Annotated in this window: 61 protein-coding genes (1 of these 61 running past the window's edge); 52 read left to right on the top strand and 9 right to left on the bottom strand. The window is 39.1% G+C overall.

The window, feature by feature from the left end; translation table 11 throughout:
* The 24 genes from BUC12_RS00295 to BUC12_RS00180 all read left to right on the top strand — a co-directional run.
* Nucleotides 1-1,057: the 3' portion of a RagB/SusD family nutrient uptake outer membrane protein gene (locus tag BUC12_RS00295; RefSeq protein ID WP_062175191.1), read on the top strand. It extends 782 nt beyond the left edge of the window; 1,057 of the gene's 1,839 nt are visible here — the last part of the coding sequence; the start codon falls outside the window, past its left edge; the stop codon is at nucleotides 1,055-1,057.
* 13 nt (nucleotides 1,058-1,070) lie between these two features.
* On the top strand, nucleotides 1,071-1,778 hold the full coding sequence (locus tag BUC12_RS00290; RefSeq protein ID WP_062175190.1) for a DUF3823 domain-containing protein: 708 nt from the start codon (nucleotides 1,071-1,073) through the stop codon (nucleotides 1,776-1,778).
* Between the two features lie 175 nt (nucleotides 1,779-1,953).
* On the top strand, nucleotides 1,954-3,924 hold the full coding sequence (locus tag BUC12_RS00285; RefSeq protein ID WP_062175189.1) for an alpha-L-arabinofuranosidase C-terminal domain-containing protein: 1,971 nt from the start codon (nucleotides 1,954-1,956) through the stop codon (nucleotides 3,922-3,924).
* Between the two features lie 174 nt (nucleotides 3,925-4,098).
* Complete coding sequence (locus tag BUC12_RS00280; protein WP_062175188.1) at nucleotides 4,099-5,610, top strand: arabinan endo-1,5-alpha-L-arabinosidase; 1,512 nt, start codon at nucleotides 4,099-4,101, stop codon at nucleotides 5,608-5,610.
* Nucleotides 5,611-5,820: 210 nt separating this feature from the next.
* Entirely contained in the window at nucleotides 5,821-6,513 is a 693-nt protein-coding gene (locus BUC12_RS00275; RefSeq protein ID WP_062175187.1) for an NUDIX hydrolase, read from the top strand.
* A 185-nt stretch (nucleotides 6,514-6,698) separates the two neighbouring features.
* Nucleotides 6,699-7,382, top strand: a complete 684-nt coding sequence (locus tag BUC12_RS00270) for an L-ribulose-5-phosphate 4-epimerase (RefSeq protein ID WP_062175186.1) — start codon at nucleotides 6,699-6,701, stop codon at nucleotides 7,380-7,382.
* 103 nt (nucleotides 7,383-7,485) lie between these two features.
* The gene (gene araA, locus BUC12_RS00265) at nucleotides 7,486-8,988 is read left to right on the top strand and encodes an L-arabinose isomerase (RefSeq protein ID WP_062175185.1); all 1,503 of its coding nucleotides are present in this window, start codon (nucleotides 7,486-7,488) and stop codon (nucleotides 8,986-8,988) included.
* 91 nt (nucleotides 8,989-9,079) lie between these two features.
* Nucleotides 9,080-10,747 carry a ribulokinase gene (locus BUC12_RS00260; RefSeq protein WP_062175184.1) on the top strand — a complete coding sequence of 556 codons (1,668 nt, stop codon included), beginning with the start codon at nucleotides 9,080-9,082 and terminating at the stop codon, nucleotides 10,745-10,747.
* A gap of 18 nt (nucleotides 10,748-10,765) precedes the next feature.
* Entirely contained in the window at nucleotides 10,766-12,508 is a 1,743-nt protein-coding gene (locus BUC12_RS00255; protein ID WP_062175183.1) for a sodium:solute symporter, read from the top strand.
* Between the two features lie 199 nt (nucleotides 12,509-12,707).
* Entirely contained in the window at nucleotides 12,708-13,865 is a 1,158-nt protein-coding gene (locus BUC12_RS00250) for an aldose epimerase family protein (protein ID WP_062175182.1), read from the top strand.
* A gap of 83 nt (nucleotides 13,866-13,948) precedes the next feature.
* Nucleotides 13,949-14,533: a sugar O-acetyltransferase gene (locus tag BUC12_RS00245; protein WP_062175181.1), complete on the top strand. Its 585-nt coding sequence runs from the start codon at nucleotides 13,949-13,951 to the stop codon at nucleotides 14,531-14,533.
* 366 nt (nucleotides 14,534-14,899) lie between these two features.
* Nucleotides 14,900-17,503 carry a xylan 1,4-beta-xylosidase gene (gene xyl3A / locus BUC12_RS00240; RefSeq protein ID WP_062175180.1) on the top strand — a complete coding sequence of 868 codons (2,604 nt, stop codon included), beginning with the start codon at nucleotides 14,900-14,902 and terminating at the stop codon, nucleotides 17,501-17,503.
* Nucleotides 17,504-17,641: 138 nt separating this feature from the next.
* Nucleotides 17,642-19,285, top strand: coding sequence for a DUF6377 domain-containing protein (locus tag BUC12_RS00235; RefSeq protein ID WP_062175179.1), 1,644 nt, complete (start codon nucleotides 17,642-17,644; stop codon nucleotides 19,283-19,285).
* A 262-nt stretch (nucleotides 19,286-19,547) separates the two neighbouring features.
* Nucleotides 19,548-22,535 (top strand): SusC/RagA family TonB-linked outer membrane protein, encoded by a 2,988-nt coding sequence (locus BUC12_RS00230; protein WP_062175178.1) that lies wholly within the window; start codon nucleotides 19,548-19,550, stop codon nucleotides 22,533-22,535.
* 12 nt (nucleotides 22,536-22,547) lie between these two features.
* Entirely contained in the window at nucleotides 22,548-24,122 is a 1,575-nt protein-coding gene (locus BUC12_RS00225) for a RagB/SusD family nutrient uptake outer membrane protein (protein WP_062175177.1), read from the top strand.
* Nucleotides 24,123-24,135: 13 nt separating this feature from the next.
* On the top strand, nucleotides 24,136-25,284 hold the full coding sequence (locus BUC12_RS00220; protein WP_062175176.1) for a SusE domain-containing protein: 1,149 nt from the start codon (nucleotides 24,136-24,138) through the stop codon (nucleotides 25,282-25,284).
* Nucleotides 25,285-25,304: 20 nt separating this feature from the next.
* A complete protein-coding gene (locus BUC12_RS00215; protein ID WP_062175175.1) occupies nucleotides 25,305-26,405 on the top strand; it encodes a SusE domain-containing protein in 1,101 nt (366 codons plus the stop codon).
* A gap of 19 nt (nucleotides 26,406-26,424) precedes the next feature.
* The gene (locus tag BUC12_RS00210) at nucleotides 26,425-27,789 is read left to right on the top strand and encodes an alpha-amylase family glycosyl hydrolase (RefSeq protein WP_062175174.1); all 1,365 of its coding nucleotides are present in this window, start codon (nucleotides 26,425-26,427) and stop codon (nucleotides 27,787-27,789) included.
* 15 nt (nucleotides 27,790-27,804) lie between these two features.
* The gene (locus tag BUC12_RS00205) at nucleotides 27,805-29,790 is read left to right on the top strand and encodes a glycoside hydrolase family 97 protein (protein WP_062175173.1); all 1,986 of its coding nucleotides are present in this window, start codon (nucleotides 27,805-27,807) and stop codon (nucleotides 29,788-29,790) included.
* A gap of 259 nt (nucleotides 29,791-30,049) precedes the next feature.
* Complete coding sequence (locus BUC12_RS00200; RefSeq protein ID WP_062175172.1) at nucleotides 30,050-31,240, top strand: DUF418 domain-containing protein; 1,191 nt, start codon at nucleotides 30,050-30,052, stop codon at nucleotides 31,238-31,240.
* A gap of 240 nt (nucleotides 31,241-31,480) precedes the next feature.
* Nucleotides 31,481-32,791 (top strand): alpha-l-rhamnosidase, encoded by a 1,311-nt coding sequence (locus BUC12_RS00195; RefSeq protein ID WP_062175171.1) that lies wholly within the window; start codon nucleotides 31,481-31,483, stop codon nucleotides 32,789-32,791.
* A 23-nt stretch (nucleotides 32,792-32,814) separates the two neighbouring features.
* Entirely contained in the window at nucleotides 32,815-33,963 is a 1,149-nt protein-coding gene (locus tag BUC12_RS00190) for a glycoside hydrolase family 88/105 protein (RefSeq protein ID WP_062175170.1), read from the top strand.
* Nucleotides 33,964-33,967: 4 nt separating this feature from the next.
* The gene (locus tag BUC12_RS00185) at nucleotides 33,968-35,224 is read left to right on the top strand and encodes a DUF2264 domain-containing protein (protein ID WP_082141835.1); all 1,257 of its coding nucleotides are present in this window, start codon (nucleotides 33,968-33,970) and stop codon (nucleotides 35,222-35,224) included.
* Nucleotides 35,225-35,476: 252 nt separating this feature from the next.
* On the top strand, nucleotides 35,477-36,469 hold the full coding sequence (locus BUC12_RS00180) for a carboxylesterase family protein (RefSeq protein WP_062175169.1): 993 nt from the start codon (nucleotides 35,477-35,479) through the stop codon (nucleotides 36,467-36,469).
* A 109-nt stretch (nucleotides 36,470-36,578) separates the two neighbouring features.
* Here the strand turns inward: BUC12_RS00180 and BUC12_RS00175 are convergent, their stop codons facing one another.
* On the bottom strand, nucleotides 36,579-36,893 hold the full coding sequence (locus BUC12_RS00175) for a hypothetical protein (RefSeq protein WP_062175168.1): 315 nt from the start codon (nucleotides 36,891-36,893) through the stop codon (nucleotides 36,579-36,581).
* 267 nt (nucleotides 36,894-37,160) lie between these two features.
* Here BUC12_RS00175 and BUC12_RS00170 point away from each other — a divergent pair, with 267 nt between their 5' ends.
* On the top strand, nucleotides 37,161-38,447 hold the full coding sequence (locus BUC12_RS00170; protein ID WP_062175167.1) for a tyrosine-type recombinase/integrase: 1,287 nt from the start codon (nucleotides 37,161-37,163) through the stop codon (nucleotides 38,445-38,447).
* Here BUC12_RS00170 and BUC12_RS19950 read toward each other — a convergent pair.
* Complete coding sequence (locus BUC12_RS19950; protein WP_175552595.1) at nucleotides 38,428-38,571, bottom strand: hypothetical protein; 144 nt, start codon at nucleotides 38,569-38,571, stop codon at nucleotides 38,428-38,430. The two genes, BUC12_RS00170 and BUC12_RS19950, sit on opposite strands and share 20 nt — an antisense overlap.
* Nucleotides 38,572-38,610: 39 nt before the next feature.
* Here BUC12_RS19950 and BUC12_RS00165 point away from each other — a divergent pair, with 39 nt between their 5' ends.
* Nucleotides 38,611-38,799, top strand: coding sequence for a hypothetical protein (locus tag BUC12_RS00165; RefSeq protein ID WP_062175166.1), 189 nt, complete (start codon nucleotides 38,611-38,613; stop codon nucleotides 38,797-38,799).
* A 66-nt stretch (nucleotides 38,800-38,865) separates the two neighbouring features.
* On the opposite strand, the gene BUC12_RS00160 is transcribed toward BUC12_RS00165, so the two are convergent.
* Complete coding sequence (locus BUC12_RS00160) at nucleotides 38,866-39,363, bottom strand: hypothetical protein (protein ID WP_062175165.1); 498 nt, start codon at nucleotides 39,361-39,363, stop codon at nucleotides 38,866-38,868.
* Between the two features lie 113 nt (nucleotides 39,364-39,476).
* Between BUC12_RS00160 and BUC12_RS19945 the strand changes: the two genes are divergently transcribed.
* The 13 genes from BUC12_RS19945 (at nucleotide 39,477) to BUC12_RS00100 (ending at nucleotide 47,245) form a co-directional block, all read left to right on the top strand.
* Complete coding sequence (locus tag BUC12_RS19945) at nucleotides 39,477-39,650, top strand: hypothetical protein (protein WP_157257457.1); 174 nt, start codon at nucleotides 39,477-39,479, stop codon at nucleotides 39,648-39,650.
* Between the two features lie 5 nt (nucleotides 39,651-39,655).
* A complete protein-coding gene (locus BUC12_RS19940; protein ID WP_157257455.1) occupies nucleotides 39,656-39,832 on the top strand; it encodes a hypothetical protein in 177 nt (58 codons plus the stop codon).
* A 240-nt stretch (nucleotides 39,833-40,072) separates the two neighbouring features.
* Nucleotides 40,073-40,306: a hypothetical protein gene (locus tag BUC12_RS00155; protein WP_062175164.1), complete on the top strand. Its 234-nt coding sequence runs from the start codon at nucleotides 40,073-40,075 to the stop codon at nucleotides 40,304-40,306.
* Entirely contained in the window at nucleotides 40,287-40,547 is a 261-nt protein-coding gene (locus BUC12_RS00150; RefSeq protein ID WP_062175163.1) for a hypothetical protein, read from the top strand. The genes BUC12_RS00155 and BUC12_RS00150 overlap by 20 nt, the downstream gene beginning before the upstream one ends.
* Before the next feature lie 19 nt (nucleotides 40,548-40,566).
* On the top strand, nucleotides 40,567-42,582 hold the full coding sequence (locus tag BUC12_RS00145; RefSeq protein WP_062175162.1) for an AAA family ATPase: 2,016 nt from the start codon (nucleotides 40,567-40,569) through the stop codon (nucleotides 42,580-42,582).
* A 4-nt stretch (nucleotides 42,583-42,586) separates the two neighbouring features.
* Nucleotides 42,587-43,015 carry a hypothetical protein gene (locus tag BUC12_RS00140; RefSeq protein WP_062175161.1) on the top strand — a complete coding sequence of 143 codons (429 nt, stop codon included), beginning with the start codon at nucleotides 42,587-42,589 and terminating at the stop codon, nucleotides 43,013-43,015.
* Between the two features lie 44 nt (nucleotides 43,016-43,059).
* Nucleotides 43,060-43,686, top strand: coding sequence for a hypothetical protein (locus tag BUC12_RS00135; RefSeq protein WP_062175160.1), 627 nt, complete (start codon nucleotides 43,060-43,062; stop codon nucleotides 43,684-43,686).
* 4 nt (nucleotides 43,687-43,690) lie between these two features.
* Nucleotides 43,691-44,581 carry a recombinase RecT gene (locus BUC12_RS00130; protein WP_062175159.1) on the top strand — a complete coding sequence of 297 codons (891 nt, stop codon included), beginning with the start codon at nucleotides 43,691-43,693 and terminating at the stop codon, nucleotides 44,579-44,581.
* A gap of 347 nt (nucleotides 44,582-44,928) precedes the next feature.
* Nucleotides 44,929-45,549, top strand: a complete 621-nt coding sequence (locus BUC12_RS00120; RefSeq protein ID WP_062175157.1) for a hypothetical protein — start codon at nucleotides 44,929-44,931, stop codon at nucleotides 45,547-45,549.
* Nucleotides 45,546-46,292 (top strand): MBL fold metallo-hydrolase, encoded by a 747-nt coding sequence (locus BUC12_RS00115; RefSeq protein ID WP_062175156.1) that lies wholly within the window; start codon nucleotides 45,546-45,548, stop codon nucleotides 46,290-46,292. The genes BUC12_RS00120 and BUC12_RS00115 overlap by 4 nt, the downstream gene beginning before the upstream one ends.
* A gap of 2 nt (nucleotides 46,293-46,294) precedes the next feature.
* A complete protein-coding gene (locus tag BUC12_RS00110) occupies nucleotides 46,295-46,654 on the top strand; it encodes a hypothetical protein (RefSeq protein ID WP_062175155.1) in 360 nt (119 codons plus the stop codon).
* Complete coding sequence (locus tag BUC12_RS00105; protein ID WP_062175154.1) at nucleotides 46,651-47,031, top strand: hypothetical protein; 381 nt, start codon at nucleotides 46,651-46,653, stop codon at nucleotides 47,029-47,031. Before BUC12_RS00110 ends, BUC12_RS00105 begins: the two co-directional genes overlap by 4 nt.
* A 4-nt stretch (nucleotides 47,032-47,035) precedes the next feature.
* Nucleotides 47,036-47,245 carry a hypothetical protein gene (locus BUC12_RS00100; RefSeq protein WP_062175153.1) on the top strand — a complete coding sequence of 70 codons (210 nt, stop codon included), beginning with the start codon at nucleotides 47,036-47,038 and terminating at the stop codon, nucleotides 47,243-47,245.
* A gap of 14 nt (nucleotides 47,246-47,259) precedes the next feature.
* Here the strand turns inward: BUC12_RS00100 and BUC12_RS00095 are convergent, their stop codons facing one another.
* On the bottom strand, nucleotides 47,260-47,517 hold the full coding sequence (locus tag BUC12_RS00095; RefSeq protein ID WP_062175152.1) for a helix-turn-helix domain-containing protein: 258 nt from the start codon (nucleotides 47,515-47,517) through the stop codon (nucleotides 47,260-47,262).
* A 164-nt stretch (nucleotides 47,518-47,681) separates the two neighbouring features.
* Here BUC12_RS00095 and BUC12_RS00090 point away from each other — a divergent pair, with 164 nt between their 5' ends.
* The 13 genes from BUC12_RS00090 (at nucleotide 47,682) to BUC12_RS00030 (ending at nucleotide 54,902) form a co-directional block, all read left to right on the top strand.
* Nucleotides 47,682-47,879 carry a hypothetical protein gene (locus BUC12_RS00090; protein ID WP_062175151.1) on the top strand — a complete coding sequence of 66 codons (198 nt, stop codon included), beginning with the start codon at nucleotides 47,682-47,684 and terminating at the stop codon, nucleotides 47,877-47,879.
* A 1-nt stretch (nucleotide 47,880) separates the two neighbouring features.
* Nucleotides 47,881-48,195: a hypothetical protein gene (locus BUC12_RS00085; RefSeq protein WP_062175150.1), complete on the top strand. Its 315-nt coding sequence runs from the start codon at nucleotides 47,881-47,883 to the stop codon at nucleotides 48,193-48,195.
* Between the two features lie 9 nt (nucleotides 48,196-48,204).
* Nucleotides 48,205-48,414 (top strand): hypothetical protein, encoded by a 210-nt coding sequence (locus BUC12_RS00080; RefSeq protein WP_062175149.1) that lies wholly within the window; start codon nucleotides 48,205-48,207, stop codon nucleotides 48,412-48,414.
* A 103-nt stretch (nucleotides 48,415-48,517) separates the two neighbouring features.
* A complete protein-coding gene (locus BUC12_RS00075; RefSeq protein ID WP_157257453.1) occupies nucleotides 48,518-48,718 on the top strand; it encodes a hypothetical protein in 201 nt (66 codons plus the stop codon).
* 21 nt (nucleotides 48,719-48,739) lie between these two features.
* Nucleotides 48,740-49,390: a DUF3560 domain-containing protein gene (locus BUC12_RS00070; RefSeq protein WP_062175147.1), complete on the top strand. Its 651-nt coding sequence runs from the start codon at nucleotides 48,740-48,742 to the stop codon at nucleotides 49,388-49,390.
* Between the two features lie 24 nt (nucleotides 49,391-49,414).
* Nucleotides 49,415-52,006: a DNA methyltransferase gene (locus tag BUC12_RS00065; protein ID WP_201780476.1), complete on the top strand. Its 2,592-nt coding sequence runs from the start codon at nucleotides 49,415-49,417 to the stop codon at nucleotides 52,004-52,006.
* Nucleotides 52,007-52,008: 2 nt separating this feature from the next.
* Nucleotides 52,009-52,299, top strand: coding sequence for an HNH endonuclease (locus BUC12_RS00060; RefSeq protein WP_062175145.1), 291 nt, complete (start codon nucleotides 52,009-52,011; stop codon nucleotides 52,297-52,299).
* Entirely contained in the window at nucleotides 52,296-52,730 is a 435-nt protein-coding gene (locus tag BUC12_RS00055) for a hypothetical protein (protein WP_062175144.1), read from the top strand. Before BUC12_RS00060 ends, BUC12_RS00055 begins: the two co-directional genes overlap by 4 nt.
* A 43-nt stretch (nucleotides 52,731-52,773) precedes the next feature.
* Nucleotides 52,774-53,430: a nucleoside triphosphate pyrophosphohydrolase family protein gene (locus BUC12_RS00050; protein WP_062175143.1), complete on the top strand. Its 657-nt coding sequence runs from the start codon at nucleotides 52,774-52,776 to the stop codon at nucleotides 53,428-53,430.
* 67 nt (nucleotides 53,431-53,497) lie between these two features.
* Nucleotides 53,498-53,785, top strand: coding sequence for a hypothetical protein (locus BUC12_RS00045; RefSeq protein ID WP_062175142.1), 288 nt, complete (start codon nucleotides 53,498-53,500; stop codon nucleotides 53,783-53,785).
* Nucleotides 53,786-53,806: 21 nt separating this feature from the next.
* Entirely contained in the window at nucleotides 53,807-54,082 is a 276-nt protein-coding gene (locus BUC12_RS00040; protein WP_062175141.1) for a hypothetical protein, read from the top strand.
* A gap of 40 nt (nucleotides 54,083-54,122) precedes the next feature.
* Nucleotides 54,123-54,353, top strand: coding sequence for a hypothetical protein (locus BUC12_RS00035; protein WP_062175140.1), 231 nt, complete (start codon nucleotides 54,123-54,125; stop codon nucleotides 54,351-54,353).
* Between the two features lie 72 nt (nucleotides 54,354-54,425).
* Entirely contained in the window at nucleotides 54,426-54,902 is a 477-nt protein-coding gene (locus tag BUC12_RS00030) for a VRR-NUC domain-containing protein (protein WP_062175139.1), read from the top strand.
* A 52-nt stretch (nucleotides 54,903-54,954) separates the two neighbouring features.
* Here the strand turns inward: BUC12_RS00030 and BUC12_RS00025 are convergent, their stop codons facing one another.
* The 5 genes from BUC12_RS00025 to BUC12_RS00005 all read right to left on the bottom strand — a co-directional run bounded on the left by BUC12_RS00025 (nucleotide 54,955) and on the right by BUC12_RS00005 (nucleotide 57,555).
* Nucleotides 54,955-56,052 carry an ImmA/IrrE family metallo-endopeptidase gene (locus tag BUC12_RS00025; RefSeq protein ID WP_062175138.1) on the bottom strand — a complete coding sequence of 366 codons (1,098 nt, stop codon included), beginning with the start codon at nucleotides 56,050-56,052 and terminating at the stop codon, nucleotides 54,955-54,957.
* Between the two features lie 20 nt (nucleotides 56,053-56,072).
* Nucleotides 56,073-56,462: a hypothetical protein gene (locus BUC12_RS00020; protein WP_139261981.1), complete on the bottom strand. Its 390-nt coding sequence runs from the start codon at nucleotides 56,460-56,462 to the stop codon at nucleotides 56,073-56,075.
* Nucleotides 56,463-56,566: 104 nt separating this feature from the next.
* Nucleotides 56,567-56,989: a hypothetical protein gene (locus BUC12_RS00015; protein WP_062175136.1), complete on the bottom strand. Its 423-nt coding sequence runs from the start codon at nucleotides 56,987-56,989 to the stop codon at nucleotides 56,567-56,569.
* A gap of 120 nt (nucleotides 56,990-57,109) precedes the next feature.
* The gene (locus BUC12_RS00010; RefSeq protein ID WP_062175135.1) at nucleotides 57,110-57,370 is read right to left on the bottom strand and encodes a hypothetical protein; all 261 of its coding nucleotides are present in this window, start codon (nucleotides 57,368-57,370) and stop codon (nucleotides 57,110-57,112) included.
* On the bottom strand, nucleotides 57,367-57,555 hold the full coding sequence (locus BUC12_RS00005) for a hypothetical protein (RefSeq protein ID WP_073357269.1): 189 nt from the start codon (nucleotides 57,553-57,555) through the stop codon (nucleotides 57,367-57,369). Before BUC12_RS00005 ends, BUC12_RS00010 begins: the two co-directional genes overlap by 4 nt.
* Between the last annotated feature and the right edge of the window lie 116 nt (nucleotides 57,556-57,671).

Genomic DNA, 57,671 nt, shown 5'->3' with positions numbered 1-57,671 from the left:
AAAGATCATCAACGATCATGTATTCAGTTTGATGAACTCGAGCCAGACAGCCGATAATTTCTATAATGCCGTATCCACCCACGAAAGTAATACCGAGATCATTTTTGCCCGTGAGTATAATTCGACCTATCCTACAACTTTCACTTATCAGAACTTATCCAGATCGCAAAGGGAAGTGGAAGCAGCCAGTTCGTATATAGCTCCTACCCTTAATCTAGTAGAAAGTTATGATTATCTGGATGGTACAAAAGGTACAATTAAAACAACCGATGCAAATGGCGGTTATATTTTCTATAACTCTATCGATGAACCCTTCCTGAACAGGGATGCCCGTATGGACGGAACCATACTACGTCCCGGAAGCACATTCCGTACAGAATTGGAAATACAGGCAGGCGTTTATTATTGGACAGGCAGTGCTTATGCTTTCCAGACAGGAACACTTGGTTCAACATATACCGATGGAGGAGTATTGGTAGGAGTAGATGGGCCTCACCATACCGAAAACAATGTATCGAACACAGGTTTTTATCTTAGAAAATTTGTTGATATGACCACCGGTTCGGGTATCAATGTAAATGGTAGTTCTATGTGGTGGGTATATATGAGAATGGGCGAAATCTATCTGAATGCTGCCGAAGCCGCTTTCGAACTGGGACAAACCGAAAAAGCCCTTACTTATATAAATGCAATCCGTTATCGTGCCGGATTCGGAGCTAACAGCCTTTCGGCTTCCGACCTGACTATAGAAAAAATTCAGAACGAACGCCGTTGCGAGCTTGCATTCGAAGACCACCGTTATTGGGACGTTAAAAGATGGCGTATAGCCCACACTCTGTGGAATGGTTCGTCTTCGAGCGAAACAGCTAACCTGTACGCTTTGTATCCATACCGTGTAGTAGGTGGCCCGCAGGATGGTAAATACATATTTGTACGTCAGGTTGCACCACGTGTTACAGTTCCAAGATATTTCAGAATGGGTAACTATTATACAGCATTTGATGCAACAGTATTAAACAACAATCCTAAATTGGTAAGAAACCCGCTTCAAGACTAAAAAAACGCTTAATATGAAAAAGATATCATTTATAGGAATGCTGTTTTCGTTGATAATGTTCACAGCATGCGAAAAAGATAATTACGACGCTCCCAGCTCAACCCTCACCGGAGCTATTATGTATCAGGGAGATACATTACACCTGAAAAACAGTGAGGTTACCCTTCGCCTGTACGAGCCGGGATGGGCTACATCTTCCACTACTTATACAACGGTCTATGTTGATCAGTACGGAAAATTCAGCGCAAGTCTTTTCGGAGGAAAAACATATAAGCTGATCCGTTCTTCGGTAGGAGCATGGGATTTACCGACAGCCTCAGATACCATTACATTCGTTGCAAACGGTAATGTGACCCAAAATATCGAAGTTTCGCCTTATTTCCTTATCAAGAATACCACAATGCAGGTATCGAATAATGTAGTAACCGCCAGCTTCAATATAGAGCAGATACAAGGTAATGCAGTAATTGAATATGCGCAGCTATGCCTGTTCCCTAATGCTATTATCGACATTGCGAATAACAAGGTAAATACTGCGGATGCTGACAGTAATATAAACGGAAGGCTTGCAAATGTCAGCACCGGAAGTAATACTATAACCAAAACAATCACCGAAAGCGAGTTATTGTCCTATAGTTTTATTTATGGCCGCATTGGTATAAAAGTGCAGGGTGCATCGGCCCTACTTTACTCATTACCTATTAAAATTAATTTGAATTAAAGGCAAATATTTTAACGGGTATGGTACACTTTATCGATGCTATACCCGTTTTCGCATGGAAATCCTTTCAAATAAATGTAAAAATCACACCAAATTTGGCAGTACTGACATTTAATGCTTATTTTAGAGAGCATTATTAAACTTGTCGTACTGAATAACCATTTATTAATTAATCATGAAAAATATCTGTAAAACATTGAGTCTTATCTGCCTATTGGGTATTAGCCAGACCGGCTATTCGCAACAGGCATCAGCTTATGAACTCACTCTGGACACGAAAAAAACAGGTGCTCCTGTTCAGTCTACCATGTATGGTCTTTTCTTCGAAGACATCAATTTTGCGGCAGACGGAGGCTTGTATGCCGAATTAATAAAGAACCGTTCATTCGATTTCCCCCAGAACTATATGGGCTGGTATCTATCGGGGAACGTTGAATTGCGAAAAGATAATCCCCTATTCGATAAGAACCCACACTATGTGGTATTATCCGATCCGGGGCATCCACATAAACGTACAGCCATAGAGAACGAAGGATTCAGAGGTATAGGCTTCAAAGCGAACGGAACTTACCGTTTTTCGGTATGGGCTAAAACTTCGGGGACAAGCGAATCTCAGAGAATCCGGATAGACCTTCTTGACTCGAAAAACGAAATAATAACCACCCAGAAAATCGATATAACTTCACCGGAATGGAAAAAGTACGAAGTAGTTTTGACATCAAAACTAACTGACGCCAAAGGCCGTTTGCGTATTTTCCTTGATTCGAAAGGCTCCGTAGCTCTGGAGCACGTGTCATTATTTCCAACCGATACGTATAAAGGCAGGGAGAACGGACTTCGGAAAGATCTGGCCGAAACTCTTGCCGATATTCATCCGGGGGTATTCCGTTTTCCGGGAGGATGTATTATCGAAGGTACAGACCTCGAAACCCGCTACAATTGGAAAAATACTATCGGACCTGTCGAAAACAGACCTGTGAATGAGAGCCGTTGGCATTATACATTCCCTCACCGTTTTTTTCCTGATTATTATCAGAGTTACGGATTGGGCTTCTATGAGTATTTCTTACTTTCGGAAGACATGGGTGCAGAACCACTTCCTGTAGTTAGCTGCGGATTGGCATGCCAATACCAAAATGAAAGAGAAGAATGCCACGTACCTTTAAACGAATTACAGCCCTATATACAAGATGCTCTCGACCTGATTGAATTTGCCAACGGACCTGTAACCTCAACATGGGGAAAAGTAAGGGCCGACATGGGGCATCCTGCACCTTTCAACATGAAATACATCGGGGTTGGTAACGAGCAATGGGGTGATGAGTATGTAGTAAGGCTCGAAGCATTCACTAAAGCAATACGGGCTAAATATCCCGAAATTAAGATAATAGGGAGCTCTGGACCTTCTGCTGACGGAGATAAATTCGATTACCTGTGGCCCGAAATGAAGAAACTGAAAGTGGATTTGGTAGACGAGCATTACTATAAAGATCCTGAATGGTTTCTGAAAAGCGCCGGCCGTTACGACAACTACGACCGGAAAGGCCCGGCTGTATTTGCCGGAGAGTACGCCTGCCATTTGCCTAATCGTGCTAATAATCTGAAGTCGGCTCTTTACGAAGCAGCATTTATGACCGGACTGGAACGCAATGCCGACATTGTGCATATGACAACTTATGCTCCTCTATTGGCACACATAGATGGATGGCAATGGAGACCTGATCTGATTTGGTTCGATAACCTTTCGGTAATGAAAACTCCTAATTATTATGTGCAACAGATGTATGCACAAAACGCAGGAACCAATACAGCCACATTGATCCAAAACGGGACACCGCTTACAGGACAAGACGGATTGTATGCATCTGCAGTATATGACAAGGAACAGAATTGTTATATTGTGAAGATTGCTAATACAAGTGCAGACTCTAAAGATGTAAAAATAACCTTAACCGGATTGAAAAAACAAGCTGCTATCTCATTGGGAGACTGTACCGAATTGACAGCCGGTAATCTGGAAATTGAAAATACATTGGCAGAGCCATCCAATATTACTCCTCAGAAAACTACTGCAACTATTGATGGAAGCACCCTTAGTGTAAAAGCAAAGGGATTCTCCTTCAGTCTCTATAAAATAAAACTATAACCAGGTCTGGGAATTCAGACCTTTAGTAGCTTCTTATTTTCCAGTTTTAGATAATCAGGATGTAAAATCCATCCTGATTATTTTTATATCTATCCTACATTTATATCCGGAGGTTAAGGACAAGTTTTTATAACCTGTTTCGGAAGCTTCAGATTCATTTAGCGACTTTCGATTATGAAAATATTTACTTTTAATAAGCTGCATATAAGTTTCGGATTGGCAATCTCATGCATTTTATTCGCCTGTGGAAAACAAAATCCGGTCTTTCAGATTTCAGATAGCCCTAATCCCTGGCCTGATAATTATCAGGATGTTGCAGCAATGACCGATTATAAGCAGTGGGGTACCTATAATGTACATGATCCTTCGATCAAAAAATTGGGAGATACTTATTATGCCTACTCTACTGATGCTATTTATGGAGAGGACAGCGCAGTCATAAAAAAAAACAGTCTGCCTTTCGGTTATATACAGGTGCGTAAGTCTAAAGACCTTGTCAACTGGGAATTTTCAGGATGGGCATTCTCCGAAATACCCGACGAAGCCGTAAAATGGGTTCGCAGTAACAGCGGAGGAAAAGGTGCTACCAATGTATGGGCTCCGTATATTACCCAATACAAAGATAAGTACCGCTTATACTATAGTGTTTCAGCTTTTGGCAGGCAAACATCATATATCGGATTGGCAGAATCAGACTCCCCTGAAGGGCCTTGGGAACAAAAGGGTTGTGTGGTAAAGACCAAAACAGGAGATGTGATGAACGCCATCGACCCCAGTATAGCTGAAGATGCCGCCACAGGCAAACAATGGATGCTGTACGGCTCCTATTTCGGAGGTCTGCATTGTATGGAACTGAACCCCGAAACAGGATTGGCACTGACAGAAGGAGATCAGGGACACCTGATAGCCAGACGCTTCGATGGTAAAAGAAATAATATAGAAGCCCCGGAAGTAATGTATAACCCTCAGTTTAAGAAATGGTATCTGTTTGTTTCTTACGATCCGCTGGTCACTACATATAATGTCAGGGTGGGACGTTCGGATTCGCCCGAAGGGCCATTTACCGACTTCTTCGGAAAAGATATGCGAGAAGAAGAAGATAACTATCCGATACTTACCTATCCTTACCGGTTCGAAAACCATACAGGATGGTCTGGCGTGGCACATTGCGCCGTATTCGACAATCAGGATGGCAAGTATTTTATGGCTCATCAAGGACGGCTGGCTCCCAGGAATTTTATGATGGATCTGCATATCCGCGAGATATTCTGGACTGCCGACGGATGGCCTGTAGTGTCACCCGAAAGATATACTGATACTCCAACGCAGGATGTAACGGAACAAGATATTACCGGAACATGGGAAATCATACTAGTCGAAGATGTTGGTAATACCGAGCTGACTCTTGTGGACGGACAGGTATTACCTGAGAATCTTCAACTGACCGACAAGAAAAGAAACATATCGCAGACTTATGATTTTAAGGATGATAAAACTGTAGAAGGGAAACTTGCGGGATCATGGAAGTATAGTGGTCAAAATAGTCTCGACCTGAAACTGGATTCAATTGAAACTTCCGGCTTGCATCTATTCGTCGGACAGGACTGGGAAAACCAGAAACAGACTATATTATTTACCGGACTCGACAGTAAGGGGCGCTCGGTATGGGGCAAAAAAGTACGTTAGCTTCAATGTCATAACCGTTTAGATATATTATTGTCATATTGTAGATTTGTCGTCTTTTTTACACTAATTCAGTAATAATTCCTATTTTTGCATCAAGATTAGTCCTTCGGTGGTACTTTGTTGACAGACAGAATTTGAATACAGACCATGAATATACAATTACTTACCAAGACAAACAGCTAATTGACAAAGTATATTTGGATCACACATATGACACCACTATTTTATAAGGATCAGGAAAGATTTTATGTATCGGTAGACTGCCTCATACTAGGCTTCAAAAACGATAAACTGTATTTGCTAATATCTAAACGTAAGTTTGAACCGTTAAAAGGACAAGACTCTTTGATGGGAGGATTTATCAGACCCAATGAGAGCCTTTCGGAAACCGTTACACGGGTAGTTTACGAATACACAGGCATACAGGATGTTTTTATGGAGCAAGTAGGTGCCTACGGAGAAATAGGCCGCGATATCGGAGAACGCGTTATCTCCCTTGCTTATTATGCTTTGATAGATATACAATCATTCGACGATCAATTATGCAAAGTCCATAATGCCCGTTGGCAGGAACTTGAAAACGTAGGTGAATTGATATTTGACCACAATCAGATTCTGAAAGATACGGTAGATAAACTTCGCAGAAAAGCAGCAAACGAACCTATTGGTTTTAACCTGTTACCCGAAAAGTTTACTTTGCCCCAGTTGCAATCGCTTTACGAAGCAATCTATCAGACAACCCTCGACAAACGTAATTTCAGAAAAAAGATCCTCGAAATGGATATTCTGGAAAAACAAGATGACAAAGACAAATCGAGTTCGAAAAGGGGAGCCTTTTATTACAAATTCAATAAAGAGAAATATGACCAGCTATTGAAAAAAGGATACTACTTTTCCCTATAGATATCGCTCATTTACTGCAATATAACTTAATCCCTAAATAGATAGTATTTATGATGCTCTGTTTAGGGATATTTTTTTCTTAAACATGTTATAAAACATAGCACGTATACGTGTTTTTCTCGGTCTGAATAGCTAACATTGCAAGTGTAACCTAAACACTTATTAAGTGTGTAACTCTTTATAATATGTTAGAAGGATTAAAAGAAGAAGTTTTCAGAGCAAACCTCGAATTAGTGGAACACGGACTCGTCATTTTTACCTGGGGAAACGTCAGTGCCATAGATCGTCAATCGGGTTTGGTCGTAATCAAACCTTCGGGTGTATCATACGACACAATGAAAGCTGAAGATATGGTCATTGTCGACCTCGAAGGAAAAGTAGTGGAGGGCAAGCTTAAACCTTCATCAGATACAGCCACACATCTTGTTTTATATAAAGCGTTTCCTAATGTAGGAGGGATAGTACACACCCACTCCACCTATGCTACATCGTGGGCACAATCCGGATGTGATATCCCTAATATAGGAACTACTCACGCCGATTATTTTAAAGACAGCATTCCTTGTACTCGTCAAATGACACCCGATGAAGTTCAAGGTAAGTACGAACTGGAGACAGGTAACGTTATTGTAGAACGCTTCGAAACGTTGAATGCCGATTTTACACCAGGGGTACTTGTCAACAACCATGGACCTTTCGCCTGGGGGAAAGATTGTCACAATGCTGTACATAATGCCGTGGTACTGGAACAGGTAGCCAAGATGGCTTTCATTTCGTTCAACATCAATCCTCAGTTGAAGATGAATGAGGAGTTGATAAAAAAACACTTCTTCAGAAAGCACGGGCCAGACGCTTATTACGGACAATAAGGCCTCAGTCTTTTTTGTTGTTTGGGAGGCGAAAACTAATGTAATCTGCTAAATAACTTACAGAATAAACGAATTAATATATTAAACATAAAAAAATAACACCATGAATTTTAAAGACTTAGAAATCTGGTTTGTAACCGGAGCACAACTTCTATACGGAGGAGATGCAGTAGTAGCGGTAGATGCTCATTCTACTGAAATGGTTAAAGGGCTAAACGACTCGGGCAACCTTCCTATTAAAGTTGTTTATAAAGGAACAGCAAACTCTTCTTCCGAAATTTCGGCAATCATGCGCGAAGCCAATGGCGATACTAAATGTGCCGGCATCATCACATGGATGCACACTTTTTCGCCTGCTAAAATGTGGATACATGGCCTGAAAGATTACAAAAAGCCATTATTGCACCTGCATACACAATACAATAAAGAAATTCCTTGGAATGAAATCGATATGGATTTCATGAACCTGAACCAATCGGCTCACGGAGACCGCGAATTCGGACATATCACAAGCCGCTTGCGTAAGCCCCGTAAAGTAATTGTTGGTTACTGGAACGACAAGGATACTCAAAATAAAATCGCAGGCTGGATGCGCGTATGTGCAGGCTGGGCAGATTCTCAGGATATGCTTATCATCCGTTTCGGCGATAATATGAACAATGTTGCAGTAACAGACGGAGACAAAGTTGAAGCAGAAATCCGTTTGGGATATCATGTCGACAATGCTCCTATCGCAACTCTGGTTCCTTACATCGAAGCTGTTACCGAAGCCGAAATAGATGCACTTGTAGCCGAATATGAAAAACTGTATGATTTTGCTGCCGATTGTAAAAAAGGAGCGGAAAAATACCAGTTTGTACGTGATGCAGCAGCTCAGGAAATAGGTATCCGCCGCTTCCTTCAGGATAAAGGTGCAAAAGGATTCACCACAAGTTTCAACGAACTGGCTGGTATTAAACAGTTGATGGGATTTGCTTCTCAACGTTTGATGTCGGAAGGTTACGGATTCGGAGCTGAAGGAGACTGGAAATCAGCAGCTCTTGTGCGCACAATGTGGGTTATGGGACAGGGATTACCCGGTGGACAATCGTTCCTTGAAGATTATACTCTTAACTTCGATGGAGAAAACAGTACTATCCTTCAATCTCATATGTTGGAAATCAATCCGGATATCACAGGTGTTAAACCTCGTATCGAAGTGCATTTTTTAGGAATCGGTGATGCCCGTACTTGTGCCCGCCTTGTATTCCAGGCTCACAAAGGTACAGGTGTAGCAGCTACAATTGTGGATATGGGTAACCGTTTCCGTATGATTGTAAACGAAGTTGAAGTTGAAGAACCGAAACCACTTCCAAAGCTTCCGGTTGCATGTGCATTGTGGAAACCAATGCCTAACCTCGAAGTTGGAGCAGGTACATGGATTTTGGCCGGAGGTACTCACCACTCTAGCTTCTCATTCTCTGTAACAACCGAAATGCTCGAAGATTACGCAGAGATCGCTGATATCGAATTACTTATTATCGATAAAGACACGACTATCCGTGAGTTCCGTAAAGAATTACGTAACAACGAGATATACTATATGCTAAACAAAGCTCTCCAATAAGTCAACAATGATAGCAGACAGCATTAGAGGTAACGATAATACTACCTCTGATGCTTCTGCATTCTTTTCTTACTCTTAATGTTTAATGCACATGAAATATACAATAGGCTTAGATTACGGTTCTGACTCGTGTCGTGCCGTGATTGTCAATGCTGAAAGCGGACAGGAAATAGCTTCGTCCGTAAAGCATTACAAAAGATGGGCTGCCGGAAAATACTGTGACCCGCAAAACAACCAATACAGACAACATCCGCTCGATTACGTAGAGGCTCTTATCGACTCGGTAAAAGAGGCGTTAAGTAAAGCTCCTGCCGGAACAGCCGAAAATGTTATCGGGATGTCATTCGACACAACCGGATCTACTCCGGCTCTTATCGACCAAGACGGGCAGATACTAGCATTACGCCCCGAACTTGCAGAGAACCCCAATGCGATGTTTATCCTGTGGAAAGATCATACTTCGATAAAAGAAGCTGCCAAAATAAACGAAATAGCCAAAAGATGGCCTATAGATTACACTGCTTACGAAGGCGGTATCTACTCCAGTGAGTGGGTATGGGCCAAAGTAGCACATGTTTTAAAAGAAGACCCCTCCATAAGAGATGCGGCTTATGCATGGATCGAGCATTGCGACTGGATGCCTGCACTCATTACAGGAACCACCAAACCTGCCGAGATCATCCGCAGCCGTTGTGCTGCCGGACATAAGGCAATGTGGCTCAAAGAATGGGACGGACTTCCTGCCGAAGACTTTCTGCTTGAAGTAGAACCTTTACTAAAAGGATTCAGGGAACGCTTATTCCAGGATACCCACACCAGTGATGTGAAAGTAGGAAACCTTACTCCCGAATGGGCTGAAAAATTAGGCCTTACAACCAACGTAGCAGTGGGTGTAGGTGCATTCGATTGCCATATGGGTGCAGTAGGTGCCGAAATAGGTCCTAAAGCATTCGTTCGCGTAATCGGAACTTCTACTTGCGATATAATGGTAGTGCCTTACGACAAAATGCATGGAAAACTTATTCCCGGTATTTGCGGACAGGTAGACGGGTCGGTTATCCCCGGTATGATAGGACTAGAAGCCGGACAATCGGGCTTCGGCGATATTTATGCTTGGTTTAAATCCGTTTTGGCTTGGCCAATCGAGAAGCTGATCAATGAATCGAACCTTATCAATGCCGATGTAAAAGAAAAGCTGATCGAAGAAACCTTGGATAAAATCATTCCTGTGTTATCTAAAGAGGCGATGGCGATTCCGGTTTCTGCCAGCTCCGAACTGGCTATCGACTGGATGAACGGACGCCGTACACCCGACGCCAATCAATTGGTGAAAGGTACGATTACAGGGCTGAACCTTGCCAGCTCTGCACCTAAAATATTCCGTGCCTTGGTTGAAGCAACTGCATTCGGGTCAAAAGCTATTATAGACCGGTTTATCGAAAACGGAATCGAAATAGACAGTGTGATCGGAATCGGGGGTATTTCGCTAAAATCCCCTTTCGTTATGCAGACTCTTGCCGATGTATTGGGTATGCCTATCAAAGTAGCTAAAGCAGAACAAGCCTGCGCTTTCGGCGCTGCCATGTTCGCTGCTGTGGTAGCGGGGCTTTATCCGAATATCGAAGCTGCTCAGAAAGCAATGGGATTGGGATTCATATCCGAATACCAACCAAATGACGAAAACCATAAGGTATATATGGAACTATATGACAAATACCTGAAACTGGGTAAGTTTACCGAAAACGAATTATTTTCTTAAATATAATTAATCAATAATATGAACTGGAATTCTCATGAATTTATTTGGCTCGACTGGCTGATTATCGTAGTCGGGATATTAGCTGTGACATGGGCTGTTTGGCGTTCGATCCAAAAAGACAAACGTCTGCAACAGGGTGCCAGCAGCGAGGATTACCTATTCGGTAAAGGAGAGCCCTGGTACATTATCGGTGCTGCTATCTTTGCCGCAAACATCGGTTCGGAGCACCTTGTAGGACTTGCCGGAACAGGTGCAAAATCAGGTGTAGGTATGGCGCACTGGGAAATGCAAGGATGGATGATCCTGATTTTGGGTTGGCTCTTTGTTCCCTTCTACCAGCTTATGAACAATAAGATGGGCAAAATCATTACAATGCCCGATTTCCTTAAGTATCGTTATACTCCTGCAACAGGTTCGTGGTTATCAATTATTACCCTTATAGCATATGTACTGACAAAAGTGAGTGTTACGGCATTCACCGGAGGTATCTTTATGGAGAGCCTTCTTGGTTTACCTTTCTGGTATGGCGCTATCGGCCTCATAGTTCTGACCGGTATCTTTACCGTATTGGGAGGTATGAAGGGCGTAATGACATTATCTGCCATTCAGACCCCGATACTTATTATAGGCTCATTCCTTGTTCTTTTCTTGGGATTATCGGCTCTCGGCGGCGGAAGCATACCTGATGGTTGGGCTGCGATGATTGAGTATTCTAAAACATTGAATGTAGGTGCAGATGGTGTTGCATACGGTACAAACCACATGTTCCACTTCTCGACAGGAGATCCTATGTATGACGACTATCCCGGTTTCTGGGTATTTATCGGAGCATCAATTATCGGTTTCTGGTATTGGTGTACCGACCAGCATATCGTTCAACGTGTGCTTGGTCAACAAAAAGGCGAATCGAACGAGGTAGTAATGAAACGCGCGCGCAGAGGTACTATCGCTGCCGGTTATTTCAAATTATTACCTGTGTTTATGTTTCTTATTCCGGGTATGGTAGCTGCTGCACTGGCGGCACGTCCCGATAGCGGATTTACATTAGAGAATCCCGATACAGCCTTCGGTGCTATGGTGAAGTTTGTTTTGCCTGCCGGAGTGAAAGGTATCGTTACCATAGGATTTATCTCTGCATTGGTTGCTTCTTTAGCAGCATTCTTTAACTCTTGTGCTACATTGTTTACAGAGGACTTTTATAAGCCTATGTTCAAAAACAAGAGCGAAGCCACTTATGTTTTGGTAGGCCGTGTTGCTACAATCGTAGTAGTGATACTTGGTATCGTATGGATACCTATCATGATGAGCCTCGGTAGCCTTTACGATTATCTGCAAGGTATTCAATCGCTGCTGGCTCCTGCAATGGTAGCTGTGTTTGCGCTCGGAATATTCTCTAAAAGAATTACACCTAAAGCCGGTGAAGTCGGTATGATAGTGGGCTTCCTTCTTGGTATGGTACGCTTGCTGACCAACATTCTTACTACATCCGACGGTTTTGTCGCTACCGGATTTTGGGAACAAACAAGCTGGTTCTGGGAAACCAACTGGCTCATATTTGAGATATGGTTGCTTGTATTCATCATGTTGCTGATGGTTGTTGTATCGTTCTTTACGGCGAAACCAACCGCTCAACAAATAGAAGCTATCACTTTCACTGATGATTACAAAAAGCAAATCGGAAGAAGCTGGGACAAATGGGATGTTGCTGCTTCACTAGGAGTAGTGATCTGCTGTGGGCTATTCTACTGGTATTTTTGGTAAGACTTTGATTTATAATTACTAGTTATTTGATTACTTTTAGATTTTCGAAATTTTCTCACTGTTGTTTTTGTGGTTAAATAACAGTGAGAATTTTCGTTCAAGAAATACTGCTTATTTTTCTTATTTCTGACAATTTAAGATCTCAAGCCTTTCTATTGGTTTTTGAAAAAATATTACTGTTACTTAAACATATACGATTATGAAAAAAATACTTTATCTGGGACTTGCCCTCTGCTTATTTTCGTGCGGAAACAAGCAACAACAGACTCCTACAACACAAATAGAAGCTACAGGCATAACCCTAATGGCTGACTCGGCATTTACAACTACCCTCGACGGAAAAGACATCAAGCTATATACCCTCGAATCGGGTAACGGTATCACCATGCAGGTTTCGAACTTCGGTGGCAGGGTTATCTCCCTTTGGGTTCCCGACAAGGACGGAAAATACGAAGATATCGTATTCGGACATCCAAATATTCAGGAATACATCAAATATGAAGGAGAACGTTGCCTCGGCCCTATTGTAGGACGGTTTGCAAACCGCATAGCAAAAGGACAGTTTACCCTTGATGGCAAAAAATACCAATTGCCGGTAAATAATAACGGACAAACTTTACACGGAGGCCCCGAAGGTTTCGACATGAAAGTATGGAACGTAGACAGTATCAGCAAAAACAGTATTGTTCTGTCTTATGTTTCGCCCGATGGCGAACAGGGTTTCCCTGGAACAGTGAATGTTAAGATGGTTTATACCTTAACTCCCGAAAACGAGTTTAAGATCACATACGAAGCTACAACAGATAAGCCTACTCACGTAAACCTGTCTCACCACTCGTTCTTTAACCTGAAAGGTGAAGCAAACGGTACTATCACAGATCATATACTGACAATTAATGCCAGCGGAATTACTCCTGTTGACTCGGTACTCATCCCGACTGGGAAAATCACCCCTGTAGAAAATACTCCTTTCGATTTCAGAAAACCAACTGCTATCGGAGAAAGAATCAATGCAGATGACGAACAATTGAAAAACGGTAAAGGATATGACCATAACTGGGTTGTTGACCGTAAATCTGAAAAAGATGTAGAGTTTATCGCCAGTGTATACGAGCCAAAAAGCGGTCGTGTAATGGAAGTATGGTCTGACCAGCCCGGTATCCAGTTTTACAGCGGTAACTTCCTCGACGGAAAAGTGACAGGCAAATACGGAAAGCCTCACAATTTCCGCGAGGCTATTGCTCTCGAAACACAAAAATTTCCTGATACGCCCAATCAACCGAAGTTCCCGTCGACCCGTTTAAATCCGGGCGAAGTATATACCCAGACTTGTATTTATAAGTTTCTGACAAAATAATTACAGACCAACCGGTCGACTCAAAGAGGGTAAACTATTGATGTTTATCCTCTTTTTCTAACAAAACTAACTAATTACACCAAATGAAAAGTGAAAAAGAAAAAATGGCTGCCGGCGAACGTTACAACGCCCACAGCGAAGAAATGATAGAAGTCCGTAGAAAGCTAAAACCATTACTTCATAAACTGAATGTAACGGAATACCATACAGACAAATTCAGAGATGTAATGAACGAACTTTTCCCGAACTCACACAAAAGCTTTTATGTAGAACCTCCTTTTTACTGCGATTACGGAGACCTTATATATGCCGAAGAAGGTGTTTTCATCAATATGGGGGCAATTATCCTCGATGGAGGAACAGTTACTATCGGCAGAAAAACCCTTATTGCTCCGGGTGTACATATCTATACGGCCCATCATCCGGTAGATGCTGACGAAAGGGACGAATGGGAAGATTGTAAGCCTATAAAAATCGGCGAACGCTGCTGGATTGGCGGACACTCTACAATATGTCCCGGTGTAACTATCGGAGACCGTTGTGTTATCGGTGCAGGTTCGGTTGTAGTGAAAGATATCCCCGATGATTGTCTGGCAGTAGGTAACCCTGCAAAAGTGATAAGGAAGATTAATCAAAAAGAAGACAGATCGAAATTGATGAACGGATAATAATATTTGTGATACTCAATTTTCATATATTTACCTTCGTTCCGGATTTGGGACGAGGGTATTTTTTTTATCTATAAAGAAAACTAAGATATGGTTAACTGGTCAAAAATAAATATTAGATGTTACATTTGTATCAAATGTAACTTTTCAGCAACCAACAAATTATTTATCAATCACATACAAAGGTGACACGAGACAGCTGGATGTCACTTTCCGTGTCACCTTTGTCACCCTATTGTAACTTTATAGTACCTTTGGGCAGGCACCAATTTATCTACGTATAAATGCTAAAAAGTCGCCTTAGTCTTTTATATATTCATCTTAATATTGCATCATTAAAGACCGTTATAACTAAAACCAAATACCATGAAAGCAAAAGTAATTTGCCTTATAGCCTTTTCATTCTGCACAGCGACGGTTATATCCCAAACCGAACCTTACAAAGATACATCCCTGAGTTTCGATCAACGGGCCGACGATCTCGTTAAACGCCTTACACTCGAGGAAAAGGTAACGCTGATGCAAGATGCATCTAGATCCGTAGAAAGACTGGACATAAAAACATACAACTGGTGGAACGAAGCCTTGCATGGTGTTGCCCGTGCCGGGTTGGCAACCGTATTCCCTCAACCGATAGGTATGGCGGCTACATTTGACAATGAGGCTGTTTATAGCGTATTCAATGCCATATCGGACGAAGCCCGTGCCAAACATACCCGTTATTCTTCAGAGAACAGTTATGCCCGTTATCAGGGTTTAACCATGTGGACTCCCACTATAAACATATTCCGCGATCCGCGCTGGGGACGGGGTATCGAGACCTATGGCGAAGATCCTTACCTTACCAGTCTGATGGGGGTAGCCGCCGTTAAAGGACTGCAAGGTCCTGCGGGTGAGAAATATGATAAAATACATGCCTGTGCCAAGCATTTTGCGGTTCACTCAGGCCCCGAATGGAACAGGCACTCATTTAATGCGAAGAATATCAAGCCACGCGACCTGTACGAAACGTATCTGCCCGCATTCGAGGCTTTGGTAAAAGAAGCCAAGGTAAAAGAGGTTATGTGTGCCTATAACCGGTTCGAAGACGAACCCTGTTGTGGAAGCAACAAACTCTTAACAGATATCTTACGTAACAAATGGGGATTCGACGGGATAGTTGTTGCCGACTGTGGCGCTATAGCCGATTTTTATAAAGAGAATGCCCACGAAACCCATCCGGATGCTGCCACTGCTTCTGCCGCAGGAGTTCTGAGTGGAACGGATCTCGATTGCGGATCGAGCTACAAAGCGCTGGTTGAAGGGGTAAAAAACGGATACATCAGTGAAAAGGATATTGACGTTTCGGTCAAAAGGCTTCTTAAAGCACGTTTCGAACTGGGCGAGATGGACAAGAGCGAAGATGTTGAATGGTCTAAAATACCTTATTCGGTTGTAGCATCCAAAGCTCATGATAACTTATCATTAGATATGGCTCGTAAGTCTATGACTCTATTACTGAACAAAAACAATATACTCCCTCTGAAACAAGGCGGCTTAACAGTTGCCGTAATGGGACCAAATGCTAACGACTCGGTAATGCAATGGGGTAATTATAATGGTACACCTCCACGTACAATAACTATTCTGGAAGGTATACGCTCTGCCCTTAGTCCCAATGATAAGCTTATTTACGAACAAGGCTGCGGACTGGTAGAAACGACCTTGATACAAAGTGCCTTCGACCAATGTGCCTACGAAAACGGTAAAGGATTCAGTGCGGTATACTGGAATAATATGGAACGCCAGGGAAATCCTGCCGCAACAGCACAGATTACTACTCCCTTCCGGTTCTGCACATCGGGTGCAACTGTATTTGCTCCGGGAGTCAACCTCACTGATTTTTCGGCAACATATAACAGTACATTTACACCTACGAAAAGCGGCGAGGCCGTATTCGACTTCTACGCCTACGGATCTATTGAGTTGTACATAGACGGACAGAATGTAAGGAACTTCGCCAACAAGCACGGAAGCCGGAAAAATACATATATAATGAATGTAGAGGCCGGAAAACCATATGATATACAAATCAACTATCAATTTTTCAACAGTGATGCACAGCTTAATTTCGACCTTGGATTTAAGGAAGAAATAGACATCTTGAAATCAATCGCAAAAGTCAAAGATGCCGACATTGTTATATTCGCCGGAGGGATATCGCCTTCATTGGAAGGTGAAGAAATGGGTGTAGACCTTCCCGGATTCAAGAGAGGTGACCGTACCGATATAGAATTACCTGCCATACAGAGAGACTTTGTCAAAGCATTAAAGGAGGCCGGCAAAAAAGTGATATTTGTGAACTGTTCGGGTTCGCCCATTGGATTAGAACCCGAGACCGATAACTGTGAAGCTATATTGCAAGCATGGTATCCGGGGCAAGCAGGAGGGCAAGCTGTTGCCGATGTTTTATTCGGAGCTTATAATCCTGCCGGACGTTTGCCTGTCACATTCTACCGGAATACAGCTCAACTTCCCGACTTCGAAAATTACGATATGGCAGGACGGACATATCGTTATATGACCGAAAAGCCACTCTATCCTTTTGGATACGGATTAAGCTATACTACCTTTGCATATGGTAAACCGCAAGTGAACAAGAAAGATATTAAGGTTGGAGAAGCTATTCTTCTATCTATTCCTGTAACCAATACAGGAAAAAGCAATGGAGACGAGGTTATTCAGGTTTATCTGAGAAAAGAGAATGATCCGCAAGGCCCTATTAAAACATTGAGAGCATTCAAAAGGGTATCCATCCCTGCCGGAAAAACAGCCACAGTGCCATTCGAACTGACGGGTAAACAACTCGAATGGTGGGATGATTACCAGCGATCGGTAATCATGTCTCCCGGAAAGTTTGAAATTCTTATAGGGAGTAGTTCCGATGATAAAGATCTGACCAGTATTCCTTTTACTATCTCAGCAAACTGATATATTAAAGTGCCATCTGAATAATCCTATTTAGATGGCACTTTGTTTTAGAGCTTATCATAAGGAGGTATTCTACCCAATCAGTTCTTCTGAAAAATATTGCTATCTTTGTTTTATTCCAAAACGGCTATATTTTCAATGAGAATCATCTTTTCCTTCATCCTGTCTCTATTTATAATGAGTCCTGTGTTTGCTACAACACGGCTCGACTCGCTATTGATGGAACTGGACAAAATTATGGAAAAGGAATATACCATTCCCAAAGAGAACTATCTTGAAAAGCTAAAAACCCAGTTCAGAAACCAGAACCTACTGATAGAAGACCGGTATCTTATATGCCAGAACCTAGCCAAAGAATACGAGACTTTTGTTTGCGATTCTGCAATTACATATTCGAATACGGCAGTCGCTCTTGCTGAAGAAACAGGTAATAAGAACTGGATCAATGACAGTAAAATACAGCTGGCACGAAGCGAAGCCCGTGCCGGAATGTTTGATAAGGCTATAAAGATACTCAACACCATAAAGAGAGATGAGCTGATGAAACACCAGCTTGTAGACTATTACCGTACTTACTGCGATTCGTATGTGTATTGGTTGGAATATCAGGATGGCTATGATATCGGGGAACTTGTAAGGCAAAGGGAAACTTATCAGGATTCCTTATTACAGGCTGTAGAACCCAATACTTTCGAATATGCCGTAAATTACGGAATCCGGTATATTGAGACTAAAGATTTCAAGAATGCCGAAAGAGTTCTGTTCGCTAATTTTGACAAAGTCAGACCCGACACACAGGAATACGCACTAATCACCTCTATTCTGGCTTATTACTATGAGCAGAAAGGTGATAGAGAAAAGCAAAAAGAATATCTCGCCATGTCTGCTATTGCGGATGTAAAAGTCCCTATCAAAGAGAATCTGTCTCTCCGTTCACTGGCTGTTTTACTATTCGGCGATAATGACGTCAACCGTGCAAACCGATATATAAAGAAGAGCCTCGATGATGCTAATTTTTACAATGCACGGCTGCGGAATATTCAGACCGCTAAGCTCCTGCCGATTATCGACAAAGCTTACCAGCTAGACAGGGAAGCACAGGAGAATAAGCTAAAATTACTACTAGTCGTAGTTAGTATTTTGTCTGTAATCCTACTCATCGTTATTGCTTTTGTTGTGCTCCAGATGAAACGGTTGTCTAAAGCAAAACAGTATATCGAGGAGATGAACTCACGTTTGAATGAGTTGAACCGGGTTTTAAAAGAGACCAACAGTAAACAACAGCAAACCAATATCTCTTTGGCTGAGGCAAATCATATCAAAGAGCAATTTATCAGTAACTTCCTCGAGATATGCACTGAATATATCGAAAAGCTGGAAGCCTTCAAAGTAACAGTCAGCAGGAAGATAAAATCGGGACAAACCGCCGATTTAATCAAGTTAACATCGAAAAGCGACAATTCTGTTCAGGAGCAAAAAGAGTTGTACGCCAATTTCGACAAAGCTTTCCTTAATATATATCCCGGGTTTATTGAAGAGTTTAATAACCTGCTTCGTCCGGAGGAACGTTATCCTGAGAATAAAGAGCACTCGTTAAATCAGGAACTGCGTATATTCGCCCTCATAAGATTAGGGATCAAGGATACTAACAAGATCGCTACATTCTTAAACTACACTCCCCGTACAGTTTACAACTACCGCAGTAAGATCAAAGCGAAAGCCTTGAATACAAATGAAGATTTAGAAGAAACAGTAAAGTATATTTGCTCCGATAAAACCTAAGAAAACCTCATTATCCACCCTCCATCTTAAATTGGGCATTTACTTTACTTAACACGTAATAGCCGTATTAACGGCTATAATTCAACAAATTACGCAAAATATCATTTTGTTAATTTTTACCTTGCGTTTACTTATATATGTAAACGTAATGGTTCTCTTCTAATTTTGTTTTAATCCGTTAATCTTACAGGTACATAAACTGAGATAATCTCGAAAGTTCGTAACCTAAACTAGTCAGTTAAAATTTAATTAACTAATACACATGAAGAAGAATTTAAAAAGTAACAAAAAAACACATCTTTTTTTGTCCATTCTTTTCTCCCTATTGTCATTTAGTGTATTCGCCCAACAGCATACAGTAAAAGGGATTGTTAAGGACGAAACAGGAGAACCTATTATTGGAGTAAGCGTTACAGTCAAAGGTACTACCAATGGTGTAATAACCGACGTAGATGGAAACTTTACCCTACAGAAGGTAAACCCTAATGCTACGATCGTTTTTTCTTATATTACCTATCTCACTCAGGAAATAACCTATCAGGGACAACCTCAACTTATAGTAACTCTGATCGAAGACAGTAAAAAGCTGGACGAAGTAGTTGTTATCGGTTACGGGCAGGTTCGTAAAGGAGATGCTACAGGTGCCTTGACAAACATCAAGGCTGATGCAGCATCGAGAGGTTTTGCTCCTAACGCTCAGGATATGCTTACCGGAAAAGTCGCCGGGGTAGCAATTACCAGCGAAGGAGGGTCTCCCAGTGGAGGAGCATCTATACGTATCCGTGGAGGATCATCCCTTTCGGCCAGTAATGACCCGCTGATCGTTGTCGATGGTGTATTTATCGACAATCAGGGATTAGGCGGTGTAGGCAATATACTAAGTACAATCAACCCGACTGATATCGAATCTTTCACTGTATTGAAAGATGCATCAGCTACGGCTATTTATGGATCCCGTGCTTCGAACGGGGTAATTCTTATTACAACGAAAAGGGGAACCGATGGAAAAATGCGTATCACATACGATGGTAATGTTTCCGTTAGTACTCCCAAAAAGAAAATCGATGTATTAAGTGGTGATGACTTCCGTGCATTTATTAAGGAGTCGTTTTCAGGCTTATCCAACTACGATGAGATGTTGGGTAAGCTGGGAACGGCCAATACCAACTGGCAGGATGAGATCCTGCGTACAACATTCAATACCGAACATAACCTGAGCGTATACGGCACAGCAAACAAAGTTCTGCCATACAGGGTTTCGTTCGGTTATACAAATCTGAACGGTATACTCAAGACCTCAAAAATGGAAAGATATACCGCCAGCTTTTCTCTAACCCCTACTCTATTGGACGACCATCTGAAGATCAGTGTTAACGGACGTGGAATGTATGTCAACAACCGCTTTGCTGACCAGAATTCCCTTGGAGCTGCTTTAGTTATGGATCCTTCACAAAGTGTGTATGACGAAAACAGTCCGTACGGAGGATTCTTCACATGGACAGGAAACGACAACAACATTATTCAGGTTGCGACCAAAAACCCTGTTTCGATGCTCGAAATGACCAAGGACAAATCGGATGTATACAATTTCATCGGAAATGCCCAGTTTGATTACAAATTACACTTTTTACCCGACCTTCGCCTGAATATGAACTTAGGAATGGATTACTCTAAAAGTGACGGAACCAAATGGATCTCCGAGTTTTCTCCTTCCGACTATGCATATGGCGGATATGATTCAAGCTGGGACCAGAAGAGACGGAACTCTACCATCGATTTATATGCACAATATGCTAAAGAGTTCGATTTCCTTGACAGCCGCTTCGACGTCATGGGCGGATACTCATGGCAACACTACTGGCGTTCGGGCAGCAATATCGGATACCGCATCACTCGTTACGATGAATATGGTAACCCAAAACTGGACAGCCAAAGCAATTACGAAACCGAACATTATATTGTTTCGTTCTTCGGACGTTTAAATTATAGTATCAAAGACCGTTACCTGTTGACTCTGACCTTACGTAATGACGGATCGTCGCGTTTCCACAAAGACAATCGCTGGTCACTGTTCCCATCTGTAGCTTTAGCATGGCGAATGACTGAAGAAAGCTTCCTCAAAGAAGTAGATGCTATCAGCAACCTGAAACTTCGTTTAGGCTGGGGTATGACAGGACAACAGGATATCAATCTCGGAGATTACCCTTACATGCCTACATATATGCATGGTGTAGGTGATCAGGCTAGTTATATGCGAGGTTACAACAATGGAACTCCGGTGTGGGTATCGTTGCTTCGTCCCGAAGCCTTTAATCCCGATTTGAAATGGGAAACAACCACAACATACAATGCCGGTATCGATTATGGATTCCTGAATAACCGGATCGATGGGTCAATCGATATATATCACCGTAAAACAAAAGACCTTATCAATGCCGAGACTAAAACTACTGCCGGAACAAACTTCAAGGAGTATGTAGCCTCTAATATAGGTAATCTTGAAAATACAGGATTCGAATTTGCTATCAACGGACGCCCTATTGTAACAAAAGACCTTACATGGGAAATCGGCACCAACTTTGCTTACAACAAAAACAAAATCACCAAGCTTAGTGCCGGAAACGAAGCTGATGCTATACGCCGTGTAGGAATGAATATCCATATGGTTGGGCAGGCAGCCAATATGTATTATGTATACGAGCAAATATACGATGAGCAGGGCAAGCCTATCGAAGGCTTCTACAAAGACCTGAATAATGACGGACTTATAAATGAACAAGACTTGCGTCCGTATAAAAACCCATCGCCGGACTGGACAATTGGATTCAATACCAAAGTTATCTGGAAAGCATGGGATCTGTCTATTGCCGGACATGGTAGCCTCGGTAATTACAACTACAATGCTATTGCTGCAAACAATGCGGGATTGAGCGGAACATCTATTTATGCTAACGAATTCCTTTCGAACCGCGTAAGAAGTGCTTTCGATAGTAATTTCCAGACAGGCCAATCACTTTCAGACTATTATGTACAGGATGCTTCATTCTTCCGTATCGATAATATTGTACTGGGATGGTCTTTCAAGCAATCGAAACTATTCCCTCTTAGCGGCCGTATATACGGAACGGTACAGAACCCCTTTGTTTTCACTAAATACGACGGACTCGATCCCGAAGTTTTCGGAGGATATGACGGAAATGTCTATCCACGTCCTTTAACAATACTGTTTGGTGTAAACCTTAACTTTTAAACCTGCAAAATCATGAAAAAGATATATAGTTACTTATTAATATTTGCTTGTATATCGGTAGGATTCTCTTCCTGTATCAATGATCTGGATACCGAACCTCTTACTGATAGTACACTGACTCCCGAAAAGGCTTGGGAAGATCCCGACTCTTACGAACAGTTTCTTGCCAAAATATATGCAGGGCTTACGCTTTCGGGAAATGAAGGGCCTTCGGGTCTTCCTGATATGAATGCCGACGATCAGGGTGAAGCTACCTTCCTCAGATCGTACTGGAACCTCCAGCAACTCGGAACCGACGAAGTTATCGGAGCATGGGACAATGAGACCTTACGCGGATTACAGTTCTGCCAATGGACTTCGAGCAATAACTTTATTGCACTGAATTATACACGTATTTATCTGAACATTGCATACGCAAACGAATATCTGCGTGAGACAACGGACGAAAAGCTTAACAGCCGCAATGTCAGCAGTGACCTGAAAACAAAGATCGCAGGATTCAGAGCCGAAGCCAGAGCTTTACGTGCTATGAACTATTACTTCCTGATGGACTTGTATGCAAACATTCCGTTCATTGACGAAGATTTTGCTGTAGGAGCCAATGGTAATGTTGAACAGAAAGACCGTAAGTTTTTCTTCACATGGATTGAATCAGAACTTAAGGATATTGAAGGTAAACTTCCTGCGGCAGATAAAGCCCACTACGGAATGGTGAATGATCCTACTGCCTGGATGATCTTAGCTAAAATATACCTGAATGCCGAGGTTTATATCGGAGAACAAAAGTACGATGAGTGCCTGACCTACCTGAACAAGATATTGAATGCCGGTTTTACTCTAGACCCTACCTACAAGAATATGTTCGGGGCGGACAATGAAAAATCCCCGGAGATTATCTTCTCTTTAGTTTACGATGGCAATAGGGCAACAACCTATGGAGGTACAACATTCCTTTTGGCAGCTTCTTATAAATCGGACATGAATCCGGGAATCAATTTCGGGTTTACACAATCGTGGTCAGGTATCAGGGCTAAAGAATCTTTCTCTTCATTATTCAGTGGCGATGATAAGCGTGCTTTATTCTGGAAAGAAGGACGTACACAAGAAACTACCCAATGGTATGATTTTTCTTATGGCTGGTCTGTAATCAAATATACCAATATGAATAGCGATGGCACAGCAGGCTCCAACTCTCTGTTTGCCGATACCGATTTTCCGGTATACCGGCTTGCCGATGCTTACCTGATGTATGCAGAGGCTGTTCTTCGCGGAGGACAAGGCGGAACGAAAGAAAAAGCCCTCGAACTGATCAAAGAACTTCGTGACAGAGCCGGAATTCCGACTATCAGCAATTCAGAATTAACATTGGATTTTATTTTGGACGAACGTTCCAGAGAGCTTTACTGGGAAGGTCACAGACGTACAGACCTTATACGTTTCAATAAATTCACAAAGAATTACAACTGGCCTTGGAAGAACGGTATATACAACGGTGTTGCCAATATAGATGATAAATACAAAATCTATCCGATTCCATCCACCGAGTTGAGCGCGAATCTTAGCCTAAAACAAAATCCCGGTTATTAAAAACTAAAACCATATGAAAACATCTAAAATATATATTATTGCTATTCTGTCGCTACTAGGCTTTATCGCATGTAGTGACGACAATGATACATCGCCTGCGCTAACCAAGATTATACCCAGTACTATAGATAATTTTCCGGCCGGCGAATATATACTAAGCGAACCCGAAACAGGAAATCCGGTCATCTTTACGGTGACATGGACAGAAACCATGTTTCATCTGGATGGAAGTGCTAATCCGGTACCTGCTGCTCCCGTCAGTTATACATTGCAGATAGACAAAGCAGGCAATAATTTTGCATCACCTCAGGTATTGAGTGCAACATCTTCGTTATCTACGAATATTTATGTAGCAGACCTGAACAGCCTGTTAATAGATGGACTCGGCTTGACCCCGAATGTTTCTTCGGATGTAGAGTTAAGGCTTATAGCGAACTATGGGCAAAATCTGGCAGGTGAATCAATCTCCGCAAACACTATACCGCTAGCCATTACTCCATATGCTCCTACAGGAGACTTAAAACCTGTCTACCTGATCGGGGACATGAACGGATGGGATAACAGGAATACCGATTTCATTATGTTCCGTAATGACAGTGATCCTAAAAACAGGATTTATACCTATACCGGACGTATTCAAGCAGGATGCTATTTCAAATTTATACCTGAAGAGTCTTTGGGATCATACAAAGCCTATACCCGTAAAGACGATACTACATTGGAATATATAGAAAGTGACGGCGGCGCGTTTTATAACGAAACCGAAGGATATAAGACAATCACCATAAACCTTTCCGATATGACTTATACTATCGAAGACTACGATATGTCAGAGGCTACCCAATGGACAATGATCAACTTCGTAGGAGCATTCTGTAACTGGGGAGACGGAAATACTGATCCGGCTATGACTCCTACAACATACGATCCTCATATCTGGAAAATATCCTTGAACCTGTCTACTGTAGAATATGGCGTGAAGTTCCGTGCAAATCACAGTTGGGACAATCGCTGGTGTCCACCGAATCCGGATGCTGTTCCTTATGGTATCACCGAGTTTAACCCTGCCGGACATGATAACAACATATCATTAGCCGAACCGGGCGACTATAGTGTCGTATTTAACGACCTGACAGGACATTATGTAATCACAAAGAAATAAATGTTAAATCTTAAACGAACATGAAAAAAATACAATATATACTTTCTCTTCTCTGTGTGCTGGCTTTTTTGCCGGCATGCAGCGACGACGATTACAATACGGGGGATTCGACTCCAACTGTATCCGTAATCAGTAATCTGGAAACAACAGACTTTTCGCTGCCCGAATTTAAAGAAGGCGAGAATCCTTATTTATTCAGACTGAACTGGACAAAGACTAAATTCTTTTCAGAATCGGGAAACCCACTTTTCGTAGAGAATATAACATATGATATAGAAGCAGACCTGACTGACAATAATTTTGCCGACCCTAAGGTGATAGTATCAACCGGAGAGCTTTACACTGATATATATACCGAAACCTTGCGTACCCTTTTCAATGATCTGGCAGGAGCAGACAATGAAGAAGCACAAACCATTAGTATCAGGGTAAAAGCATCGGGAAACAATACTGCTGTTTATTCCGAACCGGTTTTATTGGTAATCACACCTTTTGTTGCGATAAAAGAACCTCCGTATGTATTCATTATAGGAGACATGAACGGATGGGATCCTAGTAATACTAGTTTCATCTTGTTCCGTAACGATAATGATGTCAACAACGGAGTATATACATATACCGGAAACTTCGGAGAAGGTTGCTGGCTCAAATTCTGTGCAGAAGAGTATTTGGGAGGTTATGACAAAATGTATTGTGCAGGAGAAGGTGGTGTTCTTGATTTTGGTGACGCCGGAGCATTCTTTATCGAAGGATATGCAACAGTGACTATCGATATAGTAAACATGACATGGAAAATCGACCCTTATGATGCTTCCGAAGCAAAAACATACTCAATGATGGGGCCTATCGGTGATTTCTGTGACTGGAACAATGAACCTTTGATGGACAAATCGGAATACGACGGACATCAATGGAACGGAACATTCACATTCGAAAACTCTACAACCGTCAAATTCAGAGGTGATAGGGATTGGGCTAACAACTGGGGAGCACAACCGTCTGATATACCTTACGGTCACGGGATATTTGATGGACCCGGAGCAGCAGTTCCTGCCGGAACATACCGCATATATTTCAATGATCTGACCGGTCATTATACAATCAAAAAACAAGCTGAATAACACCCTAAAATATTGACATATGAATACCATAAAAATATTTTTACTTGCTCTGCTCCCGTTTTTCTCACTTAACAGTTGCAGCGATGAAAATGAAGACAGATGGGTGGACATACCTAATACCGAAGTAAAACCGGTAACTGCCCACAATAAAGTTATATATGAAGTAAATGTACGTAACTATTCGGCGGAAGGAAACTTCGCAGGCCTGCAAAAAGACCTGCCACGCCTTAAAGAGCTAGGAGTAGACATCCTTTGGCTTATGCCTATACATCCGATAGGTGTCGAAAACCGTGAAGGTTCTTTAGGCAGCCCATATTCTGTAAAAGACTATAAAGCGATCAATCCGGATTATGGTACCACTACTGATTTCAAATCCCTCATCAGTGCCGCACATGCTGCCGATATGGAAATCTGGATAGACTGGGTTGCCAACCATACAGCATGGGATCACAGTTGGGTTACTGAACATCTGGATTATTATGCCGAAAAAGATGGACAACGCCCCTACTCTCCCGAAAACTGGTACGATGTTGTTCAACTTGATTATAACAATGCCAATATGCGTGCTGCGATGATAGACGCGATGAAATATTGGGTATCCGAATTCGACATTGATGGTTACAGATGTGATGCGGCAACTTTCGTTCCTCTTTCTTTCTGGAAAGAAGCCCGTCAACAGGTAGACGCCGTTAAAAAGATCACTTGGCTTTGCGAAGGTGATAATGCCAGTTATATGGAAGTGTTCGATTACGACTATGCATGGGGATTCAACACCGCAATGAATAATTTCGGAAGCAGCAATGACGTTACACAGCTTGTAGCCGATTGTCAGCTGCTATTCAATAACTCCGCTTATAAAGATAAAGGACGTATGGTTTATGTAACAAACCATGACCTCAATGCTCATGACGGAACAGAATTTACCCGTTACGGCAGTAGTGTTTTACCCCTCACCGTATTATCATTCACTATCTATGATATGCCTTTGATCTACAACGGTCAGGAGATAGGTATGAATAAAGCGATGAGCCTCTTCGAACCTTCTCCTGTTGAATGGGATCCGGCTAACAGGATATATGTAAACCTATTTAAAAAGCTGACTCAACTTAAACGCACTCAACCCGCACTCGAAGACGGTGCTAACAGAGGTGACCTGAAAATATATCCTACAAACAACGAGAAAGTATTCGTATACTCCCGTATAAAGGATAACAGCGAAGTCTTGGTAGTACTCAATCTGGGCAGGGTGGCTGTAAGATTTAAGTTCACAGAAGGTATCCCTTCCGGAAAATTCAAAGACTATCTGAATAATACCTATAAGGAATTCTCGGCAGAAGAAGGGATTACCTTACTGGAGAATGGTTATGCAATTTTTGTAAAATAATAAAGATCAGAATAGATGAAATTTAAAATTATTGTATCACTCTTTTCGTTTCTGGTATTTCTGTCGGCATGTTCGTCTCAGAAAACAACAGAAGCACAATCTCCTGATGGCAGTATTGTCTTAAATGTGGGAATAGACGAAGGACGATTGTACTATACCCTGAATAAAAAAGATAAACCTGTGTTAAATAAATCCTATCTGGGGTTTGAATTGAAAGACAGTTCTCTGAAGAATAATTTTCATATTGTCAGTACAGAGCAAAGCTCGTTCAGTGAAAAATGGGATCAGCCATGGGGTGAAGAAATTACTGTTAATAATACATACAACCAGTTAAAAATCAATATTGAAGAAAAAGACGGATTGAAAAGGCAATTTTCTGTCGTATTCCGTATTTTCAACGATGGATTCGGTTTCCGGTATGAATTTCCGGAACAGGAAAATCTGAAAGATTTTATCATCATGGATGAATTGACAGAGTTTTCTTTAGCCGGAGATCATAAAGCCTGGTCGATACCCTATGATACCGAATTCTATGAAGGCTTATATACGCCGTCTCCCGTAAGCCAACTGGATACTGTTTGTGGTCCGTTAACGATGGAGACAGCCGATGGACAGTTTCTGGCAATCCATGAAGCTAATCTAACCGATTATGCTGCCATGAATTTATTTCCCGAGAATAAATCTACTGTATTGCGTACCTATCTTACGCCGTGGTCTACAGGGGAAAAGGTATTCATGAAAGCCCCTCATACAACACCTTGGCGTACAATGATAATAGTCGATAGTGCTGGCGATTTATTACTGTCAAGATTAATGTTAAATCTGAATGAGCCTTCGAAAATAGAAGATACATCATGGATTCAACCAGGACGATATATTGGTATCTGGTGGGGAATGCATATGAAGAAATACACTTGGGAAGAAGGACCTAAACATGGGGCAACTACCGAAAATACAATCCGTTATATAGATTTTGCAGCAAAACATAATTTTCAGGGAGTGTTAGTCGAAGGTTGGAACAAAGGCTGGGAAGACTGGAAATCTTTCGAATTTACAACCCCATATTCCGATTTCGATATTGCCAAAATAACAGATTATGCTGCTGCTAAAAATGTGAAACTGATAGGACACCACGAAACCGGAGGGAGTACCCTGAACTACGAAAAGCAAATGGATTCTGCTTTCGCATATTATGAAAAATATGGAGTAAATGCTGTGAAGACAGGATATGTAGGAGGTAAACTCGATGGAAAAGAAATGCATAGCAGTCAATATGGCGTTCGCCATTACCGTAAGGTTATAGAAACTGCTGCTCAGCACCATATCATGATAGATAATCACGAACCGGTGATGCCTACAGGGCTGCAACGTACCTACCCTAACCTGATGACTCAGGAAGGTGTACGGGGACAGGAATGGAATGCATGGTCTAAAGACGGAGGAAACCCTCCTGAACATACGACTATTATTCCTTTTACCAGAGGACTGGCAGCGCCAACCGATTTTACACCTGTGATATTCAATTTCGACAATCCGGTATTACCACAAACGAGGGTACGTACAACATTGGCTAAACAGCTCGCTTTGTTCGTCGTATTATACAGCCCATTGCAAATGGCTGCTGATATGATCGAGAATTACGAGAATAATCCGGCACCATTCGAATTTATTACCAGTTGCCCTGTTAACTGGTCTAAAACAATAATACCACATGCCAAAATAGGTGAATATATAACTATTGCCCGAAAAGACCGTAACAGTGAAAACTGGTATGTAGGAAGCATAACTAACGCCGATAAACGACAATTGACACTGAATCTGGACTTTTTAGAAAAAGGAGCAAAATACAAGGCTAAGATTTTCAAAGATGGAGCTAATGCCGATTATGAAAGCAATCCATATCCTGTGGATATCGAAGAAATCGAAGTTACTTCAGATTCGAAAATAGATTTGAATTTAGCCAGAAGCGGAGGTTCTGCTATTATCATCCAAAAGCTGTAATTTAGAAAAGTCTCTATTTCGAAACAATTATCAAGAGAGTGTCTTAAATGAGATGCTCTCTTTTTATATGTAATTATGCATAAAGAAAAAGCAGTCTATGTTTATTACTCTGGATTTGCAGCATCTATTCATTAATAAATATTAATAATATCGATTGAACATCGGTATCAGAGAAAATTAATATAAGTTTATTAACTAATAACCTTGTTGAAAAAGATATACCTTAAATACTAATTTATAAGGATACAATTTTATAACTATGTTGCAACCAACTTTTAACAAAATGCCCCGTATTGAGGTCGTTGATGCTTTAAGAGGATTTGCCGTTATGGCTATCCTACTAGTTCATAGTATCGAACATTTCATTTTTCCGGTTTACCCCGATCCTGCGAATATGCCTCATTGGCTGAACATATTAGACCAGGGTGTGATGGATGTTGTATTTGCACTCTTTGCGGGTAAATCATATGCTATCTTCGCTCTGCTCTTTGGGTTTACTTTCTATATACAATATACCAACCAACGGCTGAAAGGAAATGATTTCGGTTACCGTTTTTTGTGGCGTCTACTGTTATTAGTCGGTTTTGCGACTATCAATGCTGCTTTTTTTCCTGCGGGTGATGTATTGCTACTGTTTGCTATTGTAGGTGTTTTCCTTTTTATTGTAAGAAAATGGAGTAATAAAGCCATCCTTATCTTTGCCGTAATACTACTGATACAGCCTGTGGAATGGTTTCATTATGTTGCCAGCCTAATCAACACTTCATATACTTTACCCGATTTAGGTGTCGGAGCAATGTATAATGAAGTTGCCGAATATACAAAGGAAGGTAATTATGGTAAGTTCTTTCTCGGAAATATTACATTAGGACAAAAAGCGAGTCTCTTTTGGGCTATCGGTGCGGGTCGTTTTCTGCAAACGGCAGGACTGTTTATGATTGGCTTGTTGATTGGCCGAAAACAGTTTTTTGTCAGTTCCGAAGAAAATATACGTTTCTGGATTAAAACTTTGATTATTGCTTCTGTTTTATTCAGCCCTTTATATGTTCTGAAAGTGCAAGTTCATGAAAATGGCAGTTCCGAAATGATCAAACAAACAGTAGGAGTGGTATTTGATATGTGGCAGAAATTTGCATTTACATTTGTACTGATTTCTTCTTTCGTATTACTGTATCAAACAGATAAGTTTAAGAAAATTACTTCGAATCTGCGTTATTACGGTAAAATGAGTATGACTAATTATATTACCCAATCTATTATAGGCGCTTTCATTTATTTCCCGATAGGTCTGTATCTCGCTCCATATTGCGGATATACATTAAGCCTAATTGTCGGTATAGTAATTATAATTGTTCAGGTCCGGTTTTCCAAATGGTGGCTTAAAACGCATAAACAAGGTATATTCGAAAGTTTGTGGCATAAATTGACATGGCTGGGAGGTAAGAAATAGTATATATTCATTATTTCTGATCTTTATACTCCTTAATCATTCTTTTACATACCTGTTTTGATATATCTCGTAAAATTCTTCTTTCGGAATCGGCGCATCAATATGTTTCTTTCATTTAATGAAAGAGACATAATCATTAATTTTAAAATAAGAATCTGCCTAAATATCTAATCTTCATTTGGCTTTATTTACAGAAACTCTTAATTTTATATCTGAAGGAAATTCAACCTAAATAAAACTATGACAAAAGCCAAAGCATACCTATTATTCATATTTACCTTAATCATTCCGTCCATAATACACGGTCAGCAATTGATTCCTGTAGGCGAAGGTTGGGCTAATAATTCAATCAATACAACTGTTTTCCGGAAAAACTCTCTGGTTACTCATAATAATACCCAATTTATTGCCTATTATGATCCGGATGGATACATGGTATTGGGAAAACGGGATATCACTTCCACAGAATGGAGCCTGCACAAATCCCAATACAAAGGAAAAGTAACCGATGCACACAATTCTATCAGTATTATGGTCGATGGAGACGGCTATCTACATGTATCGTGGAATCATCACGGAGACCCTCTGAGCTACGCTAAAGGAACTATGCCTTATGGTCTTGAATTAACCAAAAAACTTCCCATGACCGGAATATCCGAGAATAATGTCACATACCCAGAGTTCTTTAAAATGGGCGACGGTAGTTTGATATTTATGTATAGAGACGGGCAATCGGGACAAGGAAACCTTGTGATTAATAAATATGATTGTAAATCAAAAATATGGTCTCAGATACAAAATAATCTTATCGACGGAGAAAACAAGAGAAATGCTTATTGGCAGGCTTGTGTCGACAACAAGGGAGCTATCCATATCTCATGGGTATGGCGCGAGACTCCCGATGTAGCAACCAACCATGACTTGTGTTACGCCCGTTCGTCGGACGGTGGCATAACATGGGAAAACTCGAAATCGGAAAAATACTCGCTGCCCATAACAGCTACTACTGCTGAGATTGTTTGTCATATTCCACAAAACAGTGAACTGATAAACCAAACCTCAATGAGTACCGATAACGAGGGGAAACCATATATAGCATCGTATTGGAGAACAGAAAATTCGGATGTACCTCAATACCATGTTGTATATCACGATGGAAAGGAGTGGCACGATCTGAATTTAGGTTTCAGGAATACTCCGTTTTCTTTGAAAGGACACGGAACCAAAAGGATACCCATCTCGCGCCCGCAAATTATAGCCAAACAAGAGAGGGAAAAGACTTCCTTATATCTTCTGTTCCGTGACGAAGAACGAGGAGAAAAAGCTTCGGTAGCCATCTGCAAAGATTTGAACAATAAGAAATGGGAAATAAAAGACCTGACCAATTTTCCGGTTAATGCATGGGAGCCATCATATGATACCGAATTGTGGCGGACACAGCAAAAACTACACGTATTTGTGCAAAAAGTGGAACAAATCGACGGAGAAAAAACCGCCGATGTTACATCTCAACCCGTTCAGGTACTCGAAGTAGAAATCAACATTAAATAATCGTACTTACCATTACCCTCAATATGAAAAGCAAAAAGATTTTATTACTATTCACATTCCTTTATTTATCGGGTATTATTATAGCCAAACAAAGAGTTAAACCTTGTTATATAACTCGATCTGATATGATAGAACTAATAAAAAAAGTAAACGGTTATTGGCAATCCGCAAATCCTGACTCGGCCAATGCTTTCTGGCATCCGGCTGCTTACCATACAGGTAATATGGCCGCCTATGAAATAACTAAAAACGAAAGTTACAGAGCATACTCAGAGACTTGGGCTGAACACAATGAATGGAAAGGTGCTAAATCCACTAATAAATCCGAATGGAAGTATACTCCTTACGGAGAGTCCGACGACTTTGTCCTGTTTGGCGATTGGCAGATCTGTTTTCAGGTATATGCGGACCTTTATAATATGGATAAAGAAAAAGACGAACAGAAAATAGCCCGGGCTAAAGAAGTAATGGAATACCAGATATCGTTACCGAATAACGATTTCTGGTGGTGGGCCGATGGGTTATACATGGTTATGCCTGTAATGACCAAGCTTCACAAAATAACCGGAGACCAATTATATCTCGATAAACTATATGAATACTTTTCGTATGCCAAGAACCTGATGTACGATGATGAAAGTAAGTTATTCTATCGTGATGCTAAATATATTTACCCGAAACACAAAACATCTTCAGGTAAGAAGGACTTCTGGGCAAGAGGCAATGGATGGGTATTTGCCGGATTAGCAAAAGTATTAAAAGATTTACCCAAGAATGATCCACATAGAGCCGAATATATCCAAATCTATCAGGACATAGCAAAATCCTTAGCCGAATCCCAACAGGAAGAAGGCTACTGGACCCGCAGCATCCTCGATCCGGAACATGCTCTGGGATACGAAACCAGTGGTACAGCTTTCTTTACCTATGGATACTTATGGGGTATCAACAATGGGTATTTGGATAACTCTCAGTATAAACCAGTTGTAGATAAAGCATGGAAATATCTGACCGAAACGGCTCTCCAACCGGACGGAAAAATAGGATATGTACAACCTATCGGTGAAAGAGCCGATCAACACAAGAATGTAGGACCGGATACTACTGCCGACTTTGGAGTGGGTGCGTTTCTACTCGCCACTTCCGAAATGTATAAATATATAAAAGAGTAAACATATGAGAAAACTGATTCTTTTATTCTCAGCCGCATTCTTTTTTTGCCTGATAGCAAAAGCTCAGGACAACAATGCAAAGAATAACATAACAGACGACCGCACTTACTGGACCAGTACTTTATATAAGATAGCAGAACCTGTACTCAGTAATATGAGCAAAGGTGAACTTGCGAAGAATATGCAATTAGAGGTAAGCCCCACATGGGATGGACGCGACAGTCGAGTCACGTATATGGAATGTTTCGGGCGCCTGATGTCGGGATTAGCACCATGGCTCAGTCTGCCGGACGACAATACAGCGGAAGGTGTACAAAGAAAACAACTCAGGGAATGGGCATTGAAAAGCTATGTACATGCCGTCGATCCAGATAGTCCCGATTATCTGCTATGGCGAAACGAAGGGCAACCGTTAGTCGACGCTGCTTATATTGCCAGTAGTTTTCTCCGTGCTCCGAAACAGTTATGGGAACCATTGGACGAATTGACTAAGAAAAGATATATAGAAGAGTTTCAACAATTAAGGCGCATAGAACCGCCTTATACAAACTGGCTGCTGTTTTCGGCCGTTGTAGAAACATTCCTGATGTCTGTAAATGCTCAGTTCGATACATACCGCATATCATCGGCACTTCACAAGATTGATGAATGGTACGTGGGTGATGGATGGTATTCCGATGGCGAACATTTCGCTTTTGATTATTACAACAGCTACGTAATACAGCCAATGTATATCCTTGTGCTACAAAGTCTGGCTGACAGGAAAATATATCTATGGAGAAAAAATCAAGACGGGATGAGAGCCCATCTAGAAACCGCGACCAAACGTATGCAACGCTTCGGCATTATATTGGAACGCTTTGTCTCTCCCGAAGGATCTTTTCCTGTATTCGGGCGGTCTATGACTTACCGTATGGGTGTATTTCAACCTCTCGCTCTGCTTTCGTGGAAAGAAAACCTGCCAGAGGAATTATCCGAAGGACAGGTTCGCAGTGCTCTTACCTGCGTCATGAAACGTATGTTTTCTCAAGAAGGTAATTTTAATGACAAAGGGTTCTTACAGCTGGGTTTCGCAGGACATCAACCCGACCTCGCCGATTGGTATACAAACAACGGAAGCCTGTACATTACTTCCGAAGTTTTCCTACCTTTGGGTTTACCTGCCAATCACTCTTTCTGGACATCGCCTGCAGAAGACTGGACATCTAAAAAAGCATGGGAAGGAAAAAGCTTTCCAAAAGATCACTCTATAAGCTACTGACAAATAAAATCTCGATAAAAACAGCCTCCCTTTGTAAATAGAAGGGAGGCTGTTTTGTTCCATATAGTCTGGAAATCTAACCCTTAGTATAAAAAAGAGAACCAATCTAATATCTATTAAACTCTGATGAACTAATCGGATTGCAATATGTTGATTTATTTTATAAACATTCGGATATAAGGTTCTGATTAAACCGATTGTTAAAAAAGAAGTCCAAGCATATACATATAAACAAATATAAAAGTAAAGGATATGAATAATAAACGGAGATACTCATTTGTAATAGTAGCAGTATTGCTGACATTGAATCTTTTATCTGCATGTAAGAATAATTCGAACGGCAAACCCAGTGATGATAATCAGATAAGTGATTCAACACAAACTAAAAGAGGATCGGCTACTCCGGACAAAAGCAATGATGCAGAACTAAAAGCTTTATTAGCCGAAACAGTAGATAAGTTTACCCAGCGGGAATACAAAGATCCTCAGACCGGGAAAACAATGTCATACAATCTCTTTATACCTGAAGGATATGATAAAAATAAACAATACCCATTGGTTTTATTTATAGCCGATGCCAGTACAGCAGGAAAAGACACAAAATATCCATTGATACAAGGATACGGAGCCGGAGTATGGGCTACAGCTAAAGAACAAGCTAAACATCCAAGTTTTATCCTTGTACCTCAATATACCGTTAAAGCAGTTAATGATGACTTCGAAACTTCTGATGAGGTGGAAATGACAATTCGCCTATTAGAGCAAGTAACCGGTCAATATTCCATCGATAAAAACAGGCTTTATACTACCGGGCAATCGATGGGTGGTATGATGTCTATGTATTTCAATATAGCCCACCCCGGTCTTTTCGCTGCTTCTATTTATGTAGGTTGTCAATGGGATACTTCTAAAATGGCAGGTTTTGCCAAAGATAAGTTCTTTTATATTGTAGCAGCCGGAGACGAAAAAACGCCCAAAGGTATGGCTGCATTGAAAACAGTTTTAGAAAATAAAGGAGCAAAAATAAGTAGCGCAGAATGGAGTGCAAAACTACCTCGCGAAGAACAGGAAAGTAAGGTACAGGAACTATTAGCAAAAGGGAATAGTATCAACTTCGTAACATTTACATTAGGAAGCGTACAACCTGAAGACGGTTCGGGTAACGAACACATGAATTCATTCGATTATGCTTATAAATTGGAGGGTGTCAGAGATTGGCTTTTTAAGCAAACCAAGAATAAATAATTCAAAAAAGAATTCGCTCAATCCCCTTGTCATTTAATAATATATTTCCTTATACCTGTTCTCAACCGAAGTTATAGAAGATTTGAACAGGTTATATCAGTTGAAAATACTATAATATAACAGAAGGATTAAGTACATTCTCAATATCCCCATGTCTTAAAATATCCGCAATGACCTTTTCAATACAATCTCTTGTCAATTCTCTAACAAAGAGGTCTGGAGATGGGAGATAGAGCCCATTTAGATTATTTCCTGATTTTTCATCTTGAAGAATAGCTGAATTTAGAAACTTGTATGTCCAGACATTAATTCCATAATGTCTTCCATCAGGCAAATCTACCTGAATATTGCAAAACTCATTCTCTACATCTGAACCTGAATAATCTACATTTTCAAACTCAAGCCATAGTTCAAAATCTTCCATCTTATTTGTTCTTGTTATTATTAAGAACCCAATATAACAAAAAGGTCATCAAAATGATGACCTTTTTGTTTCTAAGTGACCCCGGAGAGATGATATTATGAAATAATGTATATGCTTAAAAATCAAACCGATATATCATGAAATAACATATAGCATTAATATACAAATATATATACAATTAAAACCGATATAAATTAATTAATTCTAATAAAAACGGATTATAGATTAATTTCTAAGTAATTTTGTATAGCACTTAGAAATTAGAATATGGAAATAAAAAAATACAAGACAAGGTTTAGCTTAATTTCTTCAGGTAAAAATAGTGAAGAAAAACAGGTATTCCTAGTGGCAACAATAGAAGGTATTGAAGTATTCTATTATTCAGGATATCGCGTATCTCCAAAAAACTTTATAAAAAAAAGTAAAGAAAACTATATTGAACAGATTAAGAAAAACACATTCAATAAGGACGGCGATTCTTCTTCAACGATAAATGCCCGAATAAGAGAATTGGAAAATGCGTCATTGATCGTATATGAGCAAAACTTCAAGGGCCGAGATGTTGAATTTTCAAAAGATAAGTTTAAACGATTACTACAGATTCAATTGAATGAATTGGATGAAAAAGAGGAGCCCGGCGGTATGTTAGGATTACAATTTTTTGATGCTTATGAGAAATATAAAGTTGAATCTAAAGTCTCAGACGGGCGTCGCCGGCACTATGCTGCAGATATAAATCGATTGAGGGAATATGGAAAAACAAAAAAGAATCCATTGACTTTTGAGAATTTAAATATTCTCGATTACAATAAATATATATCAAAAGGCAGAGCTTCTAATACTGTTGTTACGATAATGAAGAGGCTGAAAGGTTTCTTTAGTTATTGCAAGATGGAATCGATAATAAAAGAATCTCCTTTTGACAGGATTAATTTCGCATCCAAGATCGGCACCGAAATATATGATGAGCCAGTTTGTATGACCAGAGAAGAATTGAGTAAGTTGTACAATAAGAAGATGCCTGATTCAATATCGGAACTGGTTCGGGATATGTTTTGTTTACAGGCTGCTTTTGGTTGCCGTGTAGGGGATTTTGTACGGCTGACTTATGATAATATTCAAGATGGAACTTTAGTTTATTTTCCGGCTAAAACACGAGGTTTCGTCAATAAAGTTGTTGTTCCAATCTCGAATAGAGCGAACGAAATTTTGAATAAATATAAAGGTAAAGGGGATAATGGTCTTATTATGCCCTTTGTACATCCAAATGATTATAATGAACAATTGAAGTTGGTTTTTCGAATTGCTGAATTAAAGCGTAAAGTCATACAATTTAACAGAGACACTGAAAAAGAAGAAGTGTTTATACTTCATGATATAGCATCTTCCCATTTGGCCAGGCGTACATTTGTAGATATTCTTTGTCAAGCTGGAGAGCCAATTCATGTTGTAGCTTCGATGTCCGGGCATTCGGAAAATTCAAAAGCATTTGATCGATACAGAAGGCGTCCGGAACAATTGCAAAAAGAAGCTGTTAAGAGATCAATGGACTGATGCCTTTTTTCTCTTCTATCTGGTACTCGAGTAGTGCTATTTCTTGCTCGAGTGCTGAAATTTTACTATTTGCCTCCTGCAATTGCTTGCGAAGAGAAGCTATTATTTTATCTTTTTCGTCCATTGGTTATATTTTATAGTATAATCATTAAATATTATTGTTATGGATATCAAATCAATCGTAAAAGGAACCCTTAAACAAATAGCAGAAGGGGTTAAAGAATCAGGGCAAGCAACAGGCGTTGCAACAACTGTACATTTCCAGCTCAACAATGAAGAAGGAAATCACATCCAATTTTCGATAGACTTAACCCTTGACTCTGAAAATTCAATTCCATCACTTAAAGACTAACATATCAATCCTTTCAAAAAAAAATATTTACAAACAGCAAAACTTTTTCCAATTCCCATTGTTTGATTATTTAGACTTCAAAGAAGCTATATGATCTTTCAAAGCTTCTATTACTTCATTTTTAGATTTTACAACACTTTCCAGCTTGGCTATTTCGGATTCTAAGCTGGTGATCTTCTGTAAGTATACCTCGCTTACAGCCCCTTTACTTGTCAATTCGATACGATTTTTATCTATAATTTTTTCATAATCGGAACCGGTTATATTTACATTATGACCACCGACAGTACCAGTATTAATTGCACCTTTATTCTTATCTATAAACATCCCTATCTCTTTCATTCGCAACATATCCCCCTGTCCGGTTAGTAGCCAGTCAGGGTTTAATTCAGGAATATTATAAGCTATACTTTCCAATATTTCGCTAGACGGTTTAGACGCCCTTTCCCGGCCAATGATATTTGATAAAGTAGTAGGCTTTACTTTGATACATTTGGCGAATGCCGCTTTGTTTCCGCTAAAAAACTGATCTACAATACACTGTATCCTTTCGTTGATATTCATATAGTCAATAAACTGTTAAATTATATTAATTTATAGTCAATACGGTTACAATAGATAGTCTTTTGACTATATTTGCAATATTAAAATAAATTATAAATGCTAATATAAAAACTATGAGCGAGATTTTGGTAAAACACAGTGTAAAAAAAAGGATAAAGGAAGAACTTAATACTTCCTATCCTACAGTACAGTCTGCACTTTTCGGCATGACTGATACCCAATTGGCAAGGGAAATCAGAGAAAAAGCACTACAACTGGGTGGTGTAGAAGTGAAATCCGAAAAATAATCATTATGACTTTAATAAAAGGAAATAAAGCTTTAGCCTCTCATTTAGGTGTAACAGATGTAACAATCTGTAATTGGAAAAGAGCTGGTAGATTGAGATACAATCAGATTGGAGCAACCATCTTTTATGATACTGAAAATCTATTTGCTGAAAGGAAAATAAATAACCCTCGTAAAAAATAAATATTAATTAATCTAGGCATACCAAGCATAGTGTTACAAGGTTTTCATATTCGGCTCAACTATTCAAACGGACGAATTTAAAATCGATAAACGCGATAATGAAATGAAAAAAGAAACGCTTGATAAAATAGCAAAAATAGAAAGGACTGAGAAGATATTAGATCGTTCAGTTACATGCTATTCTTGGATAATAGGAATTACAATCGGAGCATTGCTCGCATATATAATCGACGCAAGCATATGAAAAAGAATAATATTAACCCTGTATTTGATTTCTTCAAGATCATTTTCGGGATATCTGTAATGTTTGTCGCATTTTATTTATTGGCCAAATGTAGCAAAGATAAAATAAGTGAAGACAGAAGCCAGTTAGACGAAATGCGTGTTACACATTCAGACAAAGGTCTCGTAGTCGAGGAAGCTGGATTATTAATTATTAAAACAGAGTACTTATATGACGAAACAGACTTATAACTGCAAAAACTTTCTATTGCCGGATAGCCCCAGAAGTATGGCTTCATGCCATGCTAAAGTGATGGAAGATGGCATAATGAAATTAACGATCCATGACTGCCGAGGCTCTATTCAATTGCACAACGATTTGAATGATCCTGAACAAGTTATAGAAGCCATCGAAAAGTTAGAAGCTCTTACAAATGGCATTATAGACCTACAAAATTTTATTGCTCAGAATTATATCTACAAAACAGAGTAATTTCAATAAACAAACAATCATGAAATTAATTATCAGACAATTAGCGCTCTTAAATTTTAAGGGCCTCAGGGATTACATTCTTAATCCGGCAGAACATATTACTAATGTTCATGCGACAAATGGTGCTGGCAAGTCAACGATATGCGATGCGTGGTCATGGTTATGGACAGGCAAAGATGCTAAAGGACGTGCCGATTATGAGATCAAAACTCTTGATGAGAATAACGAAGCTATCCATCATCTGGAACATACAGTTTCCGTCAATATGGATGTAGACTATTCAAACTACAAGGTATCCCGGACCTTCAAAGAAAAGTGGGTAAAACCTACCGGTGAAGAAGAACGCAAACTCGATACCCATACAACCACATTCATATGGGATGGTATTCCTCTAACATTGAAGAAAGATTTTGACCAGAGAACAAACCAATTATTCGGAAGTTCCGAACAGTTTCATCTATTGTCAAATCCTCGCTTCTTTCTGAATATGGAATGGCAAAAGCGACGTAAACTGTTAATGGAGCTTGCCGGAGTAACCGATGATGCAATTCTTAGCAAGCTATCAGCGACAAGTACAGATTTTGCAAAGCTTATAGAAGAACTTGGAAAGAATAACCTTGATGATTTCCGTAAAAAGCTGAATGCAGAGAAGAAAACGCTCAAATCTAAAATAGATGAAATACCTATAAAGATTCGTGAGGCTACTCTTGCCATACCGGAAGAGCCTGATTATATGGCTGTTGAAGAATCAATCAAATCAAAAGGTATCGAATTATCAGCTATCGATCTGCAACTTTCCGATATATCCAAAGCATACGAGGGGCAAGCCGAAGATATCAAGAAGCAACAGTCTGTTATTCTTGAAAAAGAGCGCCGTCTTGCTGCAATAAAGAGCGATACAGAGGTAGAAGTGGATAGGTTAAATAAAGACCAAAACAAGGAGTTTGTCAGGTTGCAAAATGAACTTACACAGCTTGAAAATCTTATCCGTTCTCTCAATTCAGACCAGGCTCTTATTATCACGAAGATTCACAATAAAGAGTCGGAAATTGAGAGCCAAAAAGAACTTCTTACCACTCTTCGCTCGGCATATGGAGATCTGAATGCAATAGAAATGCACGAAGATGATAAACATTGCCCGAGCTGTGGTGCTGAATTGTTAGGAGAGAAGCTTGACAATGCAGTTGAGAAATTCAATGCGGATAAAGCCCAAAAGCTACAAGCGAATATCGCAAAAGGAAAAAGAGAAAAAGAGGTTCTTGATTCTTTGATTACCCAGTTAGAAGAACTGAAAAGACAGAAAGATGCTATTATCTTCCAATTATCTGATAAGGCAGTAGAAGCAATCAGCCTAAAAGAGGCTATCGAAGTCGAAGGTAACAAAGAGAAACAACATCTTGTTGCTTCTGATCTGCTCGAAAAGAACGCAGAATATCAACGTCTAGTCGGAGAAGTATACGAACTTAAAAAACAGAGAACAGAGATTCAGCAACCAGATACAACGGAGCTTCGTCAGAAAAAAGCCCTGATCAGTCGAGATATAGACGAACTGAAAAAGCTGCTCTATATCAAAACTACTGCCGAAACTCAAAAGAAACGTATTCAAGACCTCGACGCAGAACTGAAAAAACTCTCTCAAGAACTGGCTACACTTGAAGGTAAGGAGTTTATCGCGGATAAATTTAACCGTGCCAAGATAGAAGCAATCGAAAACGGTATCAATGGCTTATTCGCTACAATCAAATGGAAGATGTTCAAACCTCTTATGACTGGCGGTGAAGAAGAATGCTGTGAGGCTCTTATCGATGGAACACCTTATCAAGCTGCGAATAATGCTGCCCAGATTAATGCCGGTATAGAATGTATTAATACCCTTTCGAAGCACTTCGATATGTATCTGCCAATATTTGTAGATAATGCCGAATCGGTGGTTGAGCTTATCCCTTCCGAATCTCAGATTATCCGCTTTGTGGTGGATGAATCATGTGATAAGCTGACTCTAAAAGAAAATATTAAAGAATCATTATTTGCTTAAGGATATGAAAAAATTAGATGAAGTAAAAGAATTAAGAAAAAATGTATCGGAAATTAGAAACTTCTTTAATGTGAATTTAGAAAAATACAAATCAGATTCGCAGTGTGACAAGTTTGGATACGGTTTTAATCTTGATGATAGATTCAAAGCTTGCCAAGGTAAAACAATAACGTTTGATTCTTGGAAAGGTTTCTATGGTAATTCGGGGTGTACTAATATCGTTAGTCTTTCACCTGAAATATTCAATAAGCACCTACTAAGGTATCTAAATAACAATAAACACACTATCATGCTTGCCATAGCTGACAGTATCGAAAAAGATGCGAAAGGTCTTAAAGATGAAGCCGAGAAAGAGCTTCAAGCCGAATTGGATAAACTGAAAGAACTAGACGATCCGATGGATATTCCTATTCAAGAATCAGAAACCAAATAAACAACAATAATCATGTCAACAGAAAATAAACAACAAGTAGCAGTATGGGAAGAAGAATAGCAGATATCACAGGGCAAAGATTCGGACGCTTAACGGTGCTTGAGTTTGTGGCAAGAAGTGGGTCAAGTACTCTTTGGAAATGCAAGTGTGATTGTGGAAACGAAAAGATATTACGCCGTAGCAACTTTCAATATGGAGAAACTAAGTCTTGCGGTTGTCTTCTTTCTGAAACAGTTAAAGATAGAATGATTAAACATGGACACTCTCAAGAAAGGCTTCATAATATCTGGGTACACATGAATAAAAGATGTCATCTTCCTAAAGATAAAGACTTTCCTAATTATGGTGGTCGTGGGATATCTGTTCGTGAGGAGTGGAAAAACAGCTATGATGTCTTTGCTCATTGGGCTAAATCAAATGGCTATGAAACGAATCTCACAATTGATCGAATCGACAATGACAAAGGATACAGCCCCGAAAACTGCCGATGGGTCACTAAAGAGTTCAATGATTCTCATAGACGAAATGTGATAAAAATAACCGTTGGTTCAATAACTGACACCCTCACAGGATGGGCTAATCGAATCAATGTTCCACGAAAAAGGCTATACAAAAGATATAGCAAATATGGAGAACCAAAAGTAAAAGAATACATATTAGAAAATTTATAAGATTATGGAAAACAATAAATTACAGACACAGCAATTGCCTAAAAGCATTAGCGACTCAGTTCTACAACGTGTTACCCAATTCAGAGAAGCAGGGGAATTAAGATTACCACCTGATTACAGTCCCGAAAATGCACTAAAAGCGGCCCACTTGGTGTTGCTTGAGACTAAAAACAAAGATGGCAAACTAGCTTTAGAAGTTTGTAGCAAGGAAAGTATAGCCAACGCCCTATTAAAAATGATTGTTCTCGGTTTATCGGTCATGAAGAAGCAATGTGACTTCATCGTAAGAGGAACCCAGCTTTGTTGTGATCCGGAATATACAGGAAACATCGCTTTAGCTATGCGATACGGAGGGTTAAAGCATCACAAAGGGAATGCCATTTTCAATGGAGACGATTTCAAATTCGAGGTTGGTGTTGATGGTAGAAGAAAACTGATACACCACAAACAGGACTTAGCATCTATCGGAGGTGATGTTATAGGTGCTTATGTCACTTACGAACTCGAAGACGGTACTCAGGATATGGAGATAATGAATATCAATCAGATTCGTAATTCTTGGTTACAGGGAGCCGCCAAAGGTGGTAGTATAGCACACAAAAACTTTACAGATCAGATGGCAATTAAGACGGTTTACAACCGTATGACAAAACTTCTTATCCGTGCATCAAATGATGCTCCATTGATGGGTGATAACGGTTCTGACGATAACGAGCAAAAGCCAGATGTTGTGTCAGAAGCTAAACAAGAAGTCCTCAATAAAGCCAATGCCGAAGAAATAGCATTTGAGGATATCCCAAATGAAGCACCTCAAGCCGCTACCGAACCTGAGCCAGCACAACAACAAGAAGCTCCTGCACAATCGACTAATTCTCAAACCGAAATACCTTATTGATTATGGAAGTAATATTTTATATCGCTGTTCTATTATGCACAATTATAGAGATAATTCAACTATCAGATACTAAACGTATTGTAAATGCAATTTACAGATTTAAAGAAGATGAGAAAATGACTGCCAATTTGGGTATATATACTTTAGCAAGTTTTTATTATTGGATTATATTATTTATTGGATTACTCTCTTTTCAATGGTATTTCTTTCTATTGATAATCATAATGGGATTCATACCGAAAGGTAAATATATCTGGATACGTAGAGTTGATTCTTTAATCACCATTTCAATACTTCTATTTATCGTATTAAATAAGTTTCACTTTCACATAAATCTATTTTAAGCCATGAAAAAAGTAGTAGAAACAATCACAATAGAAAAACTTGAAGGTGGTGCATTCAATGTTGTTCAGGGGGATAGATACTCCGATCAACTCGGTTGGGACGAAATGTTAGGGTTGGTTTCAGCCCTAACAATAGCAAAAGATCCTAATTGCCTGCATTGGATGAAGACGAAAGAAGAACATGAGCAACACCTTGCTAGTATTCGCAATATGCCATCTGAGGTTGAATTTGAGGATATACTAGTCCCTGAAGGAATAGGAATATATATGGTGAATCCGAATATCATAAAGTCGTCCTATGGAGACGGTTTATTTATCAAATTCGGAGAGAGTCAATTTTTGGGTATATATGAGGGCAAGTGGATAGTAAATAACCCTATTGATACCAAAAAATTCATTAATCCCATTCAATGTAAACTTATCCCGTGTTCTCAAGATGAATTAAAAGCCGGAGACACAGCCCTTTGTTATTCTACAAATAAAGATTTTAGCGATATTGAGAACTACATGAAGGTATTGAAGGATAGAGCTAGTGACTTTGTCTGGATAGAAGGAGAAGATATAAGTATCTGTCGTGAATTTGATGATTCTGATTATACCTTTTATAAAGTCGTTCCAGTATGAAACTCAAAATCTTAGGCTCAAACAGCAAAGGCAATGGGTACATCTTAGAGGGCAAAAGCCAAACACTCCTTTTGGAGTGTGGCTTACCTCTGAAGGATGTCAAAGAAGCTCTCGATTTTAATTTATCTAGGGTTGTGGGAGGAATTGTTTCACATCTCCATGGGGACCATTCAAAGTATGCTAATGACTATTTAAAGAATGGGATTACTTTATTAATGAATGTCGAAACATCTGTACACTTGTCAAAAGCAGATGATCGTAGAGGCGGCTTTACTCATATTATCGAGGCTGGCCGTCAGGTTACGATCGGCGAATTTAAAATCATGCCATTCTCAGTAAAACATGATGTTCCTTGCCTTGGCTTTCTTATCAATCATCCTGAAAGCGGAAATATCCTGTTCGTTACCGATACTCACTACATCCCCAATCGATTCAAAGGTCTTAATCAGATATTGATAGAAGCCAATTACGAAGAAAGGATATTGAATGAGAATCTTATTGATGGTAAGATTGACAATATACGCTATCAGCGTGTTATCCGATCTCATATGAGCTTAGAAACAACTATTGAAGCTCTGAAAGCAAATGATATCAAAGAGGTACAAAATATCGTCCTTATACACCTATCCCCTCAGAATTCCGATGCAAAGCTATTCAAAAATAAGGTAGTAGAAGCGACTGGGAAAAACGTACACATTGCCCTCAAAGGGTTGACAATTGACTTTAATAAAAATCCTTATTGATTATGGTACAAAACAAATTCACAGATGAAAACAGGACTAAAAATCTCATCAAATTGGGATTTACACCTGCGTTAATAAACGGATTCCAGATATATGAATTATTGAATCTAATCCCTGAGGACATATCTTTCAATAAGTCCTTTCATAAGGATGGAACTGTATTTATTGACTGGAAGAAAAAGACTCGATTCTATGTTAGAATTTCTAATTTCTTAGATAGATGGGGTTATGATTTAATTTCATATAACGATTCTAAAAGAAGCGACCAAGGACAAATAGTAGATCAATTTGTAGACTTGCTTGCGGACTTAATAATCTACTTGTGTGAAAATGCAAAAATAAAAATACGTAAGAAGAAATGACACTCCAACAAGAAGCCCAACAAATACAGGATTGTCTCGACATCGAATGTTCTGAAAATCCCGAAGAAGTACTCGAACGCATCCGCGCTATTATGCCATATATCAGCCGTACAGCCTTTATGTTGGCAGAAGCTAAGAAAGCTTTGAGACGCAAGAAAGCTTCGGAAATAAGCAATACAATCATCAATATAGCCAAAGAACAATGTTTGTCGGCTAAAGTGCAAAACACATTGATAGATTCGATTGCCGAAGAAGAAGCCTACTTGGTTGATTGGCTAGATCGCCTCAATGCTGCTGCAACTCATCAGGTAGATGCCTTACGATCTATTTTAAGTTACGAAAGAGAACAATTAAGAATCAATAAAACAGGATATTAAAATTATGGAATTACAAAAGAAAACATTACCCGTAGAAGAAGCTAATGGATGGTATCTGACGCAAACAGTATATCGTTATTGGAACGAAGAGTTTATTGACGAAGATACCGGTGATCCTACAACCGTAGAACGATCTGAAACACTTTGCGGAAAAGGAACCCAGATAAATGATATTATAAAATCGCTTCTTGTTGAATTTGAAACAGGCTATTGAAACAAGTATGATTTTTACACCTCAGTGATGGCAAGATTAGCACCGCATTTCGGACAACTGAATGTAGATTGTTTAGGGGTAGCAAATAATTCAGTTATTTCTACTTCTAAAGCATCTGCAATCTCGATAAGCCTTTTTAATGGCGGGTTACCATCTTCGTTTATAGCTTTCGACAATCCAACTTCTGTCATGCCTAGTTTTTCGGCAAATTCCTTTTGAGTGATTCCTTTTTCTTTTAAAAGCTCTTTAACTCTTAGTTTAACTTTATTCATCGTGATTATAACATCTATTATTTAACCACGAATGTAATAATATTATTTTAAACAAACTGACAATTTAATTATTTAATATTTTTAATACTTTATATTTTCTAAATATTAAACTATTAGTTAGTTTTACACCATAGAATTAAACCATCAATTAAATAATAAAGGATATGGGAACAAAAATAGAAAGTGTTTTTATGCAAATGCACAATGGCACACGAACTGGGGAAGGGTCGTTCAATGTAGCTCTGAGAGATTTATTTTACAAAGCAGACATACAGAACCGACACAAATTGGTAAATGCTTTTCCCGAGTTTTTCGGAGAAGAAGTACCTGAGTTTGGAATATATAAAATAAAAATCAAATAATATGAAAAGTAAGAATCGGTTATTGTGGGATTTAACCACTGAGATATTAGAAACTCACGGCGATATTGTAGACAATATACATATCATAGAAGATGATTCGAGAGACGGCGAAATAATGAGGCGCATATATGCGAAAACAAGTGATAATACTGGGTATTGCTTTGAAGTATATAAACAAGAAGCTGATGTCGAAAACACTGCAAATGTAGAAGAAGGTCATGTCTATTATTTCGATGAACGTTGGGATGATTTTGATACTGGTGGTATTGATACAGCTATTGAGATATTAAATGAGTATGGAAAATTAACAGTATAATCTTTAAAAATGGAAAAGAAAATATACATCATAACTCTGATCGGTAAAACGATACACGAAGAAACAGTAGACTATCAGAATGTAGAGCTATATCGTCCTGAATGCTGCTCTATGAAACAAGCTGTTGAGTTGTCAATTAAAAAGGTGAATGAGCTAAGTATAGGTGGCTTTCAGGTAACAGATATTTACAAAAGCATTCGGATGCTTGAAATAAAATAAGACTACAATCATGGAAGAGATAAGGAGTCAGTATACAACATTTATAAATAGTCTTAGACAGCACAGAGAATATCGGGAAGAATTCCTGAAAAGCAAATCAGTGATGAAAAGGTTTACAGATGAAGAAATAAAGAGGTTCGATTCTAATGAGAGAAAACTAGAGAGCTACGAAGCCGAAAACGCATGGTGGTATCACTTCTTCCAAGCAGCAGGTTCAAGTAACTACGATGCTGAATATGCAAATAGTTTGCGGATAGACGGCGTATCACCTGAAGAAGCAGCCGAAATAATTAAAAACTCATAAAAACTTTAAAATTCAAATTATATGAATACCTATTACAAATATGTACCGAATGTGTTTTTAGCTAAATGTACTGAAAAGCACGAAAAAGGAGAAATGATTGATGTAACTACAAAGTATGGTAAAGAAAACGAAAGTATTGTTTTCAACCTGATATTCGAAAGAGAAGGTTTCTATTACTACTCTATTGTTCGTGCTGATGGCTACAATATGCAGGAAAGAGCTAAAGCGAAAGCTGAGAGATATGAGGAGTGGGCCAGCTCGGCAGGAAAGAAATCGACAGAATATTTTAATAAATCAAATGATGCAGTAAAACACATTCCATTTGGTCAGCCTATTTTGGTTGGACATCACTCGGAAAAGAGGCATAGGAGTGACATAAATAAGAGCTGGAATGCTATGGGTAAATCAGTTGAACTTAGTGATAAAGCTGCATCGCATGAAAGTAAAGCTGAGTACTGGGCTAAAAGAGCTAACGATATTAACCTATCAATGCCCGAAAGTATCGAATATTACGAACATAAACTTGAAGTTGCGACTGAATACCACCAAGGCTTAAAGAGTGGCAAATATCCAAGATCACATTCTTACACTTTAACATACGCAAAGAAAGACGTTAATGAGGCTCAAAAGAACTATGATCTCGCTAAGAAATTGTGGGGTGATGTTGAATAGAAATTTTATATCGAATATTTAATTATGGAATATCAAGAGTTTCTCAAACAAAAAATAAAAGTAGCCGACAATCAAGGATTCAAGATTGAACTTGACGAGATTAACCCACGCTTGAAGCCACATAATAAGCTTATTGTTAAATGGATGGTTGAAGGTGGTAAACGAGCTTGTTTCGCATCTTTCGGATTACATAAGACCGTTACCCAACTTGAAGCTGTTAGGTGTACATTAGAGAAAGCCAGTGCATCGAATGGATTAATAGTCCTACCGTTAAATGTGAGACAAGAGTTTATTGAAGATTCTTTCGATATTATGGGATGGAACGAACCTCCTAAATTTATTCGCAGAGCATCAGAAATGACCGGAGACGGTATTTATCTAACTAACTATGAAAGTATTCGTGACGGTCGTCTTGACCCTCGTATATTCGATGTAGCAAGTTTGGACGAAGCATCTGTGTTACGTGGATTAGGAGGCTCAAAAACATTCCGTGAGTTTATGCGGTTATTTACCGGTGATGCCGGTCCTATGCAAATGAGACGTGGAGCCGAAAATATAAAGTATCGATTCGTGGCCACTGCAACACCATCGCCGAATGATTATATCGAATTGCTTGCTTATGCTGACTTTCTCGGGATCATGGATGTATCGCAAGCTAAGACCAGATTCTTTAAAAGAGATTCTACGAAAGCAGATAATCTAACATTACACCCCCATCGAGAAGAAGAGTTCTGGCTTTGGGTTTCTTCATGGGCCTTGTTTATTACCAAACCATCAGATATAACAGGAAATCCGGCAGATGATGAAGGTTACATCCTTCCTGAACTTGATTTGCGTTGGCATGAGATACCGACAGATCACAGCCAAGCTTCAGTTGAGAAGAGCGGACAATTCATGCTATTTAAAGATACAGCTCTAGGCCTACAACAATCAGCTAAGGAGAAAAGAGAAAGCCTTGATGCTCGTATTGCTAAGATGATGGAATTGCGAGCAGAATCACCCGATGCTCATCGTATAATCTGGCATGACTTGGAAGATGAAAGGAGAGCTATCGAAAAAGCGGTACCTGGTATAACATCAATCTATGGATCGCAAGATTATGAAAAAAGAGAAAAAGCGATTCACGATTTCTCTTACGGGCATATTCCAGAATTAGCGGCAAAACCAGTTATTGCAGGATCGGGCTGTAACTTTCAACGCTTTTGTCATTGGGCTATATATTTGGGTATAGGCTACAAATTCAACGATTTTATACAATCACTTCATCGATTACAACGGTTCCTACAACGACATGAAGTAAGAGTAGATTTGATTTATACAGAAGCTGAACGAGGTGTGCGTAAATCATTAGAGAAGAAGTGGAAAAATCACATCAAACAACTAAAAATCATGACTGATATAATAAAACAATACGGTTTATCCCATACCGAAATGGCTCAACATCTGGCCCGAAAAATGGGAGTAGAAAGAATTGAGGTAAAAGGCAAAAACTTCACAGCTGTAAATAACGATAATGTTATTGAATTGGCCAATGCTGAATTGTATCCCGATAACTCGGTAGGCTTAGGGTTAACATCTATACCTTTTTCTTCTCAATACGAATATTCACCCAACTATGCAGATTTCGGACACTCAGAAAGCAACGAAGAGTTCTGGCGACAAATGGATTATTTAACACCAAATAAATTTAGAGTTTTAATGCCTGGTCGATTTGCTGTTGTACATGTTAAAGATCGTATTGTTCCGATGGGATTATCGGGCATGGGTTGTCAAGAAGTTTATCCTTTTCATTTGGATGCGATCAACCATTACAAAAAGCATGGCTTTGCCTACATGGGTATGAAAACGATCGTTACCGATGTTGTAAGAGAAAATAATCAAACCTATCGTTTAGGATGGACGGAGCAATGTAAAGATGGCTCTAAGATGGGAGTAGGTATGCCGGAGTATCTTCTTTATTTTCGCAAACCTCAAACCGATCGGACAAATGCCTATGCTGATATACCGGTGGTAAAAGAAAAACGCATTTGTAAGGACGGTGAGTGGAATAATGAAAGCGGATATTCACGTGCTCGATGGCAACTTGATGCAGCGGGATATACTCGAAGCTCTGGCAATCGAGGAATAACACCGGAAGAATTGGCTAAGCTTGATCCGAAACAGATATTTCAAACGTTCAAAAAATATTCTCTAAACGAAATATGGGATTTTGAATATATCGTAAAGATTGCAGAAACATTAGAACTACACGGTAAACTTCCTTCCGGATTTATGCTGTTACAACCTCAGAGTTGGAGCGATGAAGTCTGGACGGATGTTACACGAATGAGAACGCTTAATGGCTCACAATGGAGCAAAGGAAAAGAAATGCACTTATGCCCGATGCAATTTGATATTGCAGATAGAGCTATTGAGCAATTAAGTAATCCCGGAGAGATCGTTCTTGATGAATTTGCCGGACTTTATACCGTTCCTTATCGTGCCGTTTTGAAAGGTCGTAAAGGATTGGGATTTGAATTGAACCCTAGCTATTTCACGGATGGAGTAGTTTATTGTCAGGGAGCCGAACAGAATGTAGATATTCCTGCGTTATTTGATATGGCAGAAATAGTATAGCCATGCCAATAGACTACAAACGTTATCCTCCAAATTGGAAAACAGAGATTCGCCCCGCGATACTAAAACGTGCAAACAATTGCTGTGAGCATTGCGGGGTTGAAAACTATTCGATTCGAGACGGTAAAAAAATAGTGCTTACTATTGCTCATTTAGATCATGACGAAGAGAACTGGAATATATCTTATGATAGGCTTGCTGCATTATGCCAAAGATGTCATTTAAGATATGATGCTAAAGAGAAAGCGAGAAGAAGAAAAAGTGATAAAAACCAATTGAAATTAGAGTTATGAAATTCAAATACAGTGCATTTATCGAAAATACTCCCAAAGCTAGGGAGTGGTTAGAGAAGATCGGGTATTATAAGATATCAGAGAATATAATTCTACGAGATAATCTAATTATATCAACATACCCTAATGGATGGTATAACCTATGCTATTCACATGAAAGCAGTTTAGCCATCGACTGCCAGAATAACCTACCTCTATTCAAAGCTATAACAGCAATTACAGATATAAGAAATATGCATCAATTATTTGTAGCTGATACAGATATTTATCACGGATGGTCTGATACTATTGGAGAACCTTACGACTATATAATACCTAAAGGAATTTTATTCGATTGGGATTTAAGCATAGAATATGCAGATATATTAAAGGGAGAATATCACAAAGCCACTATTACCGAATTAAAAGAACATTTTAAACTAAAACCATAACCATATTGTTGACTTCGACCATATGGTACAAAATAAAATAACAATGAACAGACCAGATTTAAACGCCCTCTCAAAAGAGGTGTATAAAGCAAATAAAGAAAAAGGATTCCATGATATGGAACATAATAATGAAACATTGCTGATGTTAGTAATTACAGAACTGTCAGAAGCTGTAGAAGCTGATAGGAAAGGAGAGAGAGCTGATTTGGAAAGAATGTTCTCCGAAATTAAAGAAAGACGTTCAGATATAAATGATTTACTTAATGGAAAAATACTTGCTAGACCTCATGTTATAAATGAAGCCAAAGAGGAGTTAGAGATTGATACATTTAAGAGATTCTTTGAATACCGAGTAAAAGATACTATCGAGGATGAACTAGCAGGTGCTACTATTCGATTACTCGATTTAGCAGGATTGAGAAAATATCATATTTTCTCAAAAGAAGGAACACTTGCAGAATACGTACATTGTAGCCCTATAGACGAAAAGTTTAGCTCATTTGTAGATCATGTTTTTGCTGTTGTTAAGCTTATATGCGGAAATTATGATATTGAATTTACACCTTCTGAAATTGTAGAATTATCGATACTTTCAATTGAACATATTTGTAACACACTATCTATCGACCTATGGCAGCATGTCTCTATTAAATTGAAGTATAACCAAAACAGACCTCATAAGCATGGTAAAGCTTATTAATTGTATAACAACCCCCACTTCTATATACATATCATTTAGATGTGTATAGGGTAAAAATTAAGATATAATGGCAAAAAAAGAAACAAATACAATAAAAAGAGCTTATAGGAGATCAGCAAAGACATATCAGGCTTTTTCTGCGTCTAAAGCTGAATTATTCTCTCTGATAAATCCGTTTATTGAAAATGATACAGATGTTGCAGATGATAGTATTTGCGTAGATTATCTTCCAGGGGATGGATTTGCTTTTATGATGGATGATCGAGGTGTATCTATCAAAGAAATGATCGGTCGTATTGAAGATTTAAAAAGCGGAGAAAGAATAAAATTATCAGATTTAACACCATATCTATGAATAAAGACATACAATCCCTCATTGAGAGGGAAGCGGAAGAGTACGCTGATAGCAAAGGTATTTACAACCAACCCAGAATCATACAGGTATCTCGTTCTGGATAAAAAGGAAGTGGATCGAGTACTTAGCAAGAGAAAAGAGGATAATAGTTATAAGCAATCATTCGAACTGGTCAGAGAATACGATATGCAGAAACCTATTGTCTATGTCTACAAAATTAAATTGAAAGACTTAGATGTCGGTGAAGGCTTTCACTCCGAAGAAATCAATTACGTCTGCTGTAGAGTAATTATATAAATTTATTATTATATTTACTGTATAAATAATAATAACTGACATGGATGATATAAAAGAAAAAATAGAAATATTGATAGACTTCAATGATCCATATTATCTGCTGCCATCAACATATTATGATATTCATCAAGAAATTAGAGGATGGAGGCTATGGATAGAAGAAAATATACCTACATGCTTTTATAAAGAAAGGCTAAGAATTCTTAACGAGCAGATAAAACGGCTTGAGTTATCAGTAGGAAATTATGAGCAAAGTTTAAAAAGTAAGTAATATATTTCAATTACATAATATAAGGATGGCTTAGGCTGTCCTTTTTTATGCCATTTATATTTTAAATGTAAAATGGCTATTCCTCAAACCTGTATCGAATGTAAAAAACAAACTGTTTCCGTAATATCTACTCCTGAAGGACCTACCTGCTATCAATGTTTTTCAGAAAAGAAGAACCCATCCAAGAAAGAAAAGAAGCATGATAAGCCCGAAGAGCGTATGCAGATCGAGTTCTTTAATCAAGTTCCGTTATTCTTCCCTAAGTTACCAGACAAGCTCCTTTTTGCTGTTCCGAATGGAGGCTCGAGAAATATCGTAGAAGCAAAGAACCTAAAAGCACAAGGTGTAAAATCGGGAGTTTCAGATGTGATCTTATTAATACCTAAAAAAGGCTATTCATGTCTTTGTTTAGAGTTTAAAACACCTATAGGTAAACAATCGGACGAACAAATAACTTTTCAATCTCAAGCAGAAAAAGCCGGCAATAAATATGTTGTTGTCCGTCGTGTGAAAGAGGCTATTGATATAATGAAGTGGTATCTGGAATGAAAAAAGCCCGGGCTTTATAGGGAAAAGAAAAGCCTCCGGAGAGGCTTAAGGTTTATATATGATATTCAAATTTAATTGACGGGGTAAACTTTTTCACTAAATAATTACCAATACCGGCTTTTTGCATCCAGAATGTTACAAACATAGGATTCACATTAAATCTAGATGCTAATGCATAAACACAATCTTCGGTTGCGTTTTTTAAATTAGCTTTGTTGCCAAATATGAACTTTTGAAGACTATGTCCATTAAATAAATATTTAAAGGCAAAATCATTCGCTTCCTGCTCAATTTTAGACATTTTCGATCTGCTAAACTCAAGGCCACCTTCAAATATTTGACAATCTTGATGCAATAATACATGTCCTAATTCGTGAAATAATACATACCAACAAGTAGCAAGACTTTTGCCCCTATCTGATATTTGAATAAGAGGATTCCCCTCTATCCAGTCAACATATCCGTATACCGTTCTTTCAACAAATGGATCTAGTATCAGTCCAACTCCCATCTCAGAAAAAAATGTTGGAAGACTCTTGAAATATGATTCGTCATTTAATCTAGTTTTCCAAATCCCCTTATCAATCCAATCAAAGAGAGCTTTTCTATTATAACTTGGTAGGTTTAAATCTTTAAATAGAACATCCCCTCTTCGTTTCCAGACAAATAAAGCAACTTCATCTACAGTACCTCCGGTAACTTTATATAACGCAGCTTTATCCTCTATAAAATTGGGGATATCAATCTCGTCATCGGCTCCAATAAAGTCTGCAAAATCGTTCAGTCTATCTATGCCGGTATTAAATTTAGCCAGAGTCAAGTCTATAACATAGGCATATTTTTTGTAAATAGAAAGATATTGTTTATATGCATCTTCAGCTTTAGCCTTTCTTTTTTTATAACTTTCTTGATATGAAGCTAAATAATCAGAAATACATTCTATATTAGTAATATCTTTTAGTAATTTAAGATGTTGCTTTGTTAATTTAGAAATATCCTCTAGGTTTTTATCTATATTGAGACCATTAGATATAGTTACTATATCTAAACCGTTACTCTCTAATATGTCTTTTAATTCAACTCCCACCGGAGATAATATCTCTACAGAATTAAAAACATTTACCTTATCTTCTTTTGCATTTGTAACCATAATAATCTGGATTAAAAGGATTAATCGTATTTATGATTATTGATATCATAAACATAAATATTCTCAATTAGTTCAAATTTGCCTAGCCAATCTTTGGTTAGGCAGTACTCTTTATCACATAGATAAAAGAAGAATTTTCTATAATCCTGATCTACTCGAACTTTGAATTTCTGTTCATCTTTATCTTTGCAACCCGAGACTAACTCGAATTTATTATTATGACCTGCTAATTCATTATACACTTTGGCATTTTCGGATAGTTTTACTCTATCAAATAGTCTTACAGATGATGATTCTATTTTAGCATCGAACTCTTTCCTGAATGCCTTTTGAGCTTTTCTGTCTGATGGATCTATTACGAAGTCTCTAAATATATTGCACACCTTACATTCTTTGAAAATTACATCCATAGTATTTATAAAGTTTGTAAAAAGATTCGCGAAGGTATGCAGAAGAAATAAGATTAGGGATATACGACTGTTAATTTTTATTATTAAATATAAAATAATCAACATCAGCCTCTAAACACCAACTTCCCAAAGAAAGCTAATATCTTACCTCTGTATTTTATACCGAGATATAAAGCCAATGCAACTAACACAAGTGATGTAAACCATATACAAGCTTCCTGATACCATTTAAGTTTATTTACTTCTATCGGATCACCGGGAATGGGATAAGGTATCCGGATAGTATCAGACAGATTAACTGTGTCTTTTACGAACTTATTTCTGTATTCATAAACAATACTATCTCTATATATGGTATCTCCTTTTTGATATATCTTAACAAGCTGCTTTTGGAATATCGAATCTCGAATAAACTTATCCCTGTATTCAGTTTTCACACTTTCTACGGGAATATATTTAGTACTGCATCCAATAAACAAGATCAGCAAAAAAGCAACGGTCAAAGAAATTTTTATAGTTCGTTTCATATTATCGAATTTTTTATATATTTGAACCTCAGATTTATTAGTGTAAGTGAATAAAGAATTTTCACAAAAGTGTGTTTTAGTGGAACAGAGTTGTAGTGATACAATTCTGTTTTTTTTTCATTATTCTGCCAGTTCGTATGTTTTCTCAAAAATATCTGGCTTGCATGGGTAAAATTCACCCTGAATGCCTTTGATTATCCAGTCACCGACTTGAGCTTGCATTATTCCCTCCAATGTTGGTATCATAATAACTCCCAATTTGGATTGGGAATAGTCAATAGTAGCCCCGCTACCTTTCATAAATGTTTCTGTAATCAAATGATTTGCACCGGTCCATTTAACGGCTTCAATTATTACTGGTTTTTTTCTATACTTTGTCATTTCTTTAATTTTAAAATGTCGTTAACTACTCCGATGTAAACTTCTTCGTCGTGATTCTCAATCAGATTGTCTACATCATCAATTGCTTGGTTATAGGCATCTCTTTGTGTGCTCCTTATCATTTCGAGTATGTCGTTTCGCCCCCAGCTATTAAGATTATAAAATATAGTTTCTGGTGTTTTCATTTCAACACCTCCTTTGCTTTTTCCCATATTTCTTTTCTGTCAGCATAGCCGTTATATCCTCCGTTGATAGCTTTGGTCAGTTTCTTGAAATCTTCTTCTTTCAGCGTAGCATAACG

It is taken from the genome of Indolivaga macrotermitis (assembly GCF_900128985.1).
GTDB lineage: Bacteria > Bacteroidota > Bacteroidia > Bacteroidales > Dysgonomonadaceae > Dysgonomonas_A > Dysgonomonas_A macrotermitis.
This window is presented reverse-complemented; position numbering and strand designations above follow the sequence as displayed.

Coding starts and splice junctions, on each gene's coding strand:
- BUC12_RS00185 (WP_082141835.1), top strand. CDS start 33,968: ATGAGAAAACTGATTCTTTTATTCTCAGCCGCATTCTTTTTTTGCCTG.
- BUC12_RS00085 (WP_062175150.1), top strand. CDS start 47,881: ATGAAAAGTAAGAATCGGTTATTGTGGGATTTAACCACTGAGATATTA.
- BUC12_RS00090 (WP_062175151.1), top strand. CDS start 47,682: ATGGGAACAAAAATAGAAAGTGTTTTTATGCAAATGCACAATGGCACA.
- BUC12_RS00160 (WP_062175165.1), bottom strand. CDS start 39,363: ATGAATATCAACGAAAGGATACAGTGTATTGTAGATCAGTTTTTTAGC.
- BUC12_RS00135 (WP_062175160.1), top strand. CDS start 43,060: ATGGGAAGAAGAATAGCAGATATCACAGGGCAAAGATTCGGACGCTTA.
- BUC12_RS00055 (WP_062175144.1), top strand. CDS start 52,296: ATGAAATTCAAATACAGTGCATTTATCGAAAATACTCCCAAAGCTAGG.
- BUC12_RS00025 (WP_062175138.1), bottom strand. CDS start 56,052: ATGGTTACAAATGCAAAAGAAGATAAGGTAAATGTTTTTAATTCTGTA.
- BUC12_RS00165 (WP_062175166.1), top strand. CDS start 38,611: ATGGATATCAAATCAATCGTAAAAGGAACCCTTAAACAAATAGCAGAA.
- BUC12_RS00110 (WP_062175155.1), top strand. CDS start 46,295: ATGGTACAAAACAAATTCACAGATGAAAACAGGACTAAAAATCTCATC.
- BUC12_RS00250 (WP_062175182.1), top strand. CDS start 12,708: ATGAAAAAAATACTTTATCTGGGACTTGCCCTCTGCTTATTTTCGTGC.
- BUC12_RS00030 (WP_062175139.1), top strand. CDS start 54,426: ATGGCTATTCCTCAAACCTGTATCGAATGTAAAAAACAAACTGTTTCC.
- xyl3A (WP_062175180.1), top strand. CDS start 14,900: ATGAAAGCAAAAGTAATTTGCCTTATAGCCTTTTCATTCTGCACAGCG.
- BUC12_RS00270 (WP_062175186.1), top strand. CDS start 6,699: ATGTTAGAAGGATTAAAAGAAGAAGTTTTCAGAGCAAACCTCGAATTA.
- BUC12_RS00095 (WP_062175152.1), bottom strand. CDS start 47,517: ATGAATAAAGTTAAACTAAGAGTTAAAGAGCTTTTAAAAGAAAAAGGA.
- BUC12_RS00045 (WP_062175142.1), top strand. CDS start 53,498: ATGGCAAAAAAAGAAACAAATACAATAAAAAGAGCTTATAGGAGATCA.
- BUC12_RS00200 (WP_062175172.1), top strand. CDS start 30,050: ATGTTGCAACCAACTTTTAACAAAATGCCCCGTATTGAGGTCGTTGAT.
- BUC12_RS00015 (WP_062175136.1), bottom strand. CDS start 56,989: ATGAAACGAACTATAAAAATTTCTTTGACCGTTGCTTTTTTGCTGATC.
- BUC12_RS00080 (WP_062175149.1), top strand. CDS start 48,205: ATGGAAAAGAAAATATACATCATAACTCTGATCGGTAAAACGATACAC.
- BUC12_RS00175 (WP_062175168.1), bottom strand. CDS start 36,893: ATGGAAGATTTTGAACTATGGCTTGAGTTTGAAAATGTAGATTATTCA.
- BUC12_RS00225 (WP_062175177.1), top strand. CDS start 22,548: ATGAAAAAGATATATAGTTACTTATTAATATTTGCTTGTATATCGGTA.
- BUC12_RS00020 (WP_139261981.1), bottom strand. CDS start 56,462: ATGGATGTAATTTTCAAAGAATGTAAGGTGTGCAATATATTTAGAGAC.
- BUC12_RS00060 (WP_062175145.1), top strand. CDS start 52,009: ATGCCAATAGACTACAAACGTTATCCTCCAAATTGGAAAACAGAGATT.
- BUC12_RS19940 (WP_157257455.1), top strand. CDS start 39,656: ATGACTTTAATAAAAGGAAATAAAGCTTTAGCCTCTCATTTAGGTGTA.
- BUC12_RS00100 (WP_062175153.1), top strand. CDS start 47,036: ATGGAATTACAAAAGAAAACATTACCCGTAGAAGAAGCTAATGGATGG.
- BUC12_RS00150 (WP_062175163.1), top strand. CDS start 40,287: ATGACGAAACAGACTTATAACTGCAAAAACTTTCTATTGCCGGATAGC.
- BUC12_RS00190 (WP_062175170.1), top strand. CDS start 32,815: ATGAAAAGCAAAAAGATTTTATTACTATTCACATTCCTTTATTTATCG.
- BUC12_RS00235 (WP_062175179.1), top strand. CDS start 17,642: ATGAGAATCATCTTTTCCTTCATCCTGTCTCTATTTATAATGAGTCCT.
- BUC12_RS00130 (WP_062175159.1), top strand. CDS start 43,691: ATGGAAAACAATAAATTACAGACACAGCAATTGCCTAAAAGCATTAGC.
- BUC12_RS00195 (WP_062175171.1), top strand. CDS start 31,481: ATGACAAAAGCCAAAGCATACCTATTATTCATATTTACCTTAATCATT.
- BUC12_RS00140 (WP_062175161.1), top strand. CDS start 42,587: ATGAAAAAATTAGATGAAGTAAAAGAATTAAGAAAAAATGTATCGGAA.
- BUC12_RS00170 (WP_062175167.1), top strand. CDS start 37,161: ATGGAAATAAAAAAATACAAGACAAGGTTTAGCTTAATTTCTTCAGGT.
- BUC12_RS00260 (WP_062175184.1), top strand. CDS start 9,080: ATGAAATATACAATAGGCTTAGATTACGGTTCTGACTCGTGTCGTGCC.
- BUC12_RS00255 (WP_062175183.1), top strand. CDS start 10,766: ATGAACTGGAATTCTCATGAATTTATTTGGCTCGACTGGCTGATTATC.
- araA (WP_062175185.1), top strand. CDS start 7,486: ATGAATTTTAAAGACTTAGAAATCTGGTTTGTAACCGGAGCACAACTT.
- BUC12_RS00180 (WP_062175169.1), top strand. CDS start 35,477: ATGAATAATAAACGGAGATACTCATTTGTAATAGTAGCAGTATTGCTG.
- BUC12_RS00115 (WP_062175156.1), top strand. CDS start 45,546: ATGAAACTCAAAATCTTAGGCTCAAACAGCAAAGGCAATGGGTACATC.
- BUC12_RS00070 (WP_062175147.1), top strand. CDS start 48,740: ATGAATACCTATTACAAATATGTACCGAATGTGTTTTTAGCTAAATGT.
- BUC12_RS00275 (WP_062175187.1), top strand. CDS start 5,821: ATGACACCACTATTTTATAAGGATCAGGAAAGATTTTATGTATCGGTA.
- BUC12_RS00210 (WP_062175174.1), top strand. CDS start 26,425: ATGAATACCATAAAAATATTTTTACTTGCTCTGCTCCCGTTTTTCTCA.
- BUC12_RS00035 (WP_062175140.1), top strand. CDS start 54,123: ATGGATGATATAAAAGAAAAAATAGAAATATTGATAGACTTCAATGAT.
- BUC12_RS00155 (WP_062175164.1), top strand. CDS start 40,073: ATGAAAAAGAATAATATTAACCCTGTATTTGATTTCTTCAAGATCATT.
- BUC12_RS00010 (WP_062175135.1), bottom strand. CDS start 57,370: ATGACAAAGTATAGAAAAAAACCAGTAATAATTGAAGCCGTTAAATGG.
- BUC12_RS00075 (WP_157257453.1), top strand. CDS start 48,518: ATGAAAAGGTTTACAGATGAAGAAATAAAGAGGTTCGATTCTAATGAG.
- BUC12_RS00290 (WP_062175190.1), top strand. CDS start 1,071: ATGAAAAAGATATCATTTATAGGAATGCTGTTTTCGTTGATAATGTTC.
- BUC12_RS00145 (WP_062175162.1), top strand. CDS start 40,567: ATGAAATTAATTATCAGACAATTAGCGCTCTTAAATTTTAAGGGCCTC.
- BUC12_RS00205 (WP_062175173.1), top strand. CDS start 27,805: ATGAAATTTAAAATTATTGTATCACTCTTTTCGTTTCTGGTATTTCTG.
- BUC12_RS00105 (WP_062175154.1), top strand. CDS start 46,651: ATGACACTCCAACAAGAAGCCCAACAAATACAGGATTGTCTCGACATC.
- BUC12_RS19950 (WP_175552595.1), bottom strand. CDS start 38,571: ATGGACGAAAAAGATAAAATAATAGCTTCTCTTCGCAAGCAATTGCAG.
- BUC12_RS00215 (WP_062175175.1), top strand. CDS start 25,305: ATGAAAAAAATACAATATATACTTTCTCTTCTCTGTGTGCTGGCTTTT.
- BUC12_RS00285 (WP_062175189.1), top strand. CDS start 1,954: ATGAAAAATATCTGTAAAACATTGAGTCTTATCTGCCTATTGGGTATT.
- BUC12_RS00065 (WP_201780476.1), top strand. CDS start 49,415: ATGGAATATCAAGAGTTTCTCAAACAAAAAATAAAAGTAGCCGACAAT.
- BUC12_RS00120 (WP_062175157.1), top strand. CDS start 44,929: ATGAAAAAAGTAGTAGAAACAATCACAATAGAAAAACTTGAAGGTGGT.
- BUC12_RS00005 (WP_073357269.1), bottom strand. CDS start 57,555: ATGAAAACACCAGAAACTATATTTTATAATCTTAATAGCTGGGGGCGA.
- BUC12_RS00280 (WP_062175188.1), top strand. CDS start 4,099: ATGAAAATATTTACTTTTAATAAGCTGCATATAAGTTTCGGATTGGCA.
- BUC12_RS00245 (WP_062175181.1), top strand. CDS start 13,949: ATGAAAAGTGAAAAAGAAAAAATGGCTGCCGGCGAACGTTACAACGCC.
- BUC12_RS00230 (WP_062175178.1), top strand. CDS start 19,548: ATGAAGAAGAATTTAAAAAGTAACAAAAAAACACATCTTTTTTTGTCC.
- BUC12_RS00050 (WP_062175143.1), top strand. CDS start 52,774: ATGAACAGACCAGATTTAAACGCCCTCTCAAAAGAGGTGTATAAAGCA.
- BUC12_RS19945 (WP_157257457.1), top strand. CDS start 39,477: ATGAGCGAGATTTTGGTAAAACACAGTGTAAAAAAAAGGATAAAGGAA.
- BUC12_RS00220 (WP_062175176.1), top strand. CDS start 24,136: ATGAAAACATCTAAAATATATATTATTGCTATTCTGTCGCTACTAGGC.